This window comes from Rhodococcus sp. ACPA1 (assembly GCF_002300195.1).
Classification (GTDB): Bacteria; Actinomycetota; Actinomycetes; order Mycobacteriales; family Mycobacteriaceae; genus Rhodococcus_F; species Rhodococcus_F opacus.
Window position 1 is genome coordinate 288357 of sequence record NZ_NSDX01000008.1, and the last position, 56560, is coordinate 344916.

54 protein-coding genes and 3 pseudogenes (2 of these 57 only partly in view) are annotated in these 56560 nt (G+C 63.9%); 22 read left to right on the forward strand and 35 right to left on the reverse strand.

Translation table 11 applies throughout. The features are described from left to right. Positions 1-5: the 5' end (the start) of an enoyl-CoA hydratase/isomerase family protein gene (locus CJ177_RS34360; RefSeq protein ID WP_095869745.1), read on the reverse strand. 847 nt of this gene lie to the left of the window's left edge; 5 of the gene's 852 nt are visible here — the first part of the coding sequence; it begins with the start codon at positions 3-5; its stop codon lies beyond the left edge, outside the window. Positions 6-132: 127 nt separating this feature from the next. On the opposite strand from CJ177_RS34360, the gene CJ177_RS34365 reads away from it, so the two are divergent. After that, complete coding sequence (locus CJ177_RS34365; protein WP_095869746.1) at positions 133-804, forward strand: GntR family transcriptional regulator; 672 nt, start codon at positions 133-135, stop codon at positions 802-804. 417 nt (positions 805-1221) lie between these two features. Here CJ177_RS34365 and CJ177_RS34370 read toward each other — a convergent pair whose 3' ends face one another. From CJ177_RS34370 to CJ177_RS34380, 3 genes are read right to left on the reverse strand one after another with little or no spacing between them, the layout of a single operon-like run. Then, positions 1222-2223, reverse strand: coding sequence for a carbon-nitrogen hydrolase (locus tag CJ177_RS34370; protein WP_095869747.1), 1002 nt, complete (start codon positions 2221-2223; stop codon positions 1222-1224). A 25-nt stretch (positions 2224-2248) separates the two neighbouring features. Further along, on the reverse strand, positions 2249-3790 hold the full coding sequence (locus CJ177_RS34375) for a sodium:solute symporter (protein ID WP_257014818.1): 1542 nt from the start codon (positions 3788-3790) through the stop codon (positions 2249-2251). After that, the gene (locus CJ177_RS34380) at positions 3790-4014 is read right to left on the reverse strand and encodes a hypothetical protein (RefSeq protein ID WP_095869748.1); all 225 of its coding nucleotides are present in this window, start codon (positions 4012-4014) and stop codon (positions 3790-3792) included. Before CJ177_RS34380 ends, CJ177_RS34375 begins: the two co-directional genes overlap by 1 nt. Positions 4015-4149: 135 nt before the next feature. On the opposite strand from CJ177_RS34380, the gene CJ177_RS34385 reads away from it, so the two are divergent. The 3 genes from CJ177_RS34385 (at position 4150) to CJ177_RS34400 (ending at position 6656) form a co-directional block, all read left to right on the forward strand. Then, positions 4150-5157, forward strand: a complete 1008-nt coding sequence (locus tag CJ177_RS34385; RefSeq protein WP_179443358.1) for a LacI family DNA-binding transcriptional regulator — start codon at positions 4150-4152, stop codon at positions 5155-5157. A gap of 640 nt (positions 5158-5797) precedes the next feature. Then, positions 5798-6091 (forward strand): hypothetical protein, encoded by a 294-nt coding sequence (locus CJ177_RS34395; RefSeq protein WP_054713554.1) that lies wholly within the window; start codon positions 5798-5800, stop codon positions 6089-6091. A gap of 193 nt (positions 6092-6284) precedes the next feature. After that, on the forward strand, positions 6285-6656 hold the full coding sequence (locus CJ177_RS34400; protein WP_257014819.1) for a hypothetical protein: 372 nt from the start codon (positions 6285-6287) through the stop codon (positions 6654-6656). Between the two features lie 202 nt (positions 6657-6858). On the opposite strand, the gene CJ177_RS34405 is transcribed toward CJ177_RS34400, so the two are convergent. From CJ177_RS34405 to CJ177_RS34475, 15 genes and pseudogenes are all read right to left on the reverse strand, one after another. Continuing rightward, on the reverse strand, positions 6859-7626 hold the full coding sequence (locus tag CJ177_RS34405) for an SDR family NAD(P)-dependent oxidoreductase (protein WP_157951383.1): 768 nt from the start codon (positions 7624-7626) through the stop codon (positions 6859-6861). 318 nt (positions 7627-7944) lie between these two features. After that, positions 7945-8703 (reverse strand): SDR family NAD(P)-dependent oxidoreductase, encoded by a 759-nt coding sequence (locus tag CJ177_RS34410; RefSeq protein ID WP_095869752.1) that lies wholly within the window; start codon positions 8701-8703, stop codon positions 7945-7947. A 26-nt stretch (positions 8704-8729) separates the two neighbouring features. Then, on the reverse strand, positions 8730-9224 hold the full coding sequence (locus CJ177_RS34415) for a nuclear transport factor 2 family protein (protein WP_095869753.1): 495 nt from the start codon (positions 9222-9224) through the stop codon (positions 8730-8732). Between the two features lie 197 nt (positions 9225-9421). Continuing rightward, entirely contained in the window at positions 9422-10216 is a 795-nt protein-coding gene (locus CJ177_RS34420; RefSeq protein ID WP_095869754.1) for an SDR family NAD(P)-dependent oxidoreductase, read from the reverse strand. Next, on the reverse strand, positions 10213-10710 hold the full coding sequence (locus CJ177_RS34425) for a hypothetical protein (protein WP_095869755.1): 498 nt from the start codon (positions 10708-10710) through the stop codon (positions 10213-10215). Before CJ177_RS34425 ends, CJ177_RS34420 begins: the two co-directional genes overlap by 4 nt. Beyond that, complete coding sequence (locus tag CJ177_RS34430; RefSeq protein WP_095869756.1) at positions 10707-11852, reverse strand: thiolase family protein; 1146 nt, start codon at positions 11850-11852, stop codon at positions 10707-10709. The genes CJ177_RS34425 and CJ177_RS34430 overlap by 4 nt, the downstream gene beginning before the upstream one ends. Next, positions 11849-12241, reverse strand: a complete 393-nt coding sequence (locus CJ177_RS34435) for a Zn-ribbon domain-containing OB-fold protein (RefSeq protein ID WP_240960784.1) — start codon at positions 12239-12241, stop codon at positions 11849-11851. Before CJ177_RS34435 ends, CJ177_RS34430 begins: the two co-directional genes overlap by 4 nt. 101 nt (positions 12242-12342) lie before the next feature. Further along, a pseudogene (locus tag CJ177_RS34440) lies at positions 12343-12588 on the reverse strand (acyl-CoA dehydrogenase family protein); the annotation flags it as partial. 5 nt (positions 12589-12593) lie between these two features. Continuing rightward, positions 12594-14270 (reverse strand): AMP-binding protein, encoded by a 1677-nt coding sequence (locus CJ177_RS34445; protein ID WP_095869757.1) that lies wholly within the window; start codon positions 14268-14270, stop codon positions 12594-12596. After that, positions 14267-15202 (reverse strand): SMP-30/gluconolactonase/LRE family protein, encoded by a 936-nt coding sequence (locus CJ177_RS34450; RefSeq protein WP_143548755.1) that lies wholly within the window; start codon positions 15200-15202, stop codon positions 14267-14269. The genes CJ177_RS34445 and CJ177_RS34450 overlap by 4 nt, the downstream gene beginning before the upstream one ends. After that, positions 15202-16335, reverse strand: a complete 1134-nt coding sequence (locus CJ177_RS34455) for a CaiB/BaiF CoA-transferase family protein (RefSeq protein WP_095869759.1) — start codon at positions 16333-16335, stop codon at positions 15202-15204. Before CJ177_RS34455 ends, CJ177_RS34450 begins: the two co-directional genes overlap by 1 nt. Next, entirely contained in the window at positions 16332-16736 is a 405-nt protein-coding gene (locus tag CJ177_RS34460; protein ID WP_095869760.1) for a Zn-ribbon domain-containing OB-fold protein, read from the reverse strand. The genes CJ177_RS34455 and CJ177_RS34460 overlap by 4 nt, the downstream gene beginning before the upstream one ends. Beyond that, entirely contained in the window at positions 16733-17908 is a 1176-nt protein-coding gene (locus CJ177_RS34465; RefSeq protein ID WP_257014820.1) for a thiolase family protein, read from the reverse strand. Before CJ177_RS34465 ends, CJ177_RS34460 begins: the two co-directional genes overlap by 4 nt. A gap of 229 nt (positions 17909-18137) precedes the next feature. Then, positions 18138-19250 (reverse strand): NDMA-dependent alcohol dehydrogenase, encoded by a 1113-nt coding sequence (locus CJ177_RS34470; protein WP_095869761.1) that lies wholly within the window; start codon positions 19248-19250, stop codon positions 18138-18140. 26 nt (positions 19251-19276) lie between these two features. After that, positions 19277-20779 carry an aldehyde dehydrogenase gene (locus CJ177_RS34475; protein WP_095869762.1) on the reverse strand — a complete coding sequence of 501 codons (1503 nt, stop codon included), beginning with the start codon at positions 20777-20779 and terminating at the stop codon, positions 19277-19279. Between the two features lie 367 nt (positions 20780-21146). On the opposite strand from CJ177_RS34475, the gene CJ177_RS34480 reads away from it, so the two are divergent. Continuing rightward, positions 21147-21782: a GntR family transcriptional regulator gene (locus tag CJ177_RS34480; RefSeq protein ID WP_257014821.1), complete on the forward strand. Its 636-nt coding sequence runs from the start codon at positions 21147-21149 to the stop codon at positions 21780-21782. Positions 21783-21876: 94 nt separating this feature from the next. Here CJ177_RS34480 and CJ177_RS48680 read toward each other — a convergent pair whose 3' ends face one another. Continuing rightward, positions 21877-22206, reverse strand: coding sequence for a helix-turn-helix transcriptional regulator (locus tag CJ177_RS48680; protein ID WP_257014822.1), 330 nt, complete (start codon positions 22204-22206; stop codon positions 21877-21879). 347 nt (positions 22207-22553) lie between these two features. Here CJ177_RS48680 and CJ177_RS34490 point away from each other — a divergent pair, with 347 nt between their 5' ends. The 3 genes from CJ177_RS34490 to CJ177_RS34500 all read left to right on the forward strand — a co-directional run bounded on the left by CJ177_RS34490 (position 22554) and on the right by CJ177_RS34500 (position 26331). Beyond that, positions 22554-23873 carry an MFS transporter gene (locus CJ177_RS34490; RefSeq protein WP_095869765.1) on the forward strand — a complete coding sequence of 440 codons (1320 nt, stop codon included), beginning with the start codon at positions 22554-22556 and terminating at the stop codon, positions 23871-23873. A 126-nt stretch (positions 23874-23999) separates the two neighbouring features. Then, complete coding sequence (locus CJ177_RS34495) at positions 24000-24779, forward strand: alpha/beta fold hydrolase (protein ID WP_054715088.1); 780 nt, start codon at positions 24000-24002, stop codon at positions 24777-24779. Between the two features lie 187 nt (positions 24780-24966). Then, on the forward strand, positions 24967-26331 hold the full coding sequence (locus CJ177_RS34500; protein ID WP_095869766.1) for an MFS transporter: 1365 nt from the start codon (positions 24967-24969) through the stop codon (positions 26329-26331). Positions 26332-26374: 43 nt separating this feature from the next. On the opposite strand, the gene alr is transcribed toward CJ177_RS34500, so the two are convergent. Continuing rightward, positions 26375-27568 (reverse strand): alanine racemase, encoded by a 1194-nt coding sequence (gene alr / locus CJ177_RS34505; protein ID WP_179443359.1) that lies wholly within the window; start codon positions 27566-27568, stop codon positions 26375-26377. Positions 27569-27806: 238 nt separating this feature from the next. On the opposite strand from alr, the gene CJ177_RS34510 reads away from it, so the two are divergent. Beyond that, complete coding sequence (locus CJ177_RS34510) at positions 27807-31283, forward strand: serine/threonine-protein kinase (protein WP_095869768.1); 3477 nt, start codon at positions 27807-27809, stop codon at positions 31281-31283. A 6-nt stretch (positions 31284-31289) separates the two neighbouring features. Here CJ177_RS34510 and CJ177_RS34515 read toward each other — a convergent pair whose 3' ends face one another. The 3 genes from CJ177_RS34515 to CJ177_RS34525 form a co-directional block, all read right to left on the reverse strand. Further along, on the reverse strand, positions 31290-32549 hold the full coding sequence (locus CJ177_RS34515; RefSeq protein ID WP_095869769.1) for an MFS transporter: 1260 nt from the start codon (positions 32547-32549) through the stop codon (positions 31290-31292). Positions 32550-32652: 103 nt separating this feature from the next. Then, complete coding sequence (locus tag CJ177_RS49235; RefSeq protein ID WP_095869770.1) at positions 32653-33399, reverse strand: GntR family transcriptional regulator; 747 nt, start codon at positions 33397-33399, stop codon at positions 32653-32655. Positions 33400-33408: 9 nt separating this feature from the next. Continuing rightward, positions 33409-34794 carry an MFS transporter gene (locus CJ177_RS34525; protein WP_240960787.1) on the reverse strand — a complete coding sequence of 462 codons (1386 nt, stop codon included), beginning with the start codon at positions 34792-34794 and terminating at the stop codon, positions 33409-33411. Positions 34795-35242: 448 nt separating this feature from the next. Between CJ177_RS34525 and CJ177_RS34530 the strand changes: the two genes are divergently transcribed. The 5 genes from CJ177_RS34530 (at position 35243) to CJ177_RS34550 (ending at position 41688) form a co-directional block, all read left to right on the forward strand. Then, the gene (locus CJ177_RS34530; RefSeq protein WP_095869772.1) at positions 35243-36613 is read left to right on the forward strand and encodes an MmgE/PrpD family protein; all 1371 of its coding nucleotides are present in this window, start codon (positions 35243-35245) and stop codon (positions 36611-36613) included. Positions 36614-36724: 111 nt separating this feature from the next. After that, a complete protein-coding gene (locus CJ177_RS34535) occupies positions 36725-38242 on the forward strand; it encodes an aldehyde dehydrogenase (RefSeq protein ID WP_095869773.1) in 1518 nt (505 codons plus the stop codon). Between the two features lie 21 nt (positions 38243-38263). Continuing rightward, positions 38264-39415 (forward strand): zinc-binding dehydrogenase, encoded by a 1152-nt coding sequence (locus CJ177_RS34540; RefSeq protein ID WP_095869774.1) that lies wholly within the window; start codon positions 38264-38266, stop codon positions 39413-39415. Between the two features lies 1 nt (position 39416). Next, positions 39417-40583 (forward strand): CaiB/BaiF CoA-transferase family protein, encoded by a 1167-nt coding sequence (locus tag CJ177_RS34545; protein ID WP_095869775.1) that lies wholly within the window; start codon positions 39417-39419, stop codon positions 40581-40583. A gap of 349 nt (positions 40584-40932) precedes the next feature. Continuing rightward, positions 40933-41688 (forward strand): GntR family transcriptional regulator, encoded by a 756-nt coding sequence (locus CJ177_RS34550; RefSeq protein WP_241031749.1) that lies wholly within the window; start codon positions 40933-40935, stop codon positions 41686-41688. A 422-nt stretch (positions 41689-42110) separates the two neighbouring features. On the opposite strand, the gene CJ177_RS34555 is transcribed toward CJ177_RS34550, so the two are convergent. The 3 genes from CJ177_RS34555 to CJ177_RS34565 all read right to left on the reverse strand — a co-directional run bounded on the left by CJ177_RS34555 (position 42111) and on the right by CJ177_RS34565 (position 44492). Then, positions 42111-42566, reverse strand: coding sequence for a cation:proton antiporter (locus CJ177_RS34555; RefSeq protein ID WP_218835153.1), 456 nt, complete (start codon positions 42564-42566; stop codon positions 42111-42113). Continuing rightward, positions 42496-43488: a cation:proton antiporter gene (locus CJ177_RS34560; protein ID WP_143548758.1), complete on the reverse strand. Its 993-nt coding sequence runs from the start codon at positions 43486-43488 to the stop codon at positions 42496-42498. The genes CJ177_RS34555 and CJ177_RS34560 overlap by 71 nt, the downstream gene beginning before the upstream one ends. Positions 43489-43715: 227 nt before the next feature. Beyond that, positions 43716-44492: an SDR family oxidoreductase gene (locus CJ177_RS34565; protein ID WP_095869778.1), complete on the reverse strand. Its 777-nt coding sequence runs from the start codon at positions 44490-44492 to the stop codon at positions 43716-43718. A 517-nt stretch (positions 44493-45009) separates the two neighbouring features. Between CJ177_RS34565 and CJ177_RS48695 the strand changes: the two are divergent. After that, positions 45010-45570, forward strand: a pseudogene (locus CJ177_RS48695) (hypothetical protein). A 65-nt stretch (positions 45571-45635) separates the two neighbouring features. On the opposite strand, the gene CJ177_RS34575 reads toward CJ177_RS48695, so the two are convergent. After that, positions 45636-46511, reverse strand: coding sequence for a helix-turn-helix transcriptional regulator (locus CJ177_RS34575; RefSeq protein WP_095869779.1), 876 nt, complete (start codon positions 46509-46511; stop codon positions 45636-45638). A 113-nt stretch (positions 46512-46624) separates the two neighbouring features. On the opposite strand from CJ177_RS34575, the gene CJ177_RS34580 reads away from it, so the two are divergent. Both CJ177_RS34580 and CJ177_RS34585 read left to right on the forward strand, forming a co-directional pair. After that, a complete protein-coding gene (locus tag CJ177_RS34580) occupies positions 46625-47191 on the forward strand; it encodes a flavin reductase family protein (protein ID WP_095869780.1) in 567 nt (188 codons plus the stop codon). A 46-nt stretch (positions 47192-47237) separates the two neighbouring features. Beyond that, a pseudogene (locus tag CJ177_RS34585) lies at positions 47238-48114 on the forward strand (IS5 family transposase). 95 nt (positions 48115-48209) lie between these two features. Here CJ177_RS34585 and CJ177_RS34590 read toward each other — a convergent pair. Further along, positions 48210-49067 carry a helix-turn-helix domain-containing protein gene (locus tag CJ177_RS34590; RefSeq protein WP_095869781.1) on the reverse strand — a complete coding sequence of 286 codons (858 nt, stop codon included), beginning with the start codon at positions 49065-49067 and terminating at the stop codon, positions 48210-48212. A gap of 161 nt (positions 49068-49228) precedes the next feature. On the opposite strand from CJ177_RS34590, the gene CJ177_RS34595 reads away from it, so the two are divergent. Continuing rightward, positions 49229-49630, forward strand: a complete 402-nt coding sequence (locus CJ177_RS34595; RefSeq protein WP_095869782.1) for an SRPBCC family protein — start codon at positions 49229-49231, stop codon at positions 49628-49630. 496 nt (positions 49631-50126) lie between these two features. Here the strand turns inward: CJ177_RS34595 and CJ177_RS34600 are convergent, their stop codons facing one another. Beyond that, complete coding sequence (locus CJ177_RS34600) at positions 50127-50858, reverse strand: SDR family oxidoreductase (RefSeq protein WP_095869783.1); 732 nt, start codon at positions 50856-50858, stop codon at positions 50127-50129. Next, positions 50855-51124 carry an Atu4866 domain-containing protein gene (locus CJ177_RS34605; RefSeq protein ID WP_095869784.1) on the reverse strand — a complete coding sequence of 90 codons (270 nt, stop codon included), beginning with the start codon at positions 51122-51124 and terminating at the stop codon, positions 50855-50857. The genes CJ177_RS34600 and CJ177_RS34605 overlap by 4 nt, the downstream gene beginning before the upstream one ends. Before the next feature lie 1096 nt (positions 51125-52220). Here CJ177_RS34605 and CJ177_RS34615 point away from each other — a divergent pair. Further along, positions 52221-52607, forward strand: coding sequence for a DNA-binding protein (locus CJ177_RS34615; protein WP_241031747.1), 387 nt, complete (start codon positions 52221-52223; stop codon positions 52605-52607). 121 nt (positions 52608-52728) lie between these two features. Here the strand turns inward: CJ177_RS34615 and CJ177_RS34620 are convergent, their stop codons facing one another. Further along, complete coding sequence (locus CJ177_RS34620; RefSeq protein ID WP_095869786.1) at positions 52729-53037, reverse strand: hypothetical protein; 309 nt, start codon at positions 53035-53037, stop codon at positions 52729-52731. Between the two features lie 112 nt (positions 53038-53149). Between CJ177_RS34620 and CJ177_RS47020 the strand changes: the two genes are divergently transcribed. After that, the gene (locus tag CJ177_RS47020) at positions 53150-53953 is read left to right on the forward strand and encodes a hypothetical protein (protein WP_143548759.1); all 804 of its coding nucleotides are present in this window, start codon (positions 53150-53152) and stop codon (positions 53951-53953) included. Positions 53954-54289: 336 nt separating this feature from the next. Here CJ177_RS47020 and CJ177_RS34630 read toward each other — a convergent pair whose 3' ends face one another. Next, entirely contained in the window at positions 54290-54661 is a 372-nt protein-coding gene (locus CJ177_RS34630; protein WP_095869788.1) for a hypothetical protein, read from the reverse strand. A gap of 249 nt (positions 54662-54910) precedes the next feature. Here CJ177_RS34630 and CJ177_RS34635 point away from each other — a divergent pair, with 249 nt between their 5' ends. Beyond that, on the forward strand, positions 54911-55126 hold the full coding sequence (locus CJ177_RS34635; protein WP_095869789.1) for a hypothetical protein: 216 nt from the start codon (positions 54911-54913) through the stop codon (positions 55124-55126). A gap of 481 nt (positions 55127-55607) precedes the next feature. Here the strand turns inward: CJ177_RS34635 and CJ177_RS48700 are convergent, their stop codons facing one another. Together CJ177_RS48700 and CJ177_RS48705 are read right to left on the reverse strand one after the other, a co-directional pair. Further along, positions 55608-55739: a hypothetical protein gene (locus tag CJ177_RS48700; RefSeq protein ID WP_257014823.1), complete on the reverse strand. Its 132-nt coding sequence runs from the start codon at positions 55737-55739 to the stop codon at positions 55608-55610. Positions 55740-55793: 54 nt separating this feature from the next. Next, complete coding sequence (locus tag CJ177_RS48705; RefSeq protein ID WP_240960983.1) at positions 55794-55967, reverse strand: hypothetical protein; 174 nt, start codon at positions 55965-55967, stop codon at positions 55794-55796. 277 nt (positions 55968-56244) lie between these two features. Between CJ177_RS48705 and CJ177_RS34650 the strand changes: the two genes are divergently transcribed. After that, positions 56245-56560, forward strand: partial view of an NAD(P)/FAD-dependent oxidoreductase gene (locus CJ177_RS34650; protein ID WP_095869791.1) — the beginning only. The gene runs 908 nt beyond the window's last position; the window shows 316 of its 1224 coding nt (coding positions 1-316); it begins with the start codon at positions 56245-56247; its stop codon lies beyond the right edge, outside the window.

Sequence of the window (56560 nt, forward strand, 5' to 3'; positions counted from 1 at the left end):
GACATGGTTTGTGCTCCTGTGACAGGTGCGGAAAGGACCACACTTTTGATTTTTGATCAACGAATGGGTGACGAAGTGTCTATTTTTTGATCAAAGATGATGTCCGGGTAAGGTAGCAATGTGACCGGAATCATGCAAGACCCAACCCCCATCGAGATCCAGACGGTCGAAGAAGCCGTGGTGAACGCCCTGCGCAACGAGATCGTCCAGCTGCGGCTCTCACCCGGAACGAGGTTGCGGATGGCCGGAATCGCCGAGTGGGCCGGCGTCAGCCTCACCCCGGCCCGTCAGGCGCTGCGGCGCCTGGAAGCGGAGGGGTTGGTCATTTCCCACGTACGCCTCGGCAGCAGAGTGGCTCCGCTGACCAGGGAAGACGGCGAGGTCGTGATGACAGTCTGCAACGCGCTGGAGCGGCGCTTGATCGCAATCGGCGTCCCGAAACTTACCGACGAGGATCTCGACGAGGTCGCACGGCTGTCGGAGTGGCGCGAGAACGCCGTCCAGTCCGGCGACGAGGAAGGCCTGATCAAGGCCTCCTTCCAGCTTCGTGACCTCGTCTACCAACGGGCCGACCGGCCACACCTCTACCGCGAAGCTATGGCATGGCGGCAGCGCCAGCAGCGATACCTCCGGTATGCGCGCCACGCCGTCACCGACAGTGGCGTCGAATTCGGACGCGAGTTCACTGCGTTCACGACAGCTTGCCTAGCTCGCGACTCGACGGCCGCCCAGGCCGCGCTACAACATATCGAAGAGCGCCTCCAACAGTGGTTGCAGGGCATGCTTGAAGTGAAGTCGGAGTAGCTGGCACTCGCTGCTCGTCTCGATCGCCCGCGGACAAGACCGCACGTAGCCGCTACTCGTCGCGATCGGGTTGCTCGGTTTGTGCGGTTGACCTGCGGTGATGGCACGTCCCAGGGTGGTTGTTGTCGGTGTGTGGGGCGCCGGCGAATTTGGGGTCCGGCGGTGGGCACGCTCGTCGGGCCACCCGGTCCCGCAGAGCGGTCACCACGGGAATGCAGACCAGGAGGCCGCTGACGTGAGTCTTGATCATGCTGTCGACGCGCACCCACTTCCCGCAGCGCAGGCCCGGGTGAGTGGCGTCGGGGCTCACTCAGACCGCGGGCTTCTGCCTTGCGTACCGGGTGGACACGCCACCGCGCTGTGCCCGATGCCGGTGTTGGGTTGATCGGGTTGGCGCGGTGGCGGGTCCGGCCACTGTCAGAAGGTGCTTGGCGTCACCGAGGCGTGATTGCGTTGGGGTGGAGGAGGAGTCGTTCGATTCGATAGTGGGTATGAACCGGCGGTCAGGTCGGTGTAGGCACTGGGGCGGCGGTCGCGGAAGAGGCCCCAGCTTGCTCGCTGGGTGCGCACCTTCTCCAGATCGAACTCGTGGAGAATGACTCCTTCGCTGTCGTTGCTCAGTTCCTCGACGACTTCTCCGCGTTGGTTGGTGATGAAGGATTGCCCGAAGAATTCGATGTGCGTGGTGCCCTGGGTCTCGACGCCGATTCGGTTGGCTGCGACGATCGGCATCATGTTGGCGGCTGCGTGTCCGCGTTGCACGGTCTGCCAGTGGGTGTGTCGCAGTTCGGTGTTCTGCAAGTCTCCCGCTTCGGTGGAGTAGTCACCGTGGTGGTCGTTCGGGGTGGGGCTTGATCCGATTGCGGTGGGGTAGAGCAGTAGTTCCGCTCCTTGTAACGCCATAATTCTCGCCGATTCGACGAACCACTGATCCCAGCAGATACCGACGCCGATGGTGGCGTAGCGCGTGCGCCACGCTCTCAGGCCTGTGTCGCCGGGATTGAAGTAGAACTTCTCGTGATATCCGGGGCCTTCCGGTATGTGCGTTTTCCGATATGTTCCGAGGATCGTGCCGTCTGCATCGATGATGGTGACGCTGTTGAAGTACTTCTGACCGTCGCGTTCGAATGTGCTCACCGGTAGAACGATCTGCAGTTCGTGGGCAAGGTCGCGGCCCAGTTGCACCGCGGGGTTCTCGTCGATGGGTGCGGCGAGTGAAAAGTACCCGTCGTCGAGGCTCTGGCAGAAGTAGGTCGTCTCGAATAACTCGGGGAGGGCGATGATCTGGGCGCCGGCGCCGGCGGCTTTGCGTACCAGGCGCTCGGCGGTGGCAAGATTATCGTGTAGGTCCCAGGTGCAGCCGAACTGGGTGGCGGCCACGGTCACTTGCCGTGGCTTCGTTTGCGGGGTGGGTCTCATGTGGATTGCCTTCTCGGTGCGGGTGTTAATGGGCTGGTGTGTGGGAATCGAGGTTCACCTCGGGGGCGGGGTGGATGTGGGGGTCCGGATCGGCGTCCGAAGCGTGCAGCCGGTCGAACAGCAGATCCACTCTCCGGCGTTCGGCGGTGCTCATCGGCGCCACGTAGGTCAGGGCGACGTAGACGGCGGCGTTGACGAGTAGTGCTGCGACACCGGAGGTGAGGCCTCCGAGCCAGGGGATCGAGATCGGGCAGAACACCTGGAGTGCACCTGCGGTCACGAAACCGCTGGTCATCGCGGCGACCGCTGCCGTGGCGGTGCCTCTTCTCCAGAAGATCCCGAGGAACAATGTCGGGGCGAGCTGGCAGATCCCCTGGTAGGAGATGAGGGCGAGGGTGATCAGTCCGGAGGAGGTGCCGACGGTGGCGAAGGCGCCGATGGCGGCAAGAAGTGTCAGCACTCCTACAGTGATGCGTCCGATCCGGGGGTCTGTGACTCGGACTCCCTTGGCTACCCCGATGATGTCGTTGGCGGTTTGGGTGCCCAGGGCCTGGAGGTTGGCGCCCACGTTGCCCATGGTGGCGGCGACCACGCAGATGCCCGCCAGGGTGATCAGGCCTACGCCCCCGATGCCGGCCGTGATGAACCACACGTCATCCGGTGCTTCGGTGACACCGGGAACGCTGGAGGCGGCGATCGCCATCAGCGTCAATGCGGCCCCGAAGATCAGCAGCACCGGCGCCGCTTGTACCGCCGAGCGTTTGATCGTCGCGACGCTTCGCGCCGTGAACAGCCGGACAAAGATGTCCGGCCAGCACCAACCTCCCAGCGCGCCAGTGAGAATCAGCGACGAGAGGTAGAGAGGTCCGAGCGAGCTTCCCGGCCCGGGGAGATCGAAGTGGTCCGGGGCGACGGCGTCGAAACCGTGCCCGTTGCTGACAAGCCAGGTGAGTAGGCCGAGGACGATGAGGGTCCCGATGAGGTAGGCGACGATGCCCTGCACCATGTCGCTGATGATCACCCCTCGCATGCCGAACCTGATCGTCCAGATCTGGCGCAGCCCGATCACCACGATGCCGATCAGCACAGCCGCGCTCGCTCCGACGTGCCCGAACGACAGATACTTGAAGACCAGAGCCAGTGACTGCATCCCGAGAACGATCCACGGAAACGATGCGGCGATTCCGATCAGGGCGGCAACTATCCGGACCGCGCGTGAGTTGTAACGGGCGCCGAGCAGGTCCGCCTGGGATCTCAGGTCGTACCGCTTACCCCAATCGTGGACGGGTTTGGCGAGGAAGAACATGAGCACGACCGCCAGCAGGGAGTAGATCATCGAGTAGAAGCCGATGACTCCGGCGCTCGCGGCGAGGCCGGCGAACGAGATGAACATCGTTCCGGGCAACCAGGTGTTGAGGAACGCCATCGTTCCGAAGAACGATCCGAAGGATCGCCCGGCCGTCGCGTACTCACTGAACGTTGCATCCTTGCGTTTGGTGAGCTCCAAGGCCGTCACGACGACAACGAAGAAGACGGCGATGCCTCCGTATCCGATGAGCATGTTCATCAATGATCGCCCCCGCCTGCCGAGTCGAGTGCGGTCATCACGAACAGGCTCAGCGTGATGAACACACCGGCTGCGAGGAAATATCCGATCGAGACCACGGCGGTGCCGTTGCCGGCCAGCCAATGCAGCGGCGGTGCCAGCCCAACGGCGAAGTCGAGCGCCAGGAGGCCCAGTATCAGGGGGGATTGCGACCTTCTCGCGGACGGTCGAGCTGAATGTGACATGTGCAAACTCCGTGGTAGGGCCCTCAGGGGCATCTGCCGGAACGTTCCGGCACATTTTTATCGTCACGTAACCCCGGTCACATGTCAAGGCGTGTTGTCGAAGTTCCCAAACCGGAACCTCAGTACGATTGCGGCATGCCGGCAGTGACGATCATCGACCTGGCTCGCGAACTCGGACTGTCGAAGACGACGGTCTCCGACGCGTTGATCGGATCCGGTCGGGTGTCGGAGGCCACGCGTCAGCGGGTGATGACGGCCGCGCAGTCGATGGGATACGTGTCGAATCGCGCCGCCCGGTCATTGCGTCGGCGAACGACCGGCGCGTTCGGTTTGTACATCCCCTCGGAGGTCCGAGGGCTGTCCTTCTACATGCACTTCGCTTTCGGAGCAGCGGACGCAGCGGCGTCCGTCGGACGAGATCTCACGCTCCATACGCGAACATCCGAACACTTCCAGGTCGACGGCGCAATCGTCATCGATGCTCTCGACGACGACCCGGTAGTCGACAGGATGCTGCGGGCCGCGATCCCGATCGTCTTCGCCGGACGGAGCGGCCCCCTTCCACTGCCCGCGCAACCGGTGGGAACGATCGAGATCGACCATCGCGCCGTCGTCGACTTTGTTCTCGAGCACCTCAAATCAACAGGTACGCGCCGTCCGGGCTACGTCGGCCTGGAATCACTACGCGGCCCCCATTGGGCCGCCGACTCGAAGAGCAGCTTCGAAGAGTGGTGCCTCCGTGAGGGCATCGAGCCACACATGCTCCTCTTACCCGCAGACCCCAACGAGGACGAACTGTTCGCTGCTCTCAAGAAATTGACTGGTGAATACGCCGTCGACGCAATCGTGTTCGGCCCCCAAGGATTGGCCGGGCGCGCCCTCCCGATGCTGCACTCGCTCGGGAAGACTCCCGACGTCCACAGCGAGCACGGTTTTCGCGTGGCCTCCCTGGCTGGCGACCCCGTCAGTGAGTTGGGAAGTTCTCAGATCTTCGCAGTAGATCTTGCCCCGCGAAGTTTCGGCCACGAGGCCATGGACTTCCTCGTTGAAGTGTCCACTGCACCTCCATCCGAACCACTGCACCGTTTTCATGCGGCGAACTTGCATCGAGCTGTCGATGCCTCTGATGCGCAACCGAGTTGAGGGCTGTCCGCCTGATCCTCACTGAGAGGCCGCGGAGACGCGTATGCACCCCATTAGACTCTCACGGGGGTCCTGCGCGGGGGCCAGTACTATTTCGAGGTTCCGCGACCGAAGGTATATTCGCACAACACCCGACAATATTCGGCGTTGGGTCCCATAGCTATTCGGGTTGTTCGGTGTTGAGGGCGTTGGTGGTGCGGTCGCGGACCGGACCTCGACGCCGGCGGCCCCGGAGCGGCAGCACCGACCTCATGGGGTGTCACCATCCCGGCACTTCACAGCAAACTCGAGGACGCTGACGACAGCGGCAGGAGGGTGGGGGCGTCCTCGCCGAGGTGGGCGATCGCGGCACGGCGGGGCCCGCGCGTGCGGACGGCGCGGGTGATGTGCAGCCACGGACTCGGCCCGTGGAAGGTGGTCCCTACCCGGACACGGTAGCGGGTATGAACACCCGGCTCGGTGTAATCGATATTGACCTCAGGCAGTCTGGCGGGCCCTCTGCTACATCGTGTTGGGGTGGGGTGTTTCCCTCCCTGGGGTGGGCGAACGGACCCCTGGGGTTGCTTCGGTTCGGGCGTTGGAGTGGGCAGAGTTGTATCTGTCACCGACGCACTTCCCCGACATCCTCAGGAGCGAATGAATGATCAACGCCCGCCGAACCTTTACCGCCATCGCCTTCACTGCCTTTACGGTCCTGAGTGCGGCCGGGGCAGCGTCCGTCGCTCAGGCCGAGCCGATCGGCCCGAACGGTCCCACCGGTGGTCCGTGCCCGATCGTGAACACGGACTCGAACGGAAATGAGACGGTGACATACGGCAAGCCCGGCGACCGCAATGGCGCCCTGGTGTGCGGTGCGGACGGCGAATGGACGGTCGGCAAGACCAAGGCCAACCCCGGGCAGATCCAAATCCAGCCCGGACTCTCCCGCGGGTAACCGACAGCAGCCTCCGCCATCCCCTCTCGGGGGGGGTGAGTGCCCCGCATCGATGCCGATGCGGGGCACGTCCGGTTCCGGGCCGGTGCGTGTATCCGGTGCTGATCGGTGGCCGGTTCCCTCCCGGGTTGCAACAATGCAATGCCACATTGTCAGGTTATGGAGAAGTGAGGCGGCGAATGGGGGAGCCGTGATGTACGACCTGCCGATGACCAACCTGTCGGCCGCGCTGGCGCAGATCGACAACGCCAACACCCGCCTGGCGCACAACAACATCGCCGAACGGTTCACCTACGTCCTCGACCCCTACACCCACGAGGAGACCAACGCCCTCGGCATCACCACCGCACAGCAGCGGTTGCACCTGCCCCTGTCCGCCCCGCAGATCGGGTTCGGCGGCTGGGTGTTCGTCGCCCGCCTGGTCGAGGAGGAAGCCGGTTACGTGAGCTTCTGCGCACTGGGCCAGAACCTGGACGGCTGGAGTCGCCCGGACACCCCGCACTGCGACTACTGCGGCAAGTTCCGCCGCCGCGCCGCTCGATCGTTCCAGGGAATTTCGGATTGAATCCTTAGCGCTGGCTCCGGCTGCGAGACCCAGTAGCTGCGGCGACGGCATTGTCGCGACCGGAACACAGCAGTGACGGCTCCGCTACATGTCCCCGACCACCGGTGTGCATACGCCGCTCGGGCTGAGGGAACCCGAGTCTCTGTACCGTGACCGAGGCCATTGGTCGCTAACGATAGAACTGTCATGCGACCTCATACAGTTAGAGCGACAAACCTCCATCAACGACCAGTTCGGTGCCATTCATGAACGAGCATTCCGAGGATGCGAGAAACAGAACTGCCCGCGCGATCTCGTCGGCCGTGCCACGCCGCCGCAACGGAGTGGCATGGGTGACTGCATCGATTTGCTCGTCTGGCATGACGTCGATCATCGTGGTGCTGATGAATCCGGGCGCAACGGAGTTTACGCGCACCCCATACGGTCCCAGCTCGACCGCAGCGCATTTTGTCATGCCGCGTACCGCCCACTTAGTCGTGGAATAGCCGATCTGATTCGCGTAGCCGCGGTGACCGCCGATGGAGGACAGGTTGATGATCGAGCCCGAGCCCCTTTGCTTCATCTCTGCTGCCACTGTGCGCATTCCGAGGAAGACGCCGAGCTGGTTGACGCGGTAGTGGCGCTCGAAATTCTCTACGCTGGTTTCGCTGATGTCGTGACCCGGATCGAGCACGCCAGCGTTGTTGACCAGAACCGTGACGTCGCCCAAGTCATCCCGGACACGGGAGAGGAGTGTCTCCCAGGACTGTTCGGAGCTGACGTCGTGGGGCAAGTAGTGGCAGCCTAGGTCGGCGGCCAGGTCGCGGCCGTGCTTTTCCGAGCCGCCGGCGATCACGACAGTGGCGCGGGCACCTACAAGCGCTTTGACGATCGCAGCTCCGATGCCGCGGCTGCCCCCGGTGACGATGGCGGTCTCGCCGCCCAGGTTGGGCGCCGAGGCAGTTGTGTCTGTGGACGGACTGGAGTTCATGACATTCCTCCCCATAGGGGTGATCGAGTCGAGGAAGGGTGGCTAGCGCTGTTAGGAGTGCGACCGGTTGCCCTCGGGTGTCGAGATAGCTGGAGTTGGGTTGGCTATGAGTGCGGATGCGCCGTATCGGGGAGTGCCGCGGCGGTCGGTTGCGTAAGCACTCCAGCGGCCGAGCACGCGGCCTATAGCGAGCGCCGGACCGATGCTGCTGGCGACGACGAATCGGGCGGTGGTTTCTGTGTAATCGAGCTCCGGATCACCAAATTCTCGGCGACGGACTCGACGTGGCGGCGGCCCGCCCCCTTCCGCACCCGGTCATCATCCGGCGGCGACGCTCATCCCGCCGTCGGCCATGACGATCGATCCCACGAGATACGCTGCTTTTTCCGAGGCCAGAAATGCGATGACTTGCGCGATTTCGCGTGGTTGGGCGGCGCGGCCGATCGGCGTCCCGCTGCCGTGCTCGGCGAGGAAGCCCGATCCGTCTTCGTGTATCTCGTCGAGGATGTGGGTGATCACGTCGCCCGACCCGACGGCGTTGACGCGGATTCCGTGTTCGATGACCTCGAGGGACAGCGCTCGAGTCAGCTGGGCGAGTGCGCCTTTCGAGGCTGCGTATGCAGCGATTGTGGGAAAAGCTTGGAAGCACGCGTAGGAACCGACGTTGACAATCGCACCCGACTTCTGCGGCGTCATAGCCCGCACGGCTTCTCGGGAGTGCAGAAATGCGCCCGTGGCGTTGACCGCGAGAATGGAATTCCAGTCGTCGAGTGTCATATCGGCGACGGTTTTGTTGATGATGATCCCGGCGTTGTTGACCAGAATGTCGAGCCCGCCGAATCGCTGCTGCGCGAGCGCAACGGCACGGTGGGCACTGTCCTCGTTGGTGACATCGGCGACCAGCGGGGCGACGCTCGGGCTAGCTAGCGCCTCGACGGCAACGTTGCGGTCCTCAGCGACCACCCGGACCCCGCGCTCTACCAACAATTCTACGGTGGCTCGCCCAATACCGCTGGCTGCGCCAGTGACGATTGCGACTTTGCCGCTGATATCGTTTGTTTGGACGGGAGTAGTCATGTTGATGCCTTTCGTGTTTGGTATGACTAGCGAGGGTCAGGCACAGACAGCGGAGTTGTTTCGCTGCCGTGCGCCGGCGTCCAGCTCTTGATCGGCGTGAAGTAGTGCAGGTCGAAGACACGCTCGACCATGCCCCATTGACCGTCTTGTCGCTCGAATCGGTCGTGGTAGATACCGCCCACCTGTGTAGGGCCCGACTCGATGTTGGTGACAAAGCAATCGAGCGCGGTCGTGGCTGTGGCAGTGTCGCCGTCGATGTCGATCACAGCGTTCGACATCCAATGATGCATCCGCGGGCTCTGGGACCAGAGCTGGTGGGCCGCGCCTACGATCGCATCCACACCTGTGAAGTTGCCGAAGGGTTCGCCGAGCCTTAGCGTGGCGCCTTCGTGCCAGATGCTGCGCAGTATGTCGATGTCTTGCAGGTCAAAGGCATGGGCGTACTGCGCGATGAGGCGTTCGATGGCACGTTGGCTTTCAAGGCGGTCGATTCGGGCTTCAATGTCAGTAACCTGCGGCATCTATTCCTCCGTGTCCTTAGGGTCGATTTGCCGTAAACGATCGTGCCGTCGCCAAGACGTAGTTGCCGTCAATCTCGTCGAGCACGTAGTGGCGGGTGATCATTCGTCTCGCTTTAGCTGGCCGGGCGTCGTTTATGCGCAGCATCGGGACGATGTCATCCCTCGGGAGACTCGCTGAACACTTCGGCCTAGCCTTGTTATGACGAAACGGTGTCCTTTCTCATCGAGCCGCTGATGCTTCGTCCTCCGCATACCGGGATACTCTGCCCGGTCACGTAACCGGCGTTGGCGTCGGCGAGGAACGCAACCGTGCGTGCGACATCGATGGGCTGCCCCACTCGACCGACCGGGACGGATTGACGCACCCGCTCGACGATGTCGTCGGGCATCGAATTCGACATCGGTGTTTCGATGAACCCAGGCGCAATGCAGTTGACGGTGATGCCGTCGGTTGCAAGGCTCAGAGAGAGGCTTCTACTCACACCGGCGATCCCGCCCTTGGAGGCGGCGTAGTTGGTGGAGCCGAAGTTGCCCAGCCAGGCACGCGAGGTCAGTGAAATGATGCGACCGGTTCCCGAGCTGCGCAGGGCCGGCAACGCGGCGGCAGTAGTGGTGAGCATCCCAATCAGATTGACGTCGAGAACCTGCCGGAAGACCGCGGGATCCATCTTCTCGATGCGCGCGTCCTTGAGGATCCCCGCACAGTTCACCAGAACATCGAGCCCACCGAGCCGGGAGACGGTGGCATCGACCGCCGCTTGCACGGATTCCCGGTCGGCGAGGTCCGCGGCGGATGCGGACACAGCGACACCGGTGGTCTCGGTGATGTCCTTCGCCACTGCTTGCAGTGCGCTTTCGGAGATGTCTGAGAGGCCGATGCTGTATCCGAGTTCGGCCATGTGTTCGGCGATGCCTCGCCCGATACCACCGGCAGCACCGGTGATGAAGGCGACGCGAGGCCGTTCTGCAACTTTCTGGTCGTCGGAGCTCATGGGTGCAGCCTTCCGAGGTCGGTGCCGTTGGTGGCGTAGATTTCTTGACCGGTCACCGCAGCGGCATGCTCGGCCGTGAGCGCCGAAATCAGCTCGGTAACGGCTGGTTCCTTGGGCTCGGTGTCGTAGAAGACTGCGTTCGCGGCGCCGCCGTGCCGCTGCAGCTCGATGGCGACAGACCGGACGAAGCTGATCAGAGCCCCGGCTACCGCGCAGTCCAACGGCCTGAGCGGGTCTCCCAGTGCCGCCGTCGCCGGGGCGAGGACGACAACTCGGCCGCGATGGCGTGCTTCGGTGATGGCGGGCCAGTGATGCTGAACGGCGGAAAATGCAGCCATCAGCGGATGTGCCACCGCCTGCTCGAGGTCCGCGGTGTCGATCGTCTGTTCACTCGCTGTGCCGCGGTAGACGAGCACCACGACCGAGGAAGCGGGTACGTCGGCGGCATGGGTGGTGCCGGTGAGATCGATCGTGGTGATCGTCGAGGTGGTCATCGCGTCACCAGCAGTACCGTGACCGAGCCGCCGTCGGTGCCGCTGACGGTGCCTCCCTTGCAGTATGCAAGCCCGATATTCGCGTTGTCGACCTGCCGTTGACCGGCCCGGTCAGTGAGTTGCCAGGTGAGCTCGCAGATTTGCGCGACACCGGTGGCACCGACCGGGTGTCCACGACTGAGGAGGCCACCGCTTGCGTTGACGGGGAGTTTGCCTCCGATCGAGGTGTTACCGTTCTCGGTCCACCTACCACCCTCACCGACGGGGACGACACCGAGGCCTTCCAGGCGGACGATCTCGGCGATCGTGAAGCAGTCGTGCATTTCGACCAGGTCGATGTCTTCGGGACCGTATCCGGTGATGTCCCAGGCCTGTTCGCCCGCGCGGCGTGACACGTCCTCGTCGTTGAGGTTGGTGTCGGCGGTGACGATCTTGCCGCTGACGAGGGCGCAGCCGGCGATGCGCGGCGCTGATGATCGCCCGAGTTTGGCGAGTCCGGCTGCACTGCACAGCACCACCGCGGCGGCGCCGTCGCTGATGGGACTGCAATCGAGCAGTCCGAGGGGATCGGCGATGGTGCGGGCGTCGACGACTTCCTGCAAACTGATCGGCCGCTGGTATTGAGCGAATGGGTTATGCACCGAGTGTGCGTGATTCTTCACGGCCACCGCGGCAATCTGCTCGCGGGTGGCACCGTGGTCGGACATGTACCGCCGCGCGCTCATCCCATGATTGGCGGCCATGACCAAGCCGTTGATGGCGTCGAGGTCCGTGGGGTCGGGCATGACCCCACCGGAGACACGGTCGGTCATCTTCTCCGCACCGATGACCAACACGATGTCGTACAGGCCGGCCTTGATCGCGATCCAGGCTTCGCGGATCGCGGTGGCCCCGCTGGCGCAGTAATTTTCGTGGTTGGACACGGGAAGTCCGCCGAGGCCCATTTGCGCCGCGACGCGTTGACCGGCGACCGGACCGCCGAAGACATGCCCGACGTAGACGGATTCGATGTCCTTGGTGCTCACGCCCGCATCGGACATCGCTTCGCGTGCGGCGCAGACGGCAAGTTTCTCGAACGTGACGTCGACGGGGTACTTGCCGAATCGCACCATGCCGGCGCCGGCGATGTAGGTCTCGCTCATCGGTTCTCCTCGGTGCCCCGGAAGCGGTACCACCACAGTGGTTCTCCGGAGGAATCGGTCTTCAATGTGAACAACTCGACAGCTACTTCGTCGTCGATCTCGACGGCACCTGTCGCCGCGCCCAGCAGTCGGACACCGTCGTCGAGGTCGACGGTCACCAGGGTGTACGGCGTCTGCAACGGGGGCGGGGCTTGGTGAACGACGGTCCAACTGACGACTCGACCTCGGCCGGCCAGCAGGACGTTGTCGACGGCGTCAGCCCCGCAATGAGGGCACAGCGGCCGCTCCGGGAACGAGCGTCGGCTACACACCCGGCAGGCGATACCCTTGAGGCCCTGCGGCTCCAAATTGACGACGTCGCTTCTCAGTGGTGAACCTGTGGAAATCATGGGCTACATTCCGCCTCTCTGAACTAGCTGCGCTGTAATGACGTTCTTCTGGATTTCGTTGGTGCCCTCACCGACGACCACCAGGGGGCGTCGCGGAAGTCGCGCGAGAGTTCCTCGGTGACCTGGACATAGCACGGCGTCGAGACCGGGGCGCCCCCGAATTCTTCGGGAAGGGCCAGCCCGTAGATGCCGATTTCCTTCATCTGTTCGATGAGTTTTTCGGGGTACTCGTTCCGGTGTTCCATCTCGTTCACGACAGGCTTCACATCGCGGTCGATGAAGTCGCGGACAGTCTGGATGAGGAGTTGTTCTTCCTCGGGGATTTCGAAATTCACGTGAGAGTCCATCTGTGTCAGTGGTCGGCGAGCGGAGCAGCCGGGGTGGGCACCCCGGTGGTGTCGCGCCCGAGTTCGGTGAGCGCAAGTTCGCGTAGGCGGGCCTTGGGTACCTTGCCGCTGGCGACTCGAGGGAAGCCGGCGCTGGTTCCGTAGATCGCATGGTGCGGGGCTTTGTATTTGGCGGCCTTGCTGCGGACGTGGTCCTGGATCCGGGCGAGGGTGACGTCGTCGCGGTCGGCGTCGACGAAGACGACGATCGCCTCACCGCGGACGATGTCGGGGATGCCCACGGCATGCACTTCCCGGACGCCGGCGATCTCCCCGACCAGTAGCTCTACTTCGAGGGGGCTGACGTTGATGCCGCCGGGTTTCATCATCTCCGAGAGCCGGGAGTGGAAGTGCAGGTACCCGTGCTCGTCCATGTATCCGAGGTCGCCGGTGCGGAAGAAGCCGTCGGGTGTCATGACCTCGCGGTTGCGGTCGGGATCCTTGTAGTAGCCGCGCATGACGTGTCCGCGGATCAGGATCTGTCCGATTTCACCGGCCGGTACGGGGTCGTCGGTTTCCGGGTCGGCGATGCGGATGTCCCAGTCGGGGAGGGGTCGGCCGATGGTGCCCTCGGCCCGTTCGACGGGGTCGTGGGCATCGGTCAGCGCGCACAACCCGTAGGACTCGGTCAATCCGTAGATGCTGGTGCCCAGGGTCAGTCCGAGTTCGGTGCGGGCGAGTTGGCGGTCGGCTTTGCTCAGGCCGAGGACACCCTTGCGGAGGCTGAGTTGGCGGCGAGCGCGGTCGGGATGGTCGACGAGGCTTCGGGTCATGTTGCCCAGTCCGTAGTAGGCGGTGCAGCGTTCACGTTCGAGCAGTTCGAGGGCTCGGCCGGGTTCGTACACCTCCATGAGGACCACGCACGCGCCGTGGGTCCAGGTCGCGCCGAGGGCCTGGACGACACCGAGTCCGTAGAACAGCGGTGTCGCGAGAAAGGACCGGTCCTGTTCGTCGAGAGCCTGCCGTTCGCCGATGTTGAAGGTGTTGATGATGGCGTGGTGGTGTTCGAGAGCGACACACTTGGGTCGGGCCGTGCTGCCACTGGTGTAGATGAGGTACGCGAGGTCGTCCGGTTCGACTGCGGCTTCGGCGCCGGCCAGTGCGGCGTCGCTAATCTGTTCTCCGCGGCCGAGGAACTGGTGTAGCGGTACTGCAGCCGGGAGGCGGTGGTCTCCGAGCTCGACGACCTGCCGCAACGTCGGCAATGCCGTGTCGTGGAGTACGCCGTCGGGGCCGGGTTCCTTGGCGGCCGCCGCGACGGTGCCCGCGACGATGGGCACATAGTCCGTGCCGCGCAGCCGGTCGAAGAACAGCAGGGCCTTCACATCGCCGTGGTCGAGCGCGTACGAGAGCTCATCGGTCTTGTACCAGGTGTTGATCGGCACGACGGCGGCGCCTATCCGGGCTCCGGCCATCGCGGTGTACAGCCATTCGGGTCGGTTACCTGCCAAGATGGCGATCGAGTCACCGCGGCCGATCCCTATGGCTAGCAGTGCCTTCGACCATCGGCTGACCTCGTGATCGAGCTCGGCGAAGGTGATGTCGGTGCCTTTGAACGAGATCGCGGCGCGGGTGGGGAAGCGGTCGGCCATTTCGTGCAGCAATGCCCCCCAGGTGTGTGCGGTAGGAGCTGATGCGGTCATGGGAGTTCCTCGGTTTGTGCGGGCGACGAAGCGGGTGGGGCAGGTGCGGGCGGGGTGGGTGAGCCGGGGATTTCGACGGGGAAGGCGAGTACGCGCCCGCCCTTGGCGACGGTGACAATAAGACGGTCGAGCGCGTCGCCGGCGAAGCAGACGCTGGTGGGCATCGTTCCTTCACCGATCGCCAACTGCTCGCGCATCTGCCCGGCCGGGTCGAAGTAGGTGACGGTTCCTGATTTGCTGCCCGCCACCCACAGCCCGCCCTGCGCGTCGATGGTGATGCCGTCGGGGGTGGGGACGGTGATCTCCGGGAAGTCATGATCGACGGTTGCGGTCGATGCTGTGACCAGGTAGCGGCGTACCCGGTTTCGGGCGGTCTCGGCGACGTACAGGTGGTCCGGGTAGGGTCCGAACGCGATGCCGTTGGGGAAGAAGACGTCGTCGAGAACGACTGTTGCGTGATCGGCCGCGGGATCGTATCTCCAGACGCGACCTGGCAGGGCCGCGTCGCCGAAGCCGTGTCCGTTCGGGTCGGTGAACCAGAGGGCGCCGTCCGGCCCGAACGTGCAGTCCGACGGGGCGTCTACATTTCCGCTGGAGATGGTGCTCGGCGTGGTGGAAGCACGGTAGTCCCAGACTTGGATGGACGGAGAGACCGGCAGCTGTGATCGGGTAGGCATCACGTCGCCACCATTCTGGGTGATCCACAGTTGCCCGTCGTAGCCGAGTGTCATGCCGTTCGGTCCGCCACCGGTTTCGGCGGCCGCCACAGCCGGGCGACCGTCGAGGAAGACCTCGTGCAGCGCGCCGCGGCTGACACTCGTGACGAACAATCGGCCGTCGGTGGTCCACACCGGTCCCTCGGTAAAGCCGATGTTCTCTGCGAGGGTCAGGCCGTTGTCGACCGTTCTGGTAATGATCGAGGGTGCCGCCATCAGTGCTGTCCTGTTCTGGTCGTCGCCGCCGTCGCGCAGGTGGCCGAGGCCCACTGCGTCATCAATGTCTCTGCGGGCTTGCTCTCGCCGCCGTTGGCGGCGCCCGGTGTTCTGCTGTATCGCGGAGCGGGCGCCGGTTCGACGCGATCCTCCCGGAGGAGGGTGCTCCGGGACTGCATGTGCGGGTCGGTCACCGCCTCGTCGAGCGTGAGGACGGGGGATACGCACGCGTCGAGTTCGGCGAAGACCACCGTCCATTCTTCGCGGGTTTTCGTCCGGAAGATACTCGCGAACCGATCCTTCATGGCCGGCCACTGCGCCCGGTCTTGTTGTGCCGGCAGGTCGGCGTCGGCGAGCCCGAGACCGCGGAGCAGCCGCTGGTAGAACTGCGGCTCGATACTGCCCACGGCCATGAAAGCGTCGTCTGCGGTTCGGTAGACGTTGTAGAAGTGCGAACCGCTGTCGATGCTGTTCGTGCCGGGTTCGCTCGACCAGTTCCCGGTGGACTTCCGATTCCAGATACCGCTCATCAGCAAGCTGGTTCCGTCGATCATCGCAGCGTCGACGACCTGACCGACATTGCTCGTCACCCGCTCGTAGAGCGCGGCGAGTATTCCTGTGACCAGAAGCATCCCGCCGCCGCCGTAATCACCGACGAGGTTGAGCGGCGGAACGGGAACTTCCCCCTGGCGGGTGATGGACCGGAGGGCACCGGTCAGCGCGAGATAGTTGATATCGTGCCCAGCGGTATTCGCGAGCGGTCCCTCCTGCCCCCAGCCGGTCATTCTGGCGTAGATCAATGCAGGATTTCGTCCCAGGCAGATGTCAGGCCCCAGGCCAAGACGTTCCATCACACCCGGCCTGAATCCTTCGACGAGCACGTCGGCGTGCTCGATGGCATCAAGAGCACGGTCGCGTCCGTGTAGGTCCTTCAAATCGAGACTCAGTTCGCCGGCCCGGCCTCGACCGAGAATGCCGGCACCTTTCGTATTTTGGCCGGGCCGGTTGATGCGCAAAACTTCCGCGCCGGCGTCGGCGAGCATCATCGCGGCGAAGGGTGCCGACCCGAGCGCGGCGATCTCGACAACGCGCAGTCCACGGAGCGGGCCGCGAGAGGGGGCTGTGTGGGTCATGTGCCTTCCTTGTCGGCTGGGACGAAGATCAGGTGTGACGCTCCGTCGTCGGTGGTGGTGAATTCGGCGCGGACTCGCTGCCCGATCCGGAGCGAGGAGGACGTCGGCACCCTGGCGAGGTTCCCGTAGATCTTGGCGCCCTCGTCGAGTTCGATGACTGCGACGACGTACGGGCTCGGTAGGTGGAAACCGGTCAGGTAGGTCTTGTGGAAGGTTGCATACGTCCACAACTGTCCCTCGCCGCTCACCCGGTTCCACCGGGGGCTCTCCGTGCTTCCGCATCGAGTGCAGACCGCTTTCGGCGGGAACTGTTGGGTTCCGCAGGCCGCGCAGGTGCTGATCAACAGCTCGCGGCGGGCCAGCCCCTCGAGGTGGGCGGTCAACAGATAGCGGGGGTTCATGCCTGCGCTCCGTACACGACTGAGGTCACTACTGGAGCGGCGCACAGGTATTGGGCGATGGTCGCATCCTGTACCTGGCGGTCTCCGCAGGTTCTCCTCAGCTGGCGGACGGCCTCGACGTTCAGCGCCCACCCTTGCATGTAGCTTTCCGACAGATGACCGCCGGAGGTGTTGATCGGCAGCTCACCGCGCAGCCCGATTCGGCCGTCTTGGATCCATGCTCCGGACTCGCCCGGTGCACAGAATCCGAGGCCCTCCAGGGTGAAAAGCACATTGGGGCTGAAGTTGTCGTATGCCATCAGGACATCGACGTCGGCCCGGCTGCAATCGGCCATTGTGTACGCCTGCTTCCCCGCGGTGGCGATCGCCTCGCGCCAGAAGTCGTCCGGGGGGAAATCGGAGTTGCGTAGCTGCCCTTGTTGTCCGAACCCCAGGACATGCACGGGCGGTTGAGCGCAGTCTCGGGCTCTCTCAGCAGATGTGAGGATCATGGCCACCCCGCCGTCGTTGATCAGGCAGTAGTCGTAGATCTTCAGCGGATCGACGATGAATCGGGACTCGAGGTAGATCTCGCGTGAGATGGGATCTTTGAACACGGCGTGCGGATTCAGCGATGCGTGGTCTCGCAGGGTGACCGCGACCTGCGCCAGTTGTTCGGCGGTGGTGCCGTACTGCGAACAGTGCCGCTGGAACATCATCGCGTAGAAAGCTCCGGGCGAGGTCATCCCGTACGGCAAGGTCAGCGCCGGATTGGTGCCGTATCCCTCGGCGGCCGCGCTGGCGCTCGCGCCGCCGCCTCCATAGGTGTGCCCACCCGAGCGCCCATTGTTGCCGTACACCAGCGCGATGGTGGAGGCCATTCCGGTAGTGATGGCCAGTACCGCCATCTGGATGGCGATGCCGGTCATACGTCCCTCTGCCGGCAGCTGCGCCGTCCAGCGTGGCTCGACTCCCATCCGCGAGGCCACCGTCTCGTAACTGCTCACCCGGTTCACGATCAACCCGTCGAGGTCGCGCGCGGTCAATCCGGCGTCGGCGAGTGCGGCCTCGAGTGCGGTCAAGGCCAAATCGTCGGCGGAGGAACCCGGTAGATTGCCGAATTCGGTCGTGCCGACCCCGACCACCGCGGTGGCCGCGCGAAGTGCGGCGCGATCTGCGCGATGAACCTGCACTGAAACTCCATTTGATAATTGATACATACGGACAACTTGCAAATTACTGTGTCATTTCCGGCAGTGTTTCGCAAGAGGGGATGGGGTCGGTGGTGTTCCGAATACTTCTGTGCTGCTGGGGGATCGGCGCGCGACAGAGTGGGTTCTACCGGATGCGCGGGCATGCCAATGCGCCTCCCGGGCCCCTGAGTAGAGGAGCCCGGAAGGCCGCCGAAGTGCTGGCTGGCGCTCAGAGCGAGAAGTCGATGATTCCGCGGATGTTCTTTCCGTCCCGCAAGTCCTGATAGCCCTGGTTGATCTCGTCGAGCTTGTAGCGGGTGGTGATGAGCTCGTCGAGCTTGAGCTGACCTGCATCATAGAGTCGCAGCAGCCGGACGATGTCGTACTGCGGGTTCGACGACCCGAACAGAGTGCCCTTGATGGTCTTCTCCATGAACACCATTTCCTGGCCTGACACGTGGACAGTGAGGTTGGCGGCGTTGGACACGCCCGTGACCACCACTGTCGAGCCCTTTCCGATCACCTTGAATGCCGCTGTAATGGTTTCCTCGTCCATGGTGCCGATGAGCACGAGGGCCTGGTCGGCGCCCTGGCCCCAGGTGAGTTCGGTGACCTTTTCCTGTGCTTCCTCGGCGCTGGAGAAGACATGGGTCGCTCCGAATTTGAGCGCGGTGTCTCGCTTGAATTCGACCGGATCGACGCACACGACGTACTTCGCTCCGGCGTGCACCGCACCCTGGACCGCGTTGGTGCCCAGTCCGCCGATCCCGTAAATGACGGTGGTGTCTCCGGGGCGAACGTTGCCGGCGTTGACTGCGGTGCCCCATCCGGTCGGGACGCCGCACCCGACGAGCACCGCGCTGTCGAGTGGAAGCCAGTCGTCGACCTTCACGACCGAGTACTCAGACACAGTGGCGAATTCGGAGAAGGCCCCGAGCATGCAGAAGGCGCTGTAGTCGGTGCCGTCCTTGTGCAGCCGGAAAGTGCCGTCCGGCATGCTGCCTTCGAGAATTGTGGATCCGGCATCGCAGAGGTTCTGGCGTCCGGTCGAGCAGTACCGGCAGATGCCGCAACTCGGTGTGAAGCTGCAGACCACATGGTCACCGACCACGACCTTCTTCACTCCGGGGCCGATCTTCTCGACAATGCCCGCTGCTTCGTGTCCGCCCACCATCGGATAGCGCACGGCTAGATCGCCGTCCATCATGTGCAGATCCGAATGACACAGTCCGGCCGCAGACATCCGCAACATGACCTCCCCGGGGCCGGGATCGTCGATGTCCAGCTCCACGATCTCGAAGGGGGCGTGGGGTGCGGTCAGTACGGCAGCGCGTGTCTTCATTGTTCTTCCGATCGTTCGAGGGGGTTTCAGCTGTGCATGGTCCAGACGGACTTGGTTTCCAGATATCCGTCGAGGCTGTCAGGGCCCAGGTCACGGCCGTAGCCGGACTGGTGGAACCCACCGAAGGGAGCTGCTGGATCGGTCAATCCCCAGCCGTTGACGTAGACGGTCCCGGCCTGCAGTCGGCGTGTCATCGTCTGGACGGTGTTCACGTTCTTCGTCCAGATACCCGCGGCCAAGCCGTAGTCGCTGGCATTTGCTCGTTCGATGACCTCGTCGATGTGGTCGAAGGCAAGAACCACGAGGACCGGACCGAAGATCTCCTCGCGGACACATTCCATATCGTCGGTCACGTTGGCGATGATCGTCGGGGGGTAGAAGTGTCCGGTCAGATCGGCGGGAACCTGCGCGGGCTGATAGACCGTGGCGCCCTCGTCCTTTGCACGTTGGACGTATCCCTGGACGCGCTCGAGTTGCGCACCGTTGGCGAGTGGCCCGAAGTCGACGCCCTCGTCGAGTCCGTGTCCAATCCTCAACTGCCCTGCGATCGAGGTGAGCTGTTCGATTACCTCGTCGTGAATGTCCTTATGAACGAACAAACGGGATGGGGCACTGCAGGTCTGGCCGGAGTGCCAGAAGATGCCACCCGCAGAACCGGTCACCGCCTCCTCTACATCGGCGTCGGGGAGGATGATGTTGGCGGACTTGCCGCCCAGTTCCAGGGTCACCCGTTTGACGTCCTCTGCGGCTTGACGGGCGATGTGCTTGCCGACCTTCGTCGAACCGGTGAATGTGAGCTTATTGACCCCCGGATGGGTGACCAGTGCTTGACCAGCGGTGCCGCCTGTGCCGGGCACGACGTTGAGCACGCCGGGAGGCAGTCCGGCCTCGATGGCCAGCTCCGCCAGCCACAGCGCCGACAGGGGTGTTTCCTCGGAAGGCTTGAGGACAATCGTGCACCCGGACGCCAAGGCGGGACCGATCTTCCAACCGCACAGCAGAAGTGGGAAGTTCCACGCGGTGATCGCGCCCACCACTCCGACCGGTTCGCGTTCGGTGCGTACGTGAATGTTGGGATGAGACACCGGGACGGTCGAACCGACGATCTTGGTGGGCCAGCCGGCGTAGTAGTGGAACGCCCGCGCGGCGAACTCGACATCGATGTTTCGTGCTGCGCCGAGAACCTTCCCCGCATCGAGGACCTCGAGCTGGGCGAAGTCGTCGGCGTGCTGGTAGATCAGATCGCCGATGCGATGAAGGATGCGTCCGCGGTCCAGTGGACTCATCTGCCGCCACGGGGCGGACTCAGTGAACGCGCGCCGGGCGGCATCGACCGCGGCGGCGACATCGTCCACTCCTCCGGAGGCCGTAACCGCGATCTGGCGGCCGGTTGCCGGGTCGAAGACGGGTATCTCCTCTCCGCTGAGCGCTGAGCGTCGTTCGCCGTCAATGAAAACGTGCGGAGCGGTCTTCAGACGCTCGACGACAGCGGAGGACAGAAGGTGATCAGTCGATGCGGTGATTGTCATCGTGCCTCTCAAATGGATATGTGATACATCAGGTGTGACTCACGTTACGTCATCGAAGTGCTTCAAGTCGAGTCCGCCCAACCGCCCAGCGCGTCCGACACGCGGCCCTTCCGCCGCCTCGGCGGCGCATAGACAGAAGAAGAGACTGTTCAGGGCCATTTACCTGATGCCACTGTTAGTGGGGGAAGCTGTCGGCTTATGACGTAACGCTGTGCCGACGGGACCGCTACACTAACCAGTGTTGATGATTGATCAAATAAGGGGAGTCGATATGACAGCGTTCGACGCCGGAATCGATGTGCCGAGCAGTGCTGCACGCAACGGTGGCCGACGTGAGGACGCTCGTCCTCAGGTCCTGCGGCGGAACATGAGTGGTCAGGTCGTCGACTACATCAAGACGATGATCTTCGACGGGTCTTTGATCCGGGGGCAGCGAGTGCCCCAGGACCAAATCGCCAAAGATCTCGGGGTCAGTCGCCTGCCGGTTCGGGAAGCGCTCATCGCCCTCGAAGCCGAGGGATTGATCGACTCCGAACCGCATCGTGGTTCCTTCGTCGTTCCCATCCTGCGCGAGGACATCGACGATCACTACCGGATCTACGGAATGGTGCAGGGGCTCGCATCGCGACGCGCCGCATCCCGGATCACCCAGCCAACGCTTGCACGGCTGCACGAGCTGCACGAACTCATGCAGAAGAGCGACGATCCTGACCGTCTGCACAACCTGAACTGGGAGTTCCACGCCCTCATCAACCAAACGGGTGGCAGCCGGCGCCTACTGTCGGTGCTGCGGCAGCTTGCCAAAAATCTGCCACGGGCCGTATACGAGGCACCCCCCGGCGCGAGCCCCGAAGCCAACCGGAGTCACCAGAAGATGCTGGACGCTTTGGAGCGGGGGGACGGGGCAGGGGCAGACGCTGCATCACGCGAACACGTTCAGTTCGAGGGGGAGTACGTGATCGCCAAGCTCAAGCGCGATGGGATCCTCGCCGACGACGACTAACGGCAGGCGAAAGACCAGTCAGTGGCCGGGATCACCGGACTTCCCCGTCGACGACGAGAAGAAATGGCCCTGGCGCTGGCCGGCGTCCGCCTTGTCAGTTAATCGGGTAGTCGAATCGCCGCTGTTTCAAGACGAGCGCAATGACTTCCGCCCGTGTCCGCATGCCCAGCTTCCGCAGGATGTGGCTCACATGAAAGCGCACAGTGCTCTCGGCAATGTAGAGCTGCTGTCCGATTTCTCGATTGGACGAGCCGTCGACCAGGCACTCGAGCACGTCGCGTTCTCGACCGCTCAATGATGCGCCGCGCGTTCCACCGCCCCCGTGATCGGTGTCGCACGGAACGGCGATGAGCTGGCCCAGGATGTCGAGAGCTGCGCCACGGGCCGCGCGGTCATCGAGCCCATCTGATCGCAGTGCCGTCACGGCACGGTGGACAGCAAGCCACCCGGAGGCGCCGAGAACTGCCTCGTTCCGCGAATGGCAGCGGTCACGATCAGGAAGGGTTGTCGCCACTTGCTCCTCTTTCACTACTCGACGCCCCTCGATTGTATCAAATCGGCCTCCTTGGTCGGTGTGGCGATGACACGTTCGGAAGACCTGTGTCTCAAAAACTGCAGGTAACGGCTGTTCAGCGAGAACGCTTCGTGGAATCCCGTGCCGAAACCGCACAAAAACTTGATAAGTGATGCAAAAACCCGCAAACTATGTGGCGCTCGCCACTGCGCGATCTCGCTCCTCCTTGAGCCCCCTCGACGCCACCAGGAGACCCCATGACAGAAATTGCCGTTGACGACGACGGTTTGCGCGAAAGACCCCCAACCACCACTCTTGCCGCGGATGATCGGCTGCGGCCCTATCACTGGGCTGTCATGGTGCTGGGGGTGCTCGGTTATGCGACCATCGCGGCCGACGCCGCAATTTTCCCCACCAGTTACCCACTCGTCCAACAAAGCCTGGGTTTCTCCGACAGTGCCGTCGGATACATCTATGCAGGCGGATTCTTCACCTGCGGTGTCATCGCCATGTTCCTCATCGGCCCATTGACGGACCGATTCGGCCGTAAACCTCTCTTCGTAGCGGCTATCGCGATTTGCTCGGCGTTCACGATTCTTACTGGATTTGCTTGGAACACCACGTCATTCGGAATTCTCCGGTCGATTGCAACCATCGGTTATGTCTCGTGGGGGCTGGCTACCGTCCTCATTGCGGAATCGGTACCCGCGAAGCATCGCGGATGGATGACCGGGACCGTTCCAGTGGGGTGGGCAATCGGATTCGGATCATCGGCCTTCTTCTCCGAACACATCGCCGCCAGCATGGGATGGCGGGCGGTGTTCTGGATCGTCGGCATACTCCCGTTGGCCTTCGGTATCGCCGTCTCCTTCGTCATCAAGGAAACACCGCACTTCCAGGATCTCCAGCATGCCCGTCGAACTGGGTCGAGCAGGTTCCACATCGACGTCGCCAAGACGGAGAAGAGTGTGCTCTCCCAGCTGTGGGCGGCCGATATGCGTCGCCGCACCATCGGGGTGACCCTGTTCTTCCTCTTCATCGTGCCCCAATACGCCATCATGTCCTACTTCGGACTGAGCTTCCTGCAGGGTAAGGACATTTCGTTCCTCGAGGCCAACCGGGCGATCACCTGGGCAAACTGGCTCGGGATCGTCACCATCCTCGCCGCCAGTTTCGTCACACGGGGCAAGGGTGCCCACTACACCCTCACCGCCGTCGGGGTGCTTGGATCCGTATGCGCACTCTTCATGGTGTACCTGGCGACACCGTCGACGATCGTGCCCTGGTTCATCGTGTACGTCTTGATCACCATCGGTCTCTGGGGCGGGTCCTCGAATTTTCTCCAGGAAGCCTTCCCCACGCGTATTCGTGGCACGGGCGGAGCATGGGGTTCGGGCATGCTGTGGACCAGCTACGGGACTCTCGCGCTCATTGTCGCCCCTCTGCTGACCGTCTACAGCTGGAATGTGTTGGTCATCGTCTTCGGTGCCGTTCTACCGCTGATCGCGCTGGTCGGCCTGTGGATGGTCCCACGGCCGAAGGCACTCAACTCCAACCTCGAGGACCTGGTGCACTGACATGCGCTGCCGCGCAAACGGAACCAACCGGAGCCTTGCACCCCCACTGTCGAATGCAACTACCCCGCCTCGCCCCACCTGCCTCCGGCCGAGCGACACGACGCACTGGCCAGAAGGGAGAACACAATGAAAGTTTTCGACGTCGCAGACCAGGGTCACGGCCCACCCGTGCTCTTCAGCCACGGCACGCTCCTGGACCGGACCATGTTCGCCGAGCAAACCGCTGCTCTGGCTGATCGCTATCGAACCGTCGCCTACACCAGCAGGGCCGGAACGTCGGAATACGGCACCGAATACGACCTCGACTCCCTGGTCACCGATTGTCTGGAAGTGGCCGCCCGAGCAGAAATCGACCGATTCGTACTGGTGGGAATGTCGGTGGGCGGTTTCATGGCGATCGAGCTGGCCCTGAAGTACCCGGAACGGCTGGCCGGGCTCATCCTGATGGACACGATGGCCGACGCCTATACCAGCGAGGAGAAGACGCAGTTCGCAGAGGTGTTCCGCCCCATGAAGAGCGAAGACCCCATCCCCGCGAGCTTTTCGCAGACCTTTGTTCCGATCATTTTCGGCCCGCAGGCCATCGCGAACCGTCCCGCCTTGATCGATTCGTGGGTGCACAAGTGGCGGACTAGACCATCACGGTCGGTATGGGGCGAATACAACTCGTGGATCAGCAAGAGTGAACGCCTCTCCCGCCTGTCCGAGATACAGATTCCGACCCTCATCGTGCACGGTGAGGACGACAACGGCATCGACATTTCCGCCGCCGAACGGATGCACGCCCGGATACCGGGATCGGCTTTCGCGCGAATCCCTGGTGCGGGTCACTTGGTGACCGAGGAGAACCCCGATGCCGTGACAACGGCGCTGACCACCTTCCTCGATGCGCTCCCGCGTTGGTAGACCCAGCGATGCAGTTTTGACCAACCATGAACTACCTGCCCGCCCCGTCGAGCGGCTTCGTCATCGACGCCGCGCCGAACTGATGATCGACGGCGAGCTATCCGCATGAGAGTTTCTCGACTCCAGCCACCGTGTACCACGCCGTGGCCCACCCCCGCACGTTTACTGCTTCTCTGGAGGAACCATCATGAGCGTGTCTGAAAAACGCTCCACCACAAAGATGTTGCGCGTGACCGCAGCAGGATTCGCCGGCACTGCCCTCGAGTACTACGACTTCTTCCTGTACGGCACCGCCGCAGCCCTCGTGTTCGGGCCCTTGTTCTTCCCGTCATACAGCCCGCTGGCGGGGACCCTCGCCTCCTTCGCGACTTTCGCGGTCGGATTCCTGGCCAGGCCGTTGGGCAGTGTTCTCTTCGGCGGAATGGGGGACAAGGTCGGTCGGCGCAAGACGCTCGTGTTTTCGTTGTTGATGATGGGCACCGCGACGGTTCTGATCGGCGTACTTCCGACATTCGAGCAAGTCGGTTGGTTCGCTCCGCTCCTTCTGGTCACCCTCCGATTCGTGCAAGGCATCGCGATGGGCGGAGAGTGGGGTGGAGCTGCTCTGATGCTCGTCGAGCATTCACCCCCGCACCGGCGCGGGCTCTACGGAAGCACCGTTCAGATGGGGGTACCCGGCGGACTCCTGCTGTCGACCATCGCCATCACCGTCAGTGACCACATTTCCGGCGACGCTTTCGACACCTGGGGATGGCGGATCCCGTTCCTGCTCAGCGCCGTCCTCTTCGCCATCTCGATGTTCATCCGCCTCGGCGTCGAGGAAACTCCGGACTTCACGGCACTGCAGACCGCGTCCGCCCAGCAAAGCACCCCGGTGCGTTCACTACTGCGCAATCAATGGCGGGAAGTCGCTCTGGCCGCGGGCGTCATCGCGCCTGGAGGCATCCTGTTCTATCTGGTGTCCACCTACGCCGTCTCCTACGGCACCACGATCTTGGACCTCAGCCGCACCACGATGCTCAATGCGCTGCTCGCCGCATCGATCGTCTATCTGATCAGCCTGCCGGTATCCGGTCATCTGAGTGACCGGTTCTCCCGCCGCATCGTCATTCTCACCGGGTGCTTCACCGCTCTGTTCGGAGGTTTCGTGCTGTTCGCGCTGATGGATACCGGGTCGGGCTGGGCCGCGTTCTTGGGCATCACCTTCATGCTGGCGGTGGTGCATTCGGCACTGCAAGCCCCGCAGCCGGCGTTCCTTGCGGAGCGATTCAGTGTCGATGTCCGGTTCAGCGGCGTCGCGTTGAGTCAGGCGCTGTCAGTCAGTGTCATCGGTGGCACCGCCCCGTTCATGGCGACGCTGTTCTACAGCTGGACACACTCCACCTGGCTGATCTGTACCTGGCTCGCACTCTGGAGCGTGGCTGGGGCCCTCTCGACGATCGCGCTCAGCAGGAGACCATGCGCGATCGACGATGCCGACCAGCGACCGGCCGATACCGACCGGGACCCCCGACTCGGTGCGTCACGACAACTGACCGGCACCCACGAGTAGTTCCGTAGATGCGCATAGCTCCGCGGACACCGCATCCGCGGAGCTATGCGCCGGGGGTGCCCGGCGCGCCACCGACGTAACGCCACTCGATCCGACCACGCAGTCCGCCGAGAATCTCGGCGGGCGTCGTCCCGAGCGCGTGAGCCCACCGCTGCGCACCCGCGGTGCTGCCCACAGTTCCCCCGAACAACACGGCGCGATCTCCTTCGACCACATCGGTGTCGGTCCCGAGGTAGACCAGTATCTGATCCATGCATACCCGCCCGACCTGAGGGCGCCACCTGCCGCCCAGCAGCACCGACATGCGGCCACCCAGCGCACGCGGAATCCCGTCCGCGTACCCCACAGGCAGCAGTGCGATCGAACAGTCCCTCTCTGCCACCCACCGGAATCCGTACGAGACCCCGTCGCCCGCCGCGATCTTCTTCACCAGCGCCACCTCCGCCGACAACGTCAGGGCCGGAACCAGTTCCGCTTCGAGGGCAGAACCGGTTGGCGCGACACCGTACAGACCGAGATCGGCGCGGACCAGGTCGAAGCGTAAGTCACTGCGACGCAGCGCCTGCGCGCCGGCGAGATGGGCGGATTCGAAGGTCACCCCGGCTGCGCGTGCGAACCGTAAGTACTCGAGAAAATGGGCGCGGTCTCGATCCACCACAGAGTCGGCATTCGTGTCGTCGCCGGTCGACGAGTAGATGCCGCGAACGTGCACCGTCCCCTCCGATTGAGCGGCGCGTAGCGACCGGATCAGATCTGCCCAGTGCGGGACCCGCTGGGGTGCACGTCCGCAGTCGACGGCCACCTGGACCGTCGCAGTTGTCCCGCACCGTGCCGCCGCCCTCACGGCCGCCACCTGATCGGCGGATTCAACCGTTACGGCGATGCCGGTTCGTATTCCCGCGTCGAGGCAGTCCTCCCCGTACCCACGTACCGGCGCGAACGCCAGGATCGGGGCGCCGATACCGGCCCGGCGAAGTGCGCACCCTTCATCGATCGTCCGAACCCCCAGTTCCCGCGCCCCAGCCGCCAAGGCGGTGACCGCGACCGGCACCGCACCGTGGCCGTACGCGTTGGCCTCGACTACCGCCATCAACGACGCCGTCCCGGCCCGAGCGGCCAGGGCCCTCGTGTTCCGGGAGGTGGCGTCCAGGTTCACACAGGCCTCGATCGCCGGTCGACGGCCCTCCAGAGATCCGGCGCCGGGAGCGACAGCGGTCTCCGTGTGGATGGCTGACACGGTTCTGGCCCTCGATTCAATGGCAAGCGCCCACCCATACAGGGGTGGGGAGGACGGAGTGCCTCGGACGAGGCTGCGAATTCTGCCTGACACCTTACTCGGCCACAACCTCGGTCATCGGGCATGTAATTTGACCACGTTAAGCCCGGTTCGGTCGACTGCCAGATTATCCTCGATTCAGTAGGCGAGGTGGGTGATGACCCGATTCAAGGCACCAGATGCCGGTCCGAGGGGATAGATGGCCGAGACCGATCCGGGGGCAACACAGCGCGACCAGACTCCAGACATCGCCACGGAGCTGGCGGCGGAGGGATTCGAGTGCGCCACCGAGATCGGACGGGGCGGCTTCGGGGGGGTGTACCGCTGCGAAGAGCGGACTCTCGATCGCGTCGTCGCGGTCAAGGTGCTCACCACCTATCACGACTCGGAAGGCGTGGCCCGCTTTCTCCGTGAGCAAAAAGCAATGGGACGCCTGTCCGGGCACCCCAACATAGTCACGATTTATCGCGTCGGAACGACGGGCGCCGGCCAACCGTACCTCGTCATGCACTACCACGAGCCGGGCTCCCTCCAGGCACTGATCGAGTCGGGTCCGATTTCCTGGACCCGTGTCCTGCACCTCGGGATCAAGGTGGCCGACGCGCTCGAGGCCGCCCACCAGCAATCCATCCTGCACCGAGACATCAAACCCGCGAACATCTTGATCGACACCTTCGGAGAGCCGCAGCTGACAGATTTCGGCATCGCCCGCATCACCGGCGGATTCGAGACCACGGCCGGTGTCGTGACCGGATCACCCGCCTACACCGACCCCGACGTGCTGCTCGGGCATCCCCCCAGCCCAGCCGGCGACATCTACAGCCTCGGAGCGACCCTGTTCAGCGCGCTCACCGGACACGCGGCCTTCGAACGGCGCAGCGGTGAGCCTCTGATCGCTCAGTTCCGGCGCATCACAAATCCGACCGGTCCCTTGCTAGGTGACTGGCGGGGAGACATCCCCGAGGAACTCTGCACTGCGATCGAGCATGCCATGGACCGCGATCGCGGCAACCGTCCCCGCTCGGCAGCCGAACTTGCGGACCAGTTACGCCGCGTCCACCACAACTCCGAGAGCAGCGCACCCGAGGGGATCGCGCCAGAATTGAGCGCCGACCCGGAACACCATTCATCAACGTCCGGTTTCCAATCCCCGTCACCGCACTCGCGGACGCCGACACCCTCCGGTCGGTACTCGGCACCTCCCACGCCCGCCACCAGATTCCGACCACCACCACCGAGCCGCACCCTGGTCACCCGTGCCCGCCTGATGCAGGCTCTCCACACCGATCGACGGCGGCGCCTGGCCGTGATTCACGCACCCACCGGCTACGGAAAAAGCACCACGGCGGCACAGTGGCTCCGTCAGCTCGCCGACGAGGGCATCGCCACCGCATGGTTGACCGTCGACCGAGACGACAACAATCCGCTGTGGTTCCTCGCACATCTCATCGAAGCCGTCACCACCGCATTGCCGGCCGTGGCGACCGACTTGCGGGACACCTTCGAAGCACACGGTGACCACGCATGCCCGCACGTGCTGACAACGCTGATCAACACACTGCACGATCAGGACCAACACCTGGCCCTCGTCGTCGACGACTGGCATCGGGTCTCGGATCCCTCGAGTGTGGCGACGCTGACGTACCTACTGGACAACGGGTGCCACCACATCCAGGTCATCGTGACCAGTCGCAGCAAAACAGGACTGCCGATGAGCCGAATGCGCGTTCTCGACGAACTGGTCGAGATCGATTCGGCAGTACTGCGATTCGACGAAGAAGAAACACGCACCTTCCTCACCGAAACATCGGGAGTGGACCTGGCGACAAGTGACATCGCCAACCTGGCGAGGTCGACCGACGGGTGGGCCGCCGCCATCCAGCTGGCGTCGCTATCTCTGCGCTCGTCCGCGGACCCCGCCGGTTTCATCGAACACCTCTCGGGCCGCCACCAAGCGATCGGAGATTTCCTCGCCGAGAACGTCCTCGACTCCATCGACACGGACACACGCGCATTTCTGCTGGCCACCGCCATTCCCGACCGCATCTGCGCCGACCTCGCCTCCACCCTGACCGACGTGCGACGCGGACAGGCGATGCTCGAGCTGATCGAAGAACGCGACCTGTTCCTGCGCCGAGTCGACGACGAAGGACACTGGTTCCGCTACCACCACATGTTCGCCGAATTCCTACGCGGCCGCCTCGACACCGACTTTCCCGGACGATCGACGCAGTTGCATCGCTCCGCCTCCACCTGGTTCGCCGAGCACCACTTCCTCAGCGAAGCGGTCGATCACGCACTGCGTGCCGGCGATACGACCGGTGCGGTGGAACTGATCGAACGCGACGGGACGTATCTGCTCGAGCATTCGCAGATGTCGACGTTGCGTGGACTCGTCGACAAGCTGCCGATCGACAGCGCGGTATCGAATCCGCGGCTGCAGCTCGCCGCCGCCTGGTCGAACATCCTGCTCTACAACCCCGACCCGGCTCTGCAGGCACTCGACCGCGTCGATACCGCGCTCACCCACCGCAGCGACCCGGACACCCCCGCGCTGGCCGCCGAAGCGTCGGTGGTCAGAGCAGTCGTGGAATTGCGCGCCGACCGCGCCTCTCGCATCGACGACTTGGTGCGTCCGTGTCTCGATCGACCCGATGACCTCAGGCCGTGGGTCGTATCCGTCGCGGCGAACGTCGCGACGTTCGCCGCAATCTGCCAAGCGGACTATCGCGCCGCCTATGCCCTTCAGCAATGGGCCGCAACGTATCACCAGCGGAACAACGGGCCGTACAACTCGGTGCACGGACACTGTTGGGTGGGTATAGCCGCCTTCGAGCAACTCGACGTGAGCTTGGCGGAATCGAGTTTCCGAACCGCGATGAAGATCGCTCAGCAAATGGATGGACGTCGGTCGTACACAGCTCGGCTGGCCGGGGGCCTGCTCGGTGAAGTTCTGTACGAGAAGGGTCAGATCGTCGAGGCCGAGCGACTGCTCGACGACGGATTCGACCTCGGGCCACACGCGGGCGCCGTCGACTTGAAGATCACCCGGTACGTCGTCGGAGCCCGAATCAAAGCGATTCGCGGTGACCGTTCGGCGGCGGTTCAACGGCTGGACGAGGGCGCACGATTCTCCATGCAGATGCAGCTGCCGAGGCTCCACAGCGCCATCGTCAACGAAGCGGCGCGCCTGGATCTCGTCCTGCCGTCCTCAGATGCACAACCTGAGGACCTCACCTATGCCGAACGCGCCGAGCAAGTGTCCGGTCTCGACGAGGCGATCGCGCAGTACCGGGAGGAGGCGGCAATCCGGGGATTGGTGCGAACCGGATCCCCGGCGAATACCGACCTCGCATGCCAGTGGGCCAGAGAGTGGGCAGAGCGCCTCGCGGACAGCGAACGCCACCGGGCCGCGCTGCGGGCCCGCCGACTGCTGGCCGGCTGCCTCGCCGCATCCGGCCGCAGCGAAGAAGCCGGAAAGGTGCTCACCGAGGTGATAGCCCGCTGCTCGCAGGCCGGGTTGGTGCGGTTCCTCGCCGACGGGGGCGAACACGTCATGGACACCCTCCAACACATCGTCGACACCGACCATCCACCAACTCATCCGCCGCACTCGTCGGACGTGCCCCGCGACTTCTTGTTGGCGGCGCTCGCGGCTGATGCCGGCCTGACGTGAGACCCCCTACCGCAGGGGGGACACCGCATCGTCGGTGTTGTGCTGAACTGACTGCCGGGCAACGGTTCCCGCGGCAGAGAAGAGGATCAGGCCCGCCCCGATGGCGAGCCAGATGGCCGCCGTAAGCATGCCGATGCCAAATCCCCACGGGCTGACCCCCGAAGCGAGTGCCGGACCGGCGCTGGCACCGAGGAAGGTAAAGGATCCGTACAGTGCCGTTGCGCCGCCCGTTTCCTCCGGATGTACTTGCGCCAGAAGTGATTCGACGATGGCCGACGCCGTAATGGCGATGGCCGCCACGAGCACCAGCACCGTGATCGACAAGGCAACCAGGGAACCTGACAGAACCGATCCGCCCGCAGACATCGCCGCCACACCCATCGCCGCCGCGCCCCGGCGGGTCGGTCGGCACCGCCTCAGCACCCGACCCAGAAATGGAATGACGAGCAGCGCCGGCACGGTGGCCAATCGCAGCACCTGCAGGGCCTCGGGATTTCCGGCAATTGAAGGCGGCCCCACCAGCGAGATGGTGGTGAAGATGCTGACATACGCCCCGAGGAAAGTGGCTGCAGCACCAAACAGCGCGACCAACCGCCACCTGCCCAGAATCGTCACCAGGACTCCGAAAAGCCGCGTACCACGGGGGTGGTCCCTGGGCCGCGCCCTCGGAACCAACGCAGCAACTGCCACGGTTGCCAGCACGAGCGCGCCTGCGCCGACCACAAAGACCGCGCGCCAGCCAGCAGCAGCGGCGATTATCTGCGCAGCGACGGGAACTACCGCCGCAGCGGCGAGAAAACCGCTGGTCAAGCAGCTCAAAGCGAGTAGGCGGTGGCGCGGATCGATGCTCTCGGCGATATATGTGAACGCGGCCGGGGCGAAGGCGGCGGCTGCGCAGCCCTGCCCCGCGCGAGCGATCAACTCCAGAAGGAGCGTGGACGGCAGCGCTGCCAGCAGGGTGGCGACCGCGGCGGCGAACAGGCCGACCGTCATCACGGTATGCGGCCCGAACCGCGACGCCAGCGGCCCCGCGGCGAGGAAGCCGAGAGCATAGGCGACGCCGAACACAGTGGAGGTTGCCGTCACGTACGCAGGGTCGACACCGAAGGTAGCGGCCATCTGCGGAAGTAGCGCCAGTACCGAGTACATCTGTCCCACAGCGGTGATGGCCGTAACGGTGAGAATGACGATTACTCGTCCGGACGGGGCATATCGATCCCGGACTACGTTGATCGGACCGATGTCGGTGTTCGGCTGTAGGCCCACACCGCCTCCTTCGTGCGTTCCCGATGGGTGAACCGTGTGATGGTCGCGCCTTTCGCTTCGTGGTGGCCCAGTAGCACACCGGGCACGGATCGTGGGCCCCCCATCAGCGGCTCCGGCGCAGGTCCATCCGGTAGCTGTAGCGGCGGGGATTGAGTCGCGAGGTGGTGAACTCGACCGGCCGCCCCCCGGCGTCGTGGTACAGCCGCTCGATGAGCAAGACGGCGTCTCCCGCCGAGCATCCGATCAGTTCGCTCTCCGCCTCCGCGGCTTGGGTGGCGTGGATATTCTGAGTTGCGGAGACGATGCTCTCGGGTAGTAATCGCTCTGCCGATTGAATGATCGTGCTGTCGGTCTCCCACAGTCCCCGCTCGATCACGTTGTCCGCCAATGAAGAAACCATGTAGTGCCGGGTCAAGGCGAAAGGCGCATGGTTGTAGCAGCGTTGGACGAGTGCGCAGCGGACGTCTGAGATATCCGCACCGAGGTCGCGGGCGATCGCGGGCTCGCTCACTCCCCGTCGGAAAGGCTCGAGTAACCGGGTGGTGGTGCCGGGCCAGCTCATGATTTCGTCGAGCGATCCGATTGCACGCTGGTAGCGACCTGAGTTCGTCTCGTGCCCAATCAAGTACGTGCCACTGCCCTGGACGCGGTGCACCATGCCCTCCTCGACCAGGTGACCGATCGCTTGCCGGATCGTGTGTCTGCTGACGCCGAAACTCTGCCGAAGTTGGTCTTCGGTGGGCAGCTTGTCACCCACGGCGTACTCACCGCGTTCGGCTCGCCGCCGAAGTTGTTCGGCGACAAGCCGGTACGCGGGACGCCTGAGATACGAATGCGTCTCCACAATCACGCCTGTCTGTCATTTCCTCGCGGAGGGTGCTTCCTCGCTGAACAGCGACACCCCGCGGGTCTCGGGCAGATACCGCAGCAGAAGCACGAACGACAGCGCTGCAATCGCGACCAGGTAGAGAGCGGGCGCGACGATGAGCGCTGCCGCAGCTGCGATGGCGGTGGCGATGAACGGGCCGGGCCCGCCGATGAGGGCCTGCGCGACGTTGAAGCCGATCGAGCTACCCGTCACCCGCAGTCGGGCCGGGAAGAGCTCGACCATGAGAACGCCGAGCATGACATTGGCCAGAGCCTCGAAGGCCGCGAAAATCACCAGGCCGATCAGGGCGAGGTACCAGGTGCCGGTCGAGAGCAGAACGAAGCAGGGGACCGCGGTCAGAGCAATGCCACCGGCGCCGAGCAGCATCGTGCGTCGACGACCGATACGGTCGCCGATCATCCCTGCCACGGGGCACATGAGCGAGTAGATGAGCAACCCGAGCACCGCGAGTTCGAGGGCGGCGGTCTTGGTCATGTGGACCTCGACAGTGAGGAAGGTGACCACGAAGGTTGCAAGGTAGTAGAAGCCGAGGCCGGTCACCGCGGTGCAGACGAACACCAGGAGGATTCCGGATCGGCTGTGCTTGCCGGCGTTGCGCAGGGGGGCGTGCTCGACCTCGTGAGCGCGCTGGAGCTCCTGGAATACGGGAGTGTCCTCGAGCCGGAGCCGGACGTAGAGGCCGAGGACGGCCAGCGGGCCGGCGACAAGGAAGGGGACGCGCCAACCCCAGGTCGTCATCTGGTCGTCGGACAGCAGGGTGGTCAGCAGCAAGGTCACCGCACCCCCGGCCATGACCCCGATGCCGGCGCCGGCGGAGACCACACTGCTCCACAGCCCGCGTCGGCGGGCCGGTGCATATTCGACGAGGAAGGCAGCTGCGCCGGCGTACTCGCCACCCGCGGAGAATCCTTGGGCGCACCGAAGGAGCACCAGAAGAGCGGGAGCGGCAAGGCCGATCGTGGCGTAGGTCGGCAGGATGCCGATGCCGATGGTGCAGATACCCATGACGACGATTGCGAGTGAGAGCGCCGCACGGCGACCGGCGCGATCGCCGAAAGCCCCGATCAGCAGCCCCCCGAGCGGACGAAAGAGGAACGCGACGCCGAAAACGGCGAGGGAGGCCAACAGCGACGTAGTGGCGTTCCCGGACGGAAAGAACAGCGCCCCGATGGTCGCGGCCAGAAACCCGTACACCGCGAAGTCGAACCACTCGAGGAAGTGGCCGATGCCCGCGGCGACGGCCACGCGTCGAGACACGTGGGGTGCCAGCGTCCCCGATGAGGTCAGCGCATCAGTCGTCGGTGCATCTCCCGCAATCGTGGGGGGTAACGGCGATACAGGGGGTGGGTTCGTCATCGAGGTCTCCTCGGGAAGCGTCGTGGACTTCTTTCGCCACGACGTGAATTTGGTCCTGCGGGAATCTGATCGGTCTTTTGGCGCGCCCATGATCCTCCGCCTGGCAGCTCGCAGTGAAGTAAGCCACAGTTGTACGGATGACTTGAAGCTAGTCAGGGTCGGTGCTTGCGTCAACCCCTCAAAAGTTGCGCGCCGGCCGCTGGGCGGGAACTGGCCGACGAAAATGCTGTGAACTGGCAATTGAATGCCCACTGGCGTCTAGTCCATGGGCGGAATGGGAAGGGGTCGGTTTCCATTTGCGTCATGATTGACAGATGTAAGACTTCGCAATAGTGTCTCAAGTCATACGGACAAATTGTGGCGACGGCGGGGATCGGATCCGCGTCCGCGGGCGGCTCCCACAGGAACCGCAACTGACGTGTCCACGAATCATGGAAGGGAAGTGCGCATGTCTGGCAGCACGATCGCCGAACGACTCGGTGTCTTCGCCGCAGGTCTGGAGGTCGATGCGCTTCCACAATCGGTCGTCGAGCGGACGACAGGGTGCCTCATCCACGCGTTGGCGGTGGGGATGGCCGGGTCTGCGGCCGGCTTCGGTCGACAGGCCGAGCAGGCCAGCCCTGGAGTGAGTTCGCCTCCGAACCTGGAGGGATACGCCCGCTCGCTGGTGACCGGGCAATGGCATCCGGCCTCGACGGCGGCCTTCATCAACGGAGTGCATCTGCATGCCCGGGCGCAGGAAGACACACACGGTACTTTTCATCCGGGAGTGAGCGTCATCCCCGCAGCCCTGGCGGCCGCAGAGTCCAGCGCTGTCGACGGCCGGACCCTGCTGGCGGCGGTGGTCGCGGGTTACGAGGTGGGTATTGCACTGTCGGGGCCGCTCACGGACCTGACCACCCCGCCCTTTCGTGCGACGGCGGTCTTCGGGCCGGTGGCTGCCGCCGCTGCCGTCGGGCGGATCCGCGGCCTGAGCGGCGAACGCATGACCTCCGCACTGGCGATCGCCGCATCGATCTCGGGCGGCACGTCCGAATCGTTCGGTGCGGGAACCGACGAGTGGCATTTCCAGTCGGGGATCGCGGCGACGAGCGGGCTGATGGCAGCGCAACTCGCCGAAACCGGTGTCGCGGGGTCCCGGACGGCGTTCGAGGCCGAAGCAGGATTCCTCGACTGCTTCTCGCGATCGCGGGAGGCAGCGGAAACACTCGCCCGTGACCTCGGCCGGTCCTGGAACATCCTCGACGTCACCTTCAAGCCGTACCCGGTGTGTGCGTTCAATCAGGCGCCGGCCATGCTCGCGGTGCGGCTTCGCGAGTCCGGTCTCCGCGCCGACGAGGTCGCGTCGATCCGGCTGCGGATGAACGAACGCGAAGCCACCTATCCGGGCATGCCCTCGCGGGGGCCCTTCGCCAGCACCTCACAGACACTCATGAGCGCCAGATTCGCCTTCGCGACCGGTCTCGTCCAAGGCGACATCACCTACGACCTGCTGCAACAGTTCACCGATCCCCAGGTGCTCGACCTCATCGGCAAGATCGACCTCGTCGCCGAGCCGGGACGCTCAGCGAAAACCGCACACGCCACCGTGACCCAGATCGACGGCACCACGGTCCACGACGCCATCGAGGACTCCGATGCGATGCTGTCGTGGCACATGGACGGCGTCGTCCGCAATGCCGAACGCCTCGCGACCGAGATTCCGTTGGTGGCAGAGGAATTGGAGACCTTGGTCGACAGCGTGGCCACGTTGCCGCAGGCGTCCTCCGTCGACCCGTTGATCCGGTCGGCACTGGCGGGAATCTCCGTCGGAACGTGAGGACAGCATCCCCACATCCTCCTTGATGTGCGCGGTACCTCGAAGCCGATACCGCGGCCCCAATTGACAGTGCCGGGCACTCGGTCCGGCCGTGAAACGAGAAAGAGCACTATGACCGAGAACGTCGTTGCCACCGCCGAGAGACGAAACAGTGAACTCCAACACCGAAAGATGTACATCGACGGCGAATGGGTCGATGCGATTTCCGGTGAGGTTTTCGAGACCGTCAACCCGTACAACGGGCAGGCCTGGGCCACTGCACCACTCGCTGGACCGGCCGACGTGAAGAAGGCCGTCGAGGCCGCACGCCGGGCGCTGTCCGGGCCGTGGGGATCGATGTCCGCGGCGCAGCGAGGTGTCCTGATCCGCAGGTTGGCGGCGCTGATCGAGCCCCAAGCAGAGGAGCTCGCGCGCATCGAGACCACCGACAACGGCAAGGTCATCCGCGAGACACGCGGCCAGATGGCCGGGCTACCGGCGACCTACGAATTCTTCGCCGGCGCTGCCGACAAGATTTTCGGTGACACCATCTCCGCGCCCCAGACGAACTTCTTCACCTACACCCGCCGCGAGCGGATCGGCGTGGTCGCCGCAATCTTGCCCTGGAACAGCCCGCTGTTCCTGCTGGCGAGCAAGCTCGCGCCCGCCCTGGCCGCGGGATGCACATTTGTCGCCAAGCCGGCCGAGCAGACGCCGTCGTCCACCCTCGAGTTCGCGAAACTCGTTGATGAAGCCGGTTTCCCGCCTGGAGTGTTCAACGTCGTCACCGGCGCCGGAGCCACTGGAGCCGCGCTGACCGCCGAACCCGGGGTGGACAAAGTCACCTTCACCGGATCGACTGCCACCGGAATCGCGGTCATGAAGAGCGCCGCCGACCACATCGCGGAGGTCACCCTCGAACTCGGCGGCAAGTCCCCGAACATCATCTTCCCCGACGCCGACATCGATGCGGCCGTCAACGGGGTGATGGCAGGAATCTTCGCCGCCACCGGTCAGACCTGCATCGCAGGAAGTCGGTTGCTGGTCCACGAATCGATCCGCGACGCCGTCGTCGAACGGCTCGCCCAGCGCGCACCCCAGATCAAGATGGGTGATCCGCTCGACATCGAAACCGAAATGGGCCCCATCGCCTTCGCCGAGCAACTCGAGAAGGTTCGCTACTACGTCGACCTCGGAGTCAGCGAAGGCGCCACGGTGGTGTGCGGCGGAGAGCGTCCGCAAGACACCGACCTGGCCGACGGGTACTTCTTCCAGCCCACCATCCTCAGCGGCGTCGACAATTCGATGCGCGTGGCACGGGAAGAAATATTCGGACCGGTGCTGTCGGTCATCACCTTCACCTCGGAAGAGGAGGCGGTCCAGATCGGCAACGACACGACCTACGGACTCGCCGCGGCGGTGTGGACCAAAGACATCCAACGCGCACACCGCGTGGCGCACCGCCTCGAGGCCGGCACGATCTGGGTCAACTCCTACCGTGTGCTCGCCAACAACGTCCCCTACGGCGGCTTCGGCCAGAGCGGCATCGGCCGCGAAAACGGCATAGAAGGCCTCGACGCGTACCTGCAGACCAAATCCATCTGGGTCGAACTCACCGGCGAAAGCCGCGACCCTTTCAAACTCGGCTGAGCCCACGAGGAGAACAAACTGATGACTACCACCTTCGACATCCCCAAGACCAGCCGGGCGGCGGTGCTCACCAAGCACAGCGAGCCGCTCGAGATCCGCGAAATTCCAGTGCCTCAGACCCTCGAACCGGGCGCACTCCTGGTCCGAATCGAAGCCGCGACGGTGTGCGGATCGGACCTGCACCTGTGGGACGGCTCCCTCGGCGGCAGCCAAGCGCTTGATCTGCCCGTCATCCCCGGACACGAAATGGTCGGCCGGGTAATCGCATTCGGTGACGGCGCCGAGCGGGACACCTTCGGTACACCGCTCGAGATCGGCGATCGCATCTGCTTCACCCACGCCTCATGCAACCAGTGCGAGCACTGCCGGTTCGACAACCAGCCCACCCTGTGCACCAACCGCCAGTACTACATGTTCACCAATTGCGAACGTCCCCCGTATCTGGTCGGCGGCTTCGCCGAATACGCCTACGTCTTCCCCAACTCGGGACGAGTGCGCGTGCCGGACGAGGTGGAAACCTCCTGGGCATCAGCGGCCAGCTGCGCATTGCGAACGGTCGTGCACTCCTTCGAGCGCATCGGCAAGATGAACCCCTGGGAAACCGTCGTCATCCAGGGCGCCGGCCCGCTCGGTCTGTTCGCGACCGCCCTCGCCGATCACCTCGGCGCCGGGCGAATCATCACCATCGGCGCCCCCGACAACCGCCTGGCCATCGCCAAGCAATACGGCGCCACCGACCTCGTCTCCGTCGCCGAACACCCCGAACCCGAAGACCGAATCGCCGCGGTCCGCGACCTGCTCGGCGGCCACGGCGCCGAAGTTGTCTTCGAATTCTCCGGCGCACGCACCGCATTCCCGGAAGGCTTGGGAATGATCAAAGAAGGCGGCCGCTACATGGTCACCGGCCAGATCGACGGCCCCGGCAAGGAAGTCCCGGTCCGGCCCGGCTTCATCACCCGACAGCAGCTGACCATCATGGGGACCTGGTCCGGACACATCGCCGAGTACCGCAAGGCACTCGAATTCATGAAGAACACGCACGGCAAGTACGACTTCGGTGCACTGGTCCCGAACCGGTACCGGCTCGACCAGGCCACCGAGGCGCTGACGCGGATGCGGGCGCAAGAGGACATCAAGCCGATGCTCGTCCCGCACGGAACCGAAGGAATCTGACGTGAGGCCCCTCGACGGCATTCGTGTGCTCGAGATGGGCCAGTACATCGCCGCCCCCTACTGTGCGATGATGCTGGCCGACCTGGGCGCGGAGGTCATCAAGATCGAGCGGCCCGACGGCGGCGATCCGCGCAGAATCTATGATCCGCTCGAGCAGACCGAGACCGGGTCCATGAGCGGCGGGTTCCTGAGCTACAACCGCAACAAGAAGTCCGTCACCCTGGACTTGAGCGCGGAGAGTGACCGAGCACGGTACCTGGCTTTGGCGGCGACCGCCGACGTCGTCGTAGAGAACCTTCGCCCCGGGGCAGTCGACCGCATGGGAGTGGGATACGACGCGCTCAAGGAGATCAATCCACGCCTGATCTACTGCGCCATCAGCGGATACGGGAGGTTGTCGACACATCGGGGTGAATTCGCCGAACGGCCGGCCTTCGACACCGCAATCCAGGCGATTGGTGGGCTGATGGCGGTGACCGGAGAACCGGGGGGCCCGCCGTTGCCGACGGTGACCGGTTTCGCGGACGTCTTCACTGCCGTGCATGCCACCGTCAGCGTGCTCGCCGCTCTTGAGGGCCGTCACCAGTCCGGTACGGGTACGTTCGTCGATCAGAGCATGTACGACTCGGTGGCGTCCCTGCTCGAACGCGAACTCATGCTGTGGGATTTCACGGGCGAGCATCGAGTGCGCGGGGTGGATCGGTATTCGCCACTCGGCGCTCTCGAAGCCGAGGACGGTTATGTTGCACTGATTCTGCCCACCCATGAGATGTGGCGGCGGCTGTGTGTGGCAATCGAGCGGCCCGACCTGCTCGACCATCCGCTGCTGGACTCCGTCGTTCACCGGGCCGAGAACTTCGCATCGGTGATCCGCCCAGAAGCCGAACGGTGGACACGGTCCCGCACCCGCCGCGAGATCGTCGAGCACTTCGCCGCGCATGGGCTTCCCGCCGGAGAAACCCAGACCATCGACGAGCTCTACCAGTGCCAACACCTCGACGCGCGTCGCATGTTCCTCGAGATCGACGATCCGCATGCCGGTCGCCGTCGGATGATCCGGACACCGTTCCTGACCGACATCTACGAGGAGCCGCGCACCGACTCCGCGCCCCAGCTCGGCGAGCACAACGACGAACTGCTTACGGAGGTGGAACCGACCACCGCCTGACGCACCCCGCCGACATGCAGGCGGCGGCGGGGACACCAGTACCGCCGCGATTAGCCCGACATCCGTATCGCGGCCGTGTTCTGGTGACGGAAGTCCGTCGGCGGCCTGACTCCGGCGCCGGACGGACTGAGTATGGAGGTGTGATCGCAAACGGTCACACCTCCATACTCGATTGATCAGTATCAATTTTCGAGCTACAGATGTCGAGATGGACTCTGTGGCCACGAATGCTCTGGTTTCGCAGTAGATCACCAATGCGGAGCGGCCCCCGTTGAAGATTCATCCGGACGAGCACTAGTGTGGTGGATGGAACCCTGCCGGCCGCATCAGGGAGAAGGAGGGGCCCGTGGTGACGAACAAGGTAGCTCCCGCGGAGCGTGGTGTGCCGGCGTACAAAGTGCTGGCCGAGAAGTTGCGGACCGACATCGAGGCCGGTGTCTACTCGGTCGGACGGAAGATGCCCACCGAAAGCGTGCTGCAGTCGGTCCACAACGTCAGCCGTCACACGGTCCGCGAAGCCCTGCAGATACTGCTCTCCGACGGGCTGATCTACCGCGTGCAGGGCAGCGGAACCTATGTGAGCGGCCGCCAACAGGACACCCGGGGCCGCTACGTCCGCTCGATCGGATCCCTCGACGAAATCATCGTCTGGCCCGACACGAACACCGAGGTGATCGAACCATTCACGGTCGTCGTCGAGCCCTCCATCGCGTCCCGATTGGAATTGCCGTACATCGAGGTCAGCAAGGCCACCGTTCGCCGTTCCTTTGAGGGGATCCCCTTTGTCCTAACGCGCCACTACGTCGAACCCGACCTCGGTGCGAAACTGGCCGCGGAGGGGGTCCCGTCGGTCGGCGAGGGAACCGTGATCGGGGCGGCAGAAAAACTGCTCACCAAGCCGATCATGGGCGCACGGCAAGAGATCACCGCCATGAACGCCCCGGAGTACGAAGCCGAACTGATCGGATGTCAAGCAGGAGACGCCATACTGCTAATCGAGCGTCTCTACTACGACGCGGACGGGAAATTCGTCGAATTCACGTCCTCTCACTTCAATCCGCGCCGGTACTCGTACCGCATGGAATTGCGGCGGCGAGGAGCCTGAGCACGAGGAAGTGAACGTGTGACTCGCGGCCGTAATAGCGCATGGCGGCGAGCCGCACATTTCCTTGTTGAGTGAACGATTGGGACGCTGTAAGTGGCCCTGGTTGGCCCCTTGTACAACCGTCCGAAGTCCGCATTGAGTGTCGACATCGCGCGCCCTCGCGCGCATCTCGACGACTAAACGCTGCCACAGAGCTGTTCGCTACAGTTTTTTCGCGCTCGGCTCCTCCGGGCAGGACGTCACCGTCGAGTTCAGTTTCGCCTCGGTTGTATCCAGCAGCGACTGGACCCGTAAGAACACAGCATCGTCGATCTCGTGTCGTTCAAACATGGTCAGAAGCCGACTGCGCTGGGCAGCGAGGATCGCCCGGCGCATCGTCAGTATCTGTATCTGGAGCGATACCGGGTCCTCCTGCCGGACAGTCAGTGCGCGCAGGTGCTCCTGAAGCTCGGCGTCGAGCCGATCGGCAGGGAGGGGGGGGGGGCGGTGTCGCGCTGAGCCGGGTCCGTCACATACCGCAACCCTTCCTCGGTCAGAGCGATTTCCGCTGTCCGCTGTCCGGCAGAGTCGTCGACGGAGTCATAGTGGGCCCATTTGATCACGCGCGGCAGGGACATGCCCTGCCCGAACAGGGTCACAACGATGACACCAGCTGGGATGAACACGATCAGGCTCTTGTACTCGAAGGGACGCCCATCTGCCGTGGTGTCGGGAACAGCGAGCGCGCCGGCCAGCGATACCCCGCCACGGACACCGGACCATGCGAGCGGAAAACGCTCACGCACACTGATCCGGCGTGAAACTTGACTACCGCGGCGGTCGATGGCCCGAAACACGGAAGGCATCGTGTAGAAGTACAGCAGCCGACAACCGATCACGCCGAAACCGGCCAAGACAACCGCTGCCCACCCTACCAATCAACGATTGAGGCGCCAGATCATCTACAGCGGAGGGGATTTGAGTACCCACCAAGACGAACAGTCCCGAATTGAGGACATACGTAGTCAGTGACCAAAAAGGCTGAGTTTGCATTCGAGTGGCTGGCGGAATTACACGCGGTCCACGCCGGGCAAGCAGGAAACTCGCCGTCACGACAGCAATGACACCCGAGGTATGTATCTGCTCTGCAAGCAGGTACACCACAAACGGCGTCAAGACGCTGAGCACACTCGATAGCATCCAGTCTCGGAGAAACCGGTGAGCGACCAGTGCGGTCCCGGCGACCGCGACACCGAACACCACCCCGCCAAGATAGCTTGCGGCGAAGGCCCAGCTGATGTGCAGCAGATCGAGATGGCGCGCGCCGATCGCGACCGGGACGGCGGTGGCCAGAAGTGCCAGCGCAGTCCCGTCGTTGATCAGGCTCTCCGCTCGCAGCAACGTCATGAACCGGGGCGGTAGGAGCTGAGCCAGCGCGGCAATGGCGGCGGCATCGGTCGGGGCAAGCACGGCCCCGACGACGAACGCAACCGCCCACGGAATGTCCAGGATCCAATGCAGGCAGGCGGCCACTGCGGCGGTCGTGGCAACCACGAGCACGACCGCCAGCAGAACCACAGAGCGGGCATCGCGACTCGCCGTTCGCGTAGAGGTCGTCAGAGCCTCCCAGTACAAGATCGCAGGAAGGAACAGGACGAGGACCCACTCGGGGGGCAACTCGAAAGCAGCAATAGTCGGGTTCAACCCAGTAGGCAGCCACCGAGCAGCAGGGCGGCCGGTTGGACCATCCGAATCCGAGCGCCCCATACTGAAGATGATGACCGTACCGAGCACTGCGACGAGTAGTTGAATCGACTGCAATGGTCACCTCATGGCTATTGAGTGCTGCGGGGTACGTGCTTTCTGCGCTGGCGGAAGGTGTGGGTCGGCCGCCAGACAGACGTTGTCGGACCCGCCTCGAGGCGGGTCCGGAATGAGATTGCACGACGAGGGTCGGAGACCCACGTCGTGTTCGTCCCTCTTTGATCCAGTGGGGACCTTTCCCGCCCTCGGGTTGCCCGGGGGCGGGAACGGTGGTGTGGGTGGGTTTAGATGGCTTGTGCGGTGGGGAGGATGGTGATTTCGGTGAGGTTGACGTGCTTGGGGACGGCGGTGAGGAAGGCGACGGTTTCGGCGACGTCTTCGGATTGGAGGACGTCGATCTGGTCGATCAGGTCGGCCATGAGTTTGCTGGCGTCGGGGTCGGTGACGTGGTCGGGCAGTTCGGTGTCGACCATGCCGGGTTCGATGGTGGAGACGCGGACGTTTTTTCGGCCGAGTTCGGTGCGCAGTAGGCGGGTGAGCTGGCTGATGTAGGCCTTGGTGCCGGAGTAGACCTGGAACTTTTCGAGGACGCGGGTGGCGGCGATCGAGGAGGTGGTGATCAGGTCGGCGGGTTTGTCGTCGGCGGCGGCCTGGACGAGGGGTTCGACGAAGGCCTGGATGGTGTTCATCACGCCCTTGATGTTCAGGTCGATCTGGGTGTCCCAGTCGTCGACCTTGAGGTCGACGATTTCGGAGATCAGCTGGACGCCGGCGTTGGCGAAGACGAGGTCGACGGGGCCGAGTTCGGTGGTGATGCGGTCGGCGGTGGCTTGCAGGGCGGTGCGGTCGGTGACGTCGGTGGTGACGGCGATCGCGGTGCCGCCGGCGGCGTTGATGCGGTTGGCGGTGGTGGTGATGCGGTCGGTGCGGCGGGCGAGGAGGGCGACCTTGGCGCCGAGTTGGGCGAGTCGTTCGGCGGTGGCTTCGCCGATTCCGCTGGAGGCGCCGGTGACGACGGCGATGCGGCCGGTGAGGGGGGTTCCGGTCAGGACCTGGCTCATGGGGTGTGTCTCCTTGACGGTGGTGTTTCGAGGTGTGGTTCCTCGGGGTACGGATTCCATCGTCGGCGTGATCGGGGTGGGCGAACAGGCCGCGGTTTGCCTAGGTGCACCACACCCAGGCAAACCGCAAAACCGTTACCCAATTCATCCGTACGTATCCTCCCTATGATTAGCGGTGCGGTCACAGTGCAACCGATGAAACTGTGTGTTAGTAGATGTTTTGACTGATCAGTGCATGTTCTCGCTCACTCCATCAGGCGTGCTGCAAACCAAAAACCAACCGGATGAATAGTGTCGAAGGAGACTGTGGTGAATGAGATAGCTAAGCGGCGGCGGTCAGTGCTGATCGCGCCCGGTTCCGACAAATGGAAGGCGCGCAAGGCGCTGGCCTCGACCGCAGGGGAGGGTGGGTCTCGACCTTGAGGACTCCGTCACCGCCGAAACAAGGAGCAGGCCCGCGACCTCGTGCGCCGACTGGTGACCGAGACCGACGCGCGAGGGCAGTGTGTCGGTGCGGGTGAACGGGCTGACCACCCCCTGGACACGGGACGACCTCGCCGCGTGCGCCTGGCCTGGCCTGGCGAACATCATGCTCCCGAAGAACGAGACCGCACGCGACCTTGAGATCGTCGATGAGGCGCTGACCGGCATCGACGCGTACCGCACGCGGGTGCCGGGCACGCATTTCGATGCCGGGCTCGGGGCGGTGTTCGGCAGCGGCGACATGGTCTCGAGCGCCCCGAAACTGGCGCGGCTCAAGCTCAAACATCGCCGCCACCCACCACGAACGGGTCAGCGCCGCCGGCCGCCTCGTCTACGGCGGCACATGATCGGCATCGCCTCGGCCAGGCCACCCGTGTCCTCCCGAACCTGGTGAACGGTCCTGGGCTGGACCTCCTGCGATCACACCGGGCCGGTCTCCGAAGGCGACATCCTCACAGGCGAACTGCAGGTCGAAGGCACCGACGCCCTCGGCGACCGTGAGGTCCTGCACCTTCACTCACTGGTGTTTCTCACACACCGCGACCGCACCGACGCGTCCGTCCTCGACTGGCGGTTCTCCGCCCTCACGGCTTGAGTCTGAAGTGCACGACCCCGATGAAGCCGCTGGGTGGTTCGGCGCTGCTCGGCCTGCTTTCGTATCTAATCCATTGACGCGGTGGGTCGGTCCGCCTGCCCAGCGGGCTGTGCGCTACGTACACCGGCATCGATGCGGTGTGTCGCCAGGTCGAGCAGACGGGTCTCGCCGAGCGAGCCGGGCTCGACCTGGTACACCAGAAGCTGATGACCGGGCGCGCTTGGGACACCGAATGCGTGAAATTCGATCGTGAGCTCGCCGGCGGTGGAATGGCGCAGTTGTTTGACTTCATGAGTCTTCGGCTGTACCTCATGTCGGGCCCACAGCTCGCAGAAACGAGGGCTTCCGGCCTCGAGCCGGGCGATGAGGTCGGTGAACCGGTGAGGAGTCGAGGAGAACTTGGCGGTCGCTCGTAGACTGGCGACCGTTGATTTCGCCGACTCCTCCCAATCGACAAAGAACTCACGGGCGGCCGGATCACAGAAAACCATCTCCACGAGATTGGTCGTATCAGCGAACGGTTCGAACAGCGCCACCGCCAGGGAGTTCATCGCCGAGATGTCCAAGACCGGATCGAGTACGAACGCGCCGGAGCGCTCCCAGGACTCCATCAAACGCAGTAACGCGGGATCGACCTCCCGGCGAAGCTCGGCACCGTCGAGTCGCCACGCCACACCTGCCAGCGAGTAGAGGTGCCGACGTTCCTCGAAAGTAAGAACCAGAGCCTTACTGAGCCCCTCGAGGACCGCTTGGGACGGGTGACGTTCACGGCCCTGCTCCAGCCGGCGGTAGTAGTCAGGACTGACATCGGCCAGCATGGCCACTTCGTCCCGGCGTAACCCCGGCACTCGCCGAGGTCCCGCGGACGCAAACGGAACAGAATCCGGTGATGCAGCAGCACGTCGGGCCCGCAGAAATTCCCCCAACTCAGTGCTCGCCATGGCTTGATTCTAAGGCAACCGGTCAAGTTCCAAGGGGGGTGTGAAAGGGCCACGCGACCATCAGCTGAACCCTGAAAACTATAGGTAATCAACCTGATCGGAAGGAAAACCGCATGACTGGTCCGGATCAATTCTCCCCGTACCCAATTTCCAAAGTGCACAGACTGATCGAGCCAGGCCCTGTGATCATGATTTCGACGTCCGACGGACGGCATGACAATCTGATGACAAATGGTTTCAACATGCCCGTGCAACATGGCGGTCTCATCGGATTCGTGCTCGGCCCGTGGGACTACAGCTTCGACACGCTGCGCGACACCCGCGAGTGCGTCATTGCAATCCCGGCCATCGAACTCGCTGAGCAGGTCGTCGACGTCGGGAACGTATCCGGTGCGGACGTCGACAAGTGGGAGCGTTTCGGCCTCACCCCGCTGGCATCGGCATCCGTTGCGGCCCCCCTCGTCGCGGAGTGCTTCGCGAATATCGAATGCCGCGTCGTCGACGATCGCCTCGTCGATGACTACGGACTCTGGATTGTCCAGGCCCAGCATGTGTGGGTGGACGATTCGAAGCGAGGCACGGGCGAGATCCATCACCGCGGCGACGGAACGTTCTCCGAGAACGGTGAGGCGATCGACCTCCGTAAGCGGATGACGAAGTGGCCATCGTTGATCGACTAGAGCGTGTCTGCTTAATGTTTGATGCTTGAAGCGTGATGCTGGGTATGTGTTGCGCGCCGATGAGATTTCCGATGACCTGTGGGCTGTGATCGAGCCCGTCCTACCCGCACTGGCGGGCCGAAGGGGGCGTCCGTGGAACGACCACCGGTTGACCCTGGAAGGAATCGCTTGGCGGTTCCGAACGGGATCACCGTGGCGCGATCTGCCCGAATACTTCGGCCCGTGGCAGTCGATCTGGGAACGGCATCGCCGCTGGTCGGACGACGGCACCTACATCCGGATGTTCGCCGCGGTGCGGGCGGCAGCCCCCGAACGAGAGGAACAGCTCGAACGTCTGCTGTCGATCGATTCGACGATTGTCCGCGCCCACCAGCATTCGGCCGGCGCCCTGACCGGTGCGCACACAGGGGGCTCGGTCGAATGACAAGAATCTGGCCAACGAACCCGCCGACCACGCACTCGGCCGCTCCCGCGGCGGGCTGAGCACCAAGATCCACGCCCTCACCGATACGTTCTGTTGCCCGCTGACGCTGCTGCTCTCGCCGGGACAGGCCGGCGACAACCCCTACCTGGCGCCGCTGCTCGACGCGCACCGCGCCCACGACACCGCAGCGTTTCGCCTGCTGGCCGACAAGGCGTACTCGCACCCGAGCACCCGAAAAGACCTGCGGGAACGCAGAATCTCGCACACCATCCCCGAACGCCGCGACCAGATCCGACGTCGCAAGGCGAAAGGATCGGCCGGGGGTCGGCCGCCGGCCTTCGACAAGGACCGCTACCGCGAACGCAACGCCGTCGAGCGTGGTTTCGGGCGTCTCAAGCAGTGGCGTGGCATCGCCACTCGCTACGACAAGTACGCCACCACCTTCCTCGGTGGCGTACTCGTCGCTGCGCTCGTCATTCATCATCGCGTCCGTAGATAGCAGACACGCTCTAGTCAATATCCCGGCACCCGTGTGCAGCCCCGTTTCAAGCTCAGCAAATGGGAGCAGGAGTGGGGGTCGGTAGCCGCGCGACGTCAGTCGGGCGAACTTGCTTCCGCCTCCCGCCGCTCCCGGTCCCTGGTCGCAGTGAGCGAACAAAGCAACTTCAGCGCCTGATCACTCGGGGACCCGCGCTCCGCCTGATAAATCACCAACTGTTGTCCCGGCTTGTCACGCACATCGAAAGCTTGAAACGTCAAGCTCAACGTTCCCACATCGGGATGAACGAGCTCCTTCGCATCCAGTGTCTTGCCCCGCACCTGCCCCTCTTCCCAGTACTGGCGAAACGCGGGGCTGGCCGCCGACAGCTCATCGACCAACTGGGTGAGACGAGCATCATCCGGGTCGTGGCCGACGGCCAAACGTAATGTTGCGACGGTGGCCTGTGCCGCGCGATGCCACTCGGCGTAGAAAGACGCTCCCGCTGGATCGGTAAACACCATCCGCAGCAGATTGTCAGCAGCGGTGAACGGCGAGAAGAGCGCTTCGGCGAGCCGGTTGCACGCGAGAATGTCGAGTGTCCGATTCAACACGAACGCCGGAGTCGAGTCGTAGGTATCCATCAACTGGAGAAGTGCCGGACTGACCGACTCCCGTGCACTGGACCCGCGGGCGCTCGGCACCAGCCGGGCCAACCGGTACAGGTGCATTTCCTGGTCGGCATCGAGGCGCAACGCGCGCGAGAGAGCGTCGAGCACCTGAGCGGACGGATTACGTTCGCGCCCTTGCTCTAAGCGGGTGTAGTAATCGGAGCTCAGTCCCGCAAGGATCGCGACTTCCTCACGTCGAAGGCCTGAAACTCTTCGAGTGCCATAGCCGTGAATTCCTGCGTCCTTCGGTGAAACCTGAGCACGACGTGACCGAAGGAAATGTCCGAGTTCGCTGGAAGGCATTTCCCAATGTTAGTTCTGAATTGCCTGGTAGTGGGTGGGTGCACTGCACCCACGACAGACGGGCCGGTCTTCGGCGACAGTGGAACCATCGCCGACGCCCAGCGTCCGGCGCGGAATCCGGACCACACGACCCACAGCAACCACGAAAGGATCCGAGGAGCATGTTGACAGTTCATGCAGAAGTTCGTACCCCGCTGGACCAGAAGTTGGTGTGGGGGAGAATCGGAGACTTCTTTGCCATCCATCGTTGGCATCCCGATGCCGAACACACTGCACGCGACGACAGCCGGAACAGCGTCCGCTGCGTCGCTCTGCAAGGTGGTGGTGAGGCGATCGAAGAACTGATCAATCAGACCGAGCAGTCGTACAGTTACAAGATGGTTGGTGGGTCCATTCCCGTATGCAACTACCAGGCAACCGTTGCCGTCGCCCGGGACGGCGAGTCAGGGGAGACCGTTGTTTCCTGGGACGCCGAGTTCGACGCCGACGGAATCCCTGCCGAGCAGGCTCGCCAGCTCATCACCGGCTTCTACGAAGGCGGGTTGGCTGCCGCCGTGCGGTGACGTTTCGGAGCATCCGCGACCCGAGAGGACGCCGTTCTTCACGAACTGTCCTCGAAATGACGCCCCGGAAACGTTTGTGATGACGCCCATCCGAGGATGGTCTGCAAAACGCGGCAGCATCGGGCCGGACCGGCCACGGGACAGGCGGTCAACTCGCCGCTGTATCTTATAGCGGGCAAAGGACAGTCCTCAGCACTGTCTGTGGTAGCAACCGGACCGCCCAGCCTGGCTGCAGATACGGCGTCGCTTCCGGGTTTCATCATCCTCGGTACGCTTGTGCCCGTCACAGCGAGCACACAAGGCAGATCAGGGGGAGGACGTACGCAGATGTCACCAACCCGTCCAACTAGTGTTGTCCAGCCGGGCCACAGCGTCTGCGACCAAATGCCGTGTATCTGAGGGCGATATCGGCAATCGGCATGACGACATCCGGAAATTGACGAGTGGTCTGAGGGGGGCCGTCTCGTCGGGAGACGACCACCTCGGTCCGGCCGAACTACTGTGCGCTCGCGGCGGGGCGAACGACAATCTCGTTCACGTCCACATCCGCCGGCTGATCGATGGCGAACGCGATCGCATTGGCTATCGCCGCGGCCGGAAGTGCGACGGCGCGGTATGCCTTCATGTCTTCGCGTGCCATGTCGTCCGAAATGCTATCCGCTAATTCAGATTCCGTCACACCTGGAGAGACGACGGTGACACGGACATCGCCTGACGATTCTTGTCGCAGCCCTTCGGAGATCGCGCGCACCGCAAACTTCGTCGCGCAGTAGACCGCCGCTGTCGGCACCACTTCGTATGCCCCGACGGATGCGATGTTGACGAAATGTCCATTACCTTGTGCCCGCATGACCGGTAGTGCTGCGGCGATGCCATTGAGAACGCCACGAACATTCACGTCGAGCATCCGGTTCCACTCGTCGATGTTCAGCGCGGCCAGCGGCGACAGGGGCATGACTCCGGCGTTGTTGACCACTACATCGACGCGACCGAAACGCTCGCGGGCAGTCTCCACGAAGGACTGGACGTCGGCTAAGTCAGTGACGTCCAACTTGCGGAATGCTGCACCGCCGTTGGCATCGCCAATCTCCTGGACCAAGTGCTCGAGTCGTTCTGTGCGCCGTGCGCCGATAAAGACGTGGTGGCCGTCGGCGGCTAACTTCCGCGCTGTCGCCTCCCCGATCCCACTACTTGCCCCCGTGATCAGGACTACCTTGTGCTCGCTCATGACTGCTTGTCCTCTCGGTATAGGACGAGATGCTCGTGGAACAGCACCCCGTCACTGATGTCTCCTGTTGCGGTAAAACCAAGGTCGTCGATGTAGTCGAGATGGTTTCCTGTCACCGTGTAACTTCCGGTGTACGCACCCAGCCGTGTGCCACGCGCCTCGTCGTACCGCCCATCCGCACGCAGTTCCTGGCGAATGAAGCCGTCTGCTGTCACCCACATGCCGATGACATCTGCCCGGTCGATGGTGGTTCCGGATTCATCCATCACGATCCTCTCTCACAACTTGGTGATCCAATTCTTGCGAGAAGTGGGATGCGTAGACAGGACGCAGCTCGACTAGGTGCCGCGCACCCAGTCAGGTCGCGACCTCGCGCGACGCGTGGGACATTTCAAACCGATGGGGCGGAGATCACGCCTTCCACCCTGGGGCGCACAGAGGGGTTGCCGGGCAGCCTGGCATCGATGACCTGCGCACACGGCGTCGCGAGAGTGCGGCGATGGACCTCGGTTGCTCACACCCGCGGTCCTCGGCGCGATCGACACCGGCGTGCCACCACATGACGGAACACCAGATCGCACGCGGGCGACCAGTACGATCACGCATCACCCCGACCGTTATCGACCTCGATGCGACGTTGGTGACCGCCCGTTCCGAGAGGACTAGGCATCCGCCACGTACAACAGGGAGTTCGGATTTCACCCGATGCTGGCGTTCGCCAACCACGAACAATTCGGTACCTGTGAGACCGTCGCTGCCGTGCCGTGTCCAGACAACTCCAGATCAAATACCGCGCGTCGACGCCTATGCGAACCGCTGCTGCCGCAGTCACAGATCGTGATCCTGCCGCGAGGCCTCGCGGGCGCGGACCAGATTACGGGCGGATTCCTCAGCCTTGGCGGACGCCGGGATGAGTGCGTGCCCAGATCGCGCGATCGCAATCTCCAGCGGTGAGCAGGCGGATTTCGACGACGCCTACGAGACGGTGCTACGGGACACCGTAACTGCAACAATACGATCCGAATCACCGCGATGTATTCGACCAAACAGGCCCGCTACGAGTACATCGTCACAGACAAGGGGCGTGACCACGCCCGGTCATCGTGGCCTTGTACCTTTGGGGGACCAAGAACGCGGCGGACGGCCCGCAACGTCGTCCTGGTCGATCAGGTCACCGGATCGGAGATCGTCCCCGAGTTCGTCGATCACTACAGTGGCCGGCCGCTGTCCTCGATGAGGGCCGAGTTCGTCGCCGGTCCGGACGCGTCCGAGGACATGCGACGCAGGCTCGATCCGGACAGGCGGCGTGCCCGGCGGGACCGCCACAACGCTCGAAGCTCGCCAAGACCCTAGGTCATCCGCATGGTGGATGCGGCGAATGACGTTGCAGGGAAATCTTTGTGCGGCGCGGCCGCGCGCTCGGAACTCGGCCACGCCGAGGTCGTGTTCACCATCCCCGCCGAATCGGTGCGGCAGGCCACCTCGACGGCCTTGGCGGTCCTGGAGACCTCCCCCTGGCCGTTGCGGTCGCTGCGGGTGCTCACCACCGCCGATTTCGATCGCCTCACCGACGCGATGGACCTCCGCCGCTGGTGTCGGTGCAGGAGGCCGCCGACGGCCTCGTCAATGACCCGCCAGGGCGTACTGAAGGCGATCAAGGGCAAGGTGCTGCCGGCCACCCGTGTCGGCTGTACCTGGGTGCTCCAGCAGTCCGTGGTCGAGCGCGCCCGCGCCCGCCGCGGCGCATAGCCACCGACAGCCCGACCGGGGGTGACCATCCCGGGGCGTCGGGACCTTCCGGGCGGCTCAGAAAGGCCGACACAGAAAACGGTAATCGGAAGGATAGAGCCGAATCAGTGGTTGAAGATTTTCAGCCCCGGGCGCTGAACGGGACACCCTCGGGGACGCCTCCGGACTCAAGGCGGCGGCGGGTTTCGTCTCGGCGCATGGTCCGCCACAGCGTCTTGGTGACCTGCCGTTCGAGACGGCGTTGGGCTTCGCGGGCGGTCTTGCCCTCGTCGAGTTTGCGCCCGGTATAGGCGTGATCCTCGTTGCCCGAGACCGTTGCCTGACTCAGGGCGACGACATGGATGGCGGAGTTGAGTGTGCGGTTGCCGAACCGGGAGAGTCGGGGCCGGGACTGGTCGGCGCTGAAGATGGGGTGCGGCGGCAACGTCACCGGTGAACGACATCAGGGACAAGCGACGGACTGCAGAGAAGTTTGCCGAGCCGCCCCTACCTTAGAGTCCACCCGTGACACAAAGAAGTTGGCGTGGTACCTGGCAGCCGGTATGGGAGCGGTTGTTCTCTTAGTCCTGGCTGTAGTGGCCGGCCACTATATCTTCGTCTTCATCACAGGCACCCGCTTCAGCGTCGATCAATGGTCAGCGGCCGGTGGCTGGGTCGGCGGCTTCGGGGCGCTGGCAGCGGTAGTTGTCGCGCTCTGGCAGATTAAGAGCGCGCGAGATGATGCAGCTGACGCGAAGGTTGAGGCCGATGAGCGCCTTACCCGTGAACTAGAAGCGGCAGACCAACGCCTAGTGAAAGAGCTGGAACGGGTACACGCAGTTTCGGTTGAACAGATGGTCGCTGCTGAAGCTCGGCACACCGCACAGCTCATGAAGTCAGACGAACTGCTCGCCAATGAACTTGACGCACAGCGCCGCGCTGAACAGATCCGCTGCATTCCGCCGATTTGGGAAGAGATAGCAAACCTCGCCTTCCCATTCCAATCCTTCCTGGAACTCCTGCAAGATGTGCCCTCGATGCCACGCACCAACGATGCAGCTGCAGAGTTCATGGCTAAGGCCGAGATCTGGATACGAGGCCTGATGTCCATAGAAATGGGATTTAGTACTGCGCACCTCATCGTGAGTGAGCCACATACACACGCGGCTCTTAAAGACGCTGTAGATCGATACGCGGCGATTCCACGAATTGAGTGCGACCGCCTCGCAGCAAGCAGTGATTCAGCGGTCCGTGCCCGACCTATCTGGACTGCGCGAGTGCTACTCAACGATCATCAATCAGCGGAAGACGATGACAGAGATTGTTCGGGAACACCTAGCGCAGGTACCGCCGCTGGCCCAACCTGATGCCACCGAGGACAGCCGGCACTAAGAAGGAAAGCAGGGGGTCTGCGAGGCGGCACACCGCCTCCTCGTCGGGAATTCCGAACTCTGGGTCGCACACTCGCGGGCCGCGACCGAACTATGAGATTAGCGCCATCACTGCTTCCCACCATCGTGTCGCAATCGTTCCGATGCAGGCCCGCGAGCCCGTCGGTGCAGTGGCACTCGCGCGCTTACCGAGGCAGGTGACTCGGTACCGGCGACCTGACACTCGACCTGTCTTGTCCTGCCCGGGGCGAGCAGCATTTCCTCGTGTCGGAAATCGATCGATTTCTGTCACATGCCTCAGTCCTGGGGGTGTTACCGGGGCGGGCGGGTTGTCGAGTGTCCGGGCGGGTTGGTGGCGCTGCGGCGTTCTCGAAAACGTGCCCGGTGGTGCATCATCACGACCTCGGATTCGGTGTGGATGCTACTGGGGTGGCGGGCGATCGCATCGTGGAAGGCGGCGCTGCGTCCACGGAGAATGGCGGCACGGACCGCCGCCGTGTCGTCGGCGAGGAGGTACGCCGCGGCGCCGTCGCAGTCGAGGAGGAATTTCCCGTACGCCCGCCGCACCGGTGCCTGCTCGTCGAAGATCACCGGCAACACCACGTCGTCGACCAGGTGCAGCGGGAAACGAACAAGCCGGTACGCGGCCCGTATCAGCGCTCGCGCCACGGCGCCCAGTCCCATGGCCCGATCGTAACGCCGGCACGGGCTGTGGTGACGCCGAAACTGGGCCGGATCCCGACGGGGCCTGGCTCACCAGGTCGGAGCCGAGCCACCGCCTTGATCAGCACGTATCCGAAATTCGGAGCTCGCTTCACGCCGTCGCGGGGCCCGACGCACCAGCGCGCTTGACCCCGTCGAGGAAAGGCCGTTCGGGCTGCTCCGACTTGGCTTCGAATAGCTGGGCGTCCTCGAGAAGAGGAGGATCGTTCTATGACTGCCGACGGAACCGATGACGTGATTGCAGCAGTGACGGCCGCGCACGCCGCATGGAGCGAGTTCCTCGCGGCTGACACCAGTCACCTTGATACGACCAGGTGGGAAGCCCGGTATCGGGATCTGGCGTATGACCTGATGGATCGGATTGCCGACGCCACTCAGCAAGGGGTCGACATCACGTTGCAAATAGATTTCCGGCCGCGAGGCTAATTCTGAACACTACTCAGTAGCAGCGTTTTCAGCGCCTTTCCGGCCGGTGTCATCACCCTATCTGCGAGGTATCTGCCGGACCGCCGCCAACGCCGCTGACGCATGTGCGGTGATCGCCGAGGCCACCGCGCCAGATCTCCTTGGGGAACCAACAACTCGGCCCGGGCCTGCGATACAGCGGCTGGCGCACCATGCTCGATAGAGCCGGAATCAGTAGCGACGGATCCCTTTACGACGACGAAATATTGACCGTCGTCGCGCGTCTGCGGGAGACCGGCTCGGTTCCTCTCGTCCACGCTCACGAGTGGAATCTGCCCCCGACGACCCCTTCGACCTGACAACAGGATGGTCCGGCGCGGCCGGTGTTCCGGATCCGCACCTACGTGGGAGCGGTGTTCTCCGAGGCAGACGAGAAGGTCTTCTTATCCGACGCGCGCGAACCGACAGCGAGGCTGTTTCCGCGGTTTCTGCGGGGGATGCGTCAGGCGTACTCGACTGCGTCGAGGGTACCCAGTGAGTTCCAGATCGCTTGGTAGCGCCTCCGGGTGAGGTCGTCGGAGTTGGCGAGGAGGGCGTCGAACAGCGACCGGGGGTCGGCGTGCCAGGACTGCACGAGCGTGTCGATCTCGCGCGCGGTAAGGAAGCCGGAGCGGGCGGCGGCGAGGATCTAGTCGTCGAACTGGTGTTGCCGGATCCGTGCTACCGCGTCGAGGTCGAGTGGCCCGTCGCTGGTGTCGACGGACCACATCGCCGCGACCAGGTCGTGGAGCGTCTGTGTATGGATGGGCATGGCGGCCTGGCGTGTGCTGTCGGTATCGCTGACGCACTGTTCGGTGGTCATGGTGTGCACCTCCTCGGGTGCGCTTTTCCGCAATCGAGTTTTTGTAAACATGACGGTGGTGGGCGGGATGGCCGGGCTCGAGTGTCGGTCCATGATCAGCACGGGCCCATGCAAGGGGGCAGCGGCGACCCGTGCAGCTCACTCAGGGGTCCTCAACGTCACTCAGGGTCCCTGCGCTGATCTGACCGTTGTGTCAGGGAAGGGGTGTGGGTCACGTGTTGTCACATTGGTGGGGCGGGCGGCGTCTTATGTGCGACGCCAATCTCAAGGAGACATCATGAATGCGAGCAGTGTGCGCCCCGGGAAGATCGATGTGGTCGTGGTTGGTGGCGGGTACGCCGGCGTGATGGCGGCGAATCGCCTGACCAAGCGCGACGATGTGGCGGTGACGCTGATCAACCCGCGTCCGTGTTTCGTCGAGCGGGTCCGCCTGCATCAGCTGGTGGGCGGGTCCGACGATGCGGTGGTTGACTACTCCGCCGTGCTGGCCGACGGTATCCGGCTGTTGGTGGACAGCGTGACGAGGATCGACGCTGCCGAGCGCGGCGTGACGTTGGAGTCCGGCGGGACCGTCGGATACGACTACCTGATCT

Excerpts from the sequence above, each read along its gene's own strand:
- CJ177_RS34425 (WP_095869755.1), bottom strand. The coding sequence starts at position 10,710 with ATGACCACCTCGACGATCACCACGATCGATCTCACCGGCACCACCCAT.
- CJ177_RS34385 (WP_179443358.1), top strand. The coding sequence starts at position 4,150 with ATGCCGGCAGTGACGATCATCGACCTGGCTCGCGAACTCGGACTGTCG.
- CJ177_RS47020 (WP_143548759.1), top strand. The coding sequence starts at position 53,150 with ATGGGAGCGGTTGTTCTCTTAGTCCTGGCTGTAGTGGCCGGCCACTAT.
- CJ177_RS34500 (WP_095869766.1), top strand. The coding sequence starts at position 24,967 with ATGAGCGTGTCTGAAAAACGCTCCACCACAAAGATGTTGCGCGTGACC.
- CJ177_RS34420 (WP_095869754.1), bottom strand. The coding sequence starts at position 10,216 with ATGAGCTCCGACGACCAGAAAGTTGCAGAACGGCCTCGCGTCGCCTTC.
- CJ177_RS34495 (WP_054715088.1), top strand. The coding sequence starts at position 24,000 with ATGAAAGTTTTCGACGTCGCAGACCAGGGTCACGGCCCACCCGTGCTC.
- CJ177_RS34590 (WP_095869781.1), bottom strand. The coding sequence starts at position 49,067 with ATGCCTTCCAGCGAACTCGGACATTTCCTTCGGTCACGTCGTGCTCAG.
- CJ177_RS34405 (WP_157951383.1), bottom strand. The coding sequence starts at position 7,626 with ATGAACTCCAGTCCGTCCACAGACACAACTGCCTCGGCGCCCAACCTG.
- CJ177_RS34400 (WP_257014819.1), top strand. The coding sequence starts at position 6,285 with ATGTACGACCTGCCGATGACCAACCTGTCGGCCGCGCTGGCGCAGATC.
- CJ177_RS34370 (WP_095869747.1), bottom strand. The coding sequence starts at position 2,223 with ATGAGACCCACCCCGCAAACGAAGCCACGGCAAGTGACCGTGGCCGCC.
- CJ177_RS34630 (WP_095869788.1), bottom strand. The coding sequence starts at position 54,661 with ATGGGACTGGGCGCCGTGGCGCGAGCGCTGATACGGGCCGCGTACCGG.
- CJ177_RS34535 (WP_095869773.1), top strand. The coding sequence starts at position 36,725 with ATGACCGAGAACGTCGTTGCCACCGCCGAGAGACGAAACAGTGAACTC.
- CJ177_RS34480 (WP_257014821.1), top strand. The coding sequence starts at position 21,147 with ATGAGTGGTCAGGTCGTCGACTACATCAAGACGATGATCTTCGACGGG.
- CJ177_RS34415 (WP_095869753.1), bottom strand. The coding sequence starts at position 9,224 with ATGCCGCAGGTTACTGACATTGAAGCCCGAATCGACCGCCTTGAAAGC.
- CJ177_RS34455 (WP_095869759.1), bottom strand. The coding sequence starts at position 16,335 with ATGACCCACACAGCCCCCTCTCGCGGCCCGCTCCGTGGACTGCGCGTT.
- CJ177_RS34595 (WP_095869782.1), top strand. The coding sequence starts at position 49,229 with ATGTTGACAGTTCATGCAGAAGTTCGTACCCCGCTGGACCAGAAGTTG.
- CJ177_RS34510 (WP_095869768.1), top strand. The coding sequence starts at position 27,807 with ATGGCCGAGACCGATCCGGGGGCAACACAGCGCGACCAGACTCCAGAC.
- CJ177_RS34635 (WP_095869789.1), top strand. The coding sequence starts at position 54,911 with ATGACTGCCGACGGAACCGATGACGTGATTGCAGCAGTGACGGCCGCG.
- CJ177_RS34410 (WP_095869752.1), bottom strand. The coding sequence starts at position 8,703 with ATGACTACTCCCGTCCAAACAAACGATATCAGCGGCAAAGTCGCAATC.
- CJ177_RS34375 (WP_257014818.1), bottom strand. The coding sequence starts at position 3,790 with ATGAACATGCTCATCGGATACGGAGGCATCGCCGTCTTCTTCGTTGTC.
- CJ177_RS34395 (WP_054713554.1), top strand. The coding sequence starts at position 5,798 with ATGATCAACGCCCGCCGAACCTTTACCGCCATCGCCTTCACTGCCTTT.
- CJ177_RS34445 (WP_095869757.1), bottom strand. The coding sequence starts at position 14,270 with ATGACCGCATCAGCTCCTACCGCACACACCTGGGGGGCATTGCTGCAC.
- CJ177_RS34430 (WP_095869756.1), bottom strand. The coding sequence starts at position 11,852 with ATGAGCGAGACCTACATCGCCGGCGCCGGCATGGTGCGATTCGGCAAG.
- CJ177_RS34435 (WP_240960784.1), bottom strand. The coding sequence starts at position 12,241 with ATGATTTCCACAGGTTCACCACTGAGAAGCGACGTCGTCAATTTGGAG.
- CJ177_RS34615 (WP_241031747.1), top strand. The coding sequence starts at position 52,221 with ATGGTGGATGCGGCGAATGACGTTGCAGGGAAATCTTTGTGCGGCGCG.
- CJ177_RS34575 (WP_095869779.1), bottom strand. The coding sequence starts at position 46,511 with ATGGCGAGCACTGAGTTGGGGGAATTTCTGCGGGCCCGACGTGCTGCT.
- CJ177_RS34380 (WP_095869748.1), bottom strand. The coding sequence starts at position 4,014 with ATGTCACATTCAGCTCGACCGTCCGCGAGAAGGTCGCAATCCCCCCTG.
- CJ177_RS34605 (WP_095869784.1), bottom strand. The coding sequence starts at position 51,124 with ATGGATGAATCCGGAACCACCATCGACCGGGCAGATGTCATCGGCATG.
- CJ177_RS34540 (WP_095869774.1), top strand. The coding sequence starts at position 38,264 with ATGACTACCACCTTCGACATCCCCAAGACCAGCCGGGCGGCGGTGCTC.
- CJ177_RS34450 (WP_143548755.1), bottom strand. The coding sequence starts at position 15,202 with ATGGCGGCACCCTCGATCATTACCAGAACGGTCGACAACGGCCTGACC.
- CJ177_RS34565 (WP_095869778.1), bottom strand. The coding sequence starts at position 44,492 with ATGAGCCAGGTCCTGACCGGAACCCCCCTCACCGGCCGCATCGCCGTC.
- CJ177_RS34530 (WP_095869772.1), top strand. The coding sequence starts at position 35,243 with ATGTCTGGCAGCACGATCGCCGAACGACTCGGTGTCTTCGCCGCAGGT.
- CJ177_RS34600 (WP_095869783.1), bottom strand. The coding sequence starts at position 50,858 with ATGAGCGAGCACAAGGTAGTCCTGATCACGGGGGCAAGTAGTGGGATC.
- CJ177_RS34490 (WP_095869765.1), top strand. The coding sequence starts at position 22,554 with ATGACAGAAATTGCCGTTGACGACGACGGTTTGCGCGAAAGACCCCCA.
- CJ177_RS34365 (WP_095869746.1), top strand. The coding sequence starts at position 133 with ATGCAAGACCCAACCCCCATCGAGATCCAGACGGTCGAAGAAGCCGTG.
- CJ177_RS34460 (WP_095869760.1), bottom strand. The coding sequence starts at position 16,736 with ATGAACCCCCGCTATCTGTTGACCGCCCACCTCGAGGGGCTGGCCCGC.
- CJ177_RS34470 (WP_095869761.1), bottom strand. The coding sequence starts at position 19,250 with ATGAAGACACGCGCTGCCGTACTGACCGCACCCCACGCCCCCTTCGAG.
- CJ177_RS34475 (WP_095869762.1), bottom strand. The coding sequence starts at position 20,779 with ATGACAATCACCGCATCGACTGATCACCTTCTGTCCTCCGCTGTCGTC.
- CJ177_RS34580 (WP_095869780.1), top strand. The coding sequence starts at position 46,625 with ATGACTGGTCCGGATCAATTCTCCCCGTACCCAATTTCCAAAGTGCAC.
- CJ177_RS34525 (WP_240960787.1), bottom strand. The coding sequence starts at position 34,794 with ATGACGAACCCACCCCCTGTATCGCCGTTACCCCCCACGATTGCGGGA.
- CJ177_RS48705 (WP_240960983.1), bottom strand. The coding sequence starts at position 55,967 with ATGACCACCGAACAGTGCGTCAGCGATACCGACAGCACACGCCAGGCC.